The organism is Erythrobacter cryptus DSM 12079, assembly GCF_000422985.1.
GTDB lineage: Bacteria > Pseudomonadota > Alphaproteobacteria > Sphingomonadales > Sphingomonadaceae > Erythrobacter > Erythrobacter cryptus.
Window position 1 is genome coordinate 336687 of the sequence record NZ_AUHC01000002.1, and the last position, 52804, is coordinate 389490.

The 52804-nt window shown below is 67.6% G+C and carries 60 protein-coding genes, 1 tRNA gene and 1 pseudogene (2 of these 62 only partly in view); 33 read left to right on the forward strand and 29 right to left on the reverse strand.

Features of this window, described 5'->3' with window-relative positions; all coding sequences use genetic code 11:
• Window positions 1–1094, reverse strand: the 5' portion of a protein-coding gene (locus G524_RS0104445; protein WP_027442629.1) for an FAD-binding domain-containing protein. Its footprint begins 157 nt before the window's first position; the window shows 1094 of its 1251 coding nt (coding positions 1–1094); its start codon is at window positions 1092–1094; its stop codon lies beyond the left edge, outside the window.
• A gap of 70 nt (window positions 1095–1164) precedes the next feature.
• Here G524_RS0104445 and G524_RS14965 point away from each other — a divergent pair, with 70 nt between their 5' ends.
• Together G524_RS14965 and G524_RS0104455 are read left to right on the forward strand one after the other, a co-directional pair.
• Complete coding sequence (locus tag G524_RS14965; protein ID WP_051220898.1) at window positions 1165–1653, forward strand: COG3650 family protein; 489 nt, start codon at window positions 1165–1167, stop codon at window positions 1651–1653.
• A gap of 25 nt (window positions 1654–1678) precedes the next feature.
• Window positions 1679–2086: a GFA family protein gene (locus tag G524_RS0104455; protein WP_027442630.1), complete on the forward strand. Its 408-nt coding sequence runs from the start codon at window positions 1679–1681 to the stop codon at window positions 2084–2086.
• A gap of 19 nt (window positions 2087–2105) precedes the next feature.
• Here G524_RS0104455 and G524_RS0104460 read toward each other — a convergent pair whose 3' ends face one another.
• A complete protein-coding gene (locus tag G524_RS0104460; RefSeq protein WP_027442631.1) occupies window positions 2106–3578 on the reverse strand; it encodes a S41 family peptidase in 1473 nt (490 codons plus the stop codon).
• A 239-nt stretch (window positions 3579–3817) separates the two neighbouring features.
• Here G524_RS0104460 and G524_RS0104465 point away from each other — a divergent pair, with 239 nt between their 5' ends.
• Complete coding sequence (locus tag G524_RS0104465; protein ID WP_027442632.1) at window positions 3818–4408, forward strand: YbhB/YbcL family Raf kinase inhibitor-like protein; 591 nt, start codon at window positions 3818–3820, stop codon at window positions 4406–4408.
• Between the two features lie 28 nt (window positions 4409–4436).
• Window positions 4437–4688 carry an SWIB/MDM2 domain-containing protein gene (locus tag G524_RS0104470; protein WP_027442633.1) on the forward strand — a complete coding sequence of 84 codons (252 nt, stop codon included), beginning with the start codon at window positions 4437–4439 and terminating at the stop codon, window positions 4686–4688.
• A gap of 36 nt (window positions 4689–4724) precedes the next feature.
• Here the strand turns inward: G524_RS0104470 and G524_RS0104475 are convergent, their stop codons facing one another.
• The 3 genes from G524_RS0104475 to G524_RS0104485 are packed head-to-tail and all read right to left on the reverse strand — an operon-like array spanning window position 4725 to window position 5805.
• Window positions 4725–4991, reverse strand: a complete 267-nt coding sequence (locus tag G524_RS0104475) for a DUF3253 domain-containing protein (protein WP_051220899.1) — start codon at window positions 4989–4991, stop codon at window positions 4725–4727.
• Window positions 4958–5359, reverse strand: coding sequence for a DoxX family protein (locus tag G524_RS0104480; RefSeq protein ID WP_027442635.1), 402 nt, complete (start codon window positions 5357–5359; stop codon window positions 4958–4960). The genes G524_RS0104475 and G524_RS0104480 overlap by 34 nt, the downstream gene beginning before the upstream one ends.
• Window positions 5356–5805 (reverse strand): cupin domain-containing protein, encoded by a 450-nt coding sequence (locus G524_RS0104485; RefSeq protein ID WP_027442636.1) that lies wholly within the window; start codon window positions 5803–5805, stop codon window positions 5356–5358. The genes G524_RS0104480 and G524_RS0104485 overlap by 4 nt, the downstream gene beginning before the upstream one ends.
• Before the next feature lie 53 nt (window positions 5806–5858).
• Between G524_RS0104485 and G524_RS0104490 the strand changes: the two genes are divergently transcribed.
• The gene (locus G524_RS0104490; RefSeq protein WP_027442637.1) at window positions 5859–7154 is read left to right on the forward strand and encodes a dipeptidase; all 1296 of its coding nucleotides are present in this window, start codon (window positions 5859–5861) and stop codon (window positions 7152–7154) included.
• Here G524_RS0104490 and G524_RS16965 read toward each other — a convergent pair.
• The 6 genes from G524_RS16965 to G524_RS0104520 form a co-directional block, all read right to left on the reverse strand.
• The gene (locus G524_RS16965) at window positions 7132–7284 is read right to left on the reverse strand and encodes a hypothetical protein (protein WP_169447829.1); all 153 of its coding nucleotides are present in this window, start codon (window positions 7282–7284) and stop codon (window positions 7132–7134) included. The genes G524_RS0104490 and G524_RS16965 overlap by 23 nt on opposite strands.
• Before the next feature lie 114 nt (window positions 7285–7398).
• Complete coding sequence (gene dapD, locus G524_RS0104500) at window positions 7399–8235, reverse strand: 2,3,4,5-tetrahydropyridine-2,6-dicarboxylate N-succinyltransferase (RefSeq protein WP_027442638.1); 837 nt, start codon at window positions 8233–8235, stop codon at window positions 7399–7401.
• 175 nt (window positions 8236–8410) lie between these two features.
• Window positions 8411–9493, reverse strand: coding sequence for a phosphotransferase family protein (locus tag G524_RS0104505; RefSeq protein WP_027442639.1), 1083 nt, complete (start codon window positions 9491–9493; stop codon window positions 8411–8413).
• Window positions 9493–10581, reverse strand: a complete 1089-nt coding sequence (locus G524_RS0104510; RefSeq protein ID WP_027442640.1) for a Zn-dependent alcohol dehydrogenase — start codon at window positions 10579–10581, stop codon at window positions 9493–9495. Before G524_RS0104510 ends, G524_RS0104505 begins: the two co-directional genes overlap by 1 nt.
• A 126-nt stretch (window positions 10582–10707) precedes the next feature.
• Window positions 10708–12045, reverse strand: a complete 1338-nt coding sequence (locus G524_RS0104515; protein ID WP_027442641.1) for an acyl-CoA dehydrogenase family protein — start codon at window positions 12043–12045, stop codon at window positions 10708–10710.
• Window positions 12046–12120: 75 nt separating this feature from the next.
• A complete protein-coding gene (locus G524_RS0104520; RefSeq protein WP_051220900.1) occupies window positions 12121–13554 on the reverse strand; it encodes an MFS transporter in 1434 nt (477 codons plus the stop codon).
• A gap of 215 nt (window positions 13555–13769) precedes the next feature.
• Here G524_RS0104520 and G524_RS0104525 point away from each other — a divergent pair, with 215 nt between their 5' ends.
• From G524_RS0104525 to G524_RS0104540, 4 genes are all read left to right on the forward strand, one after another.
• Window positions 13770–14963 carry an acyl-CoA dehydrogenase family protein gene (locus tag G524_RS0104525; protein WP_027442643.1) on the forward strand — a complete coding sequence of 398 codons (1194 nt, stop codon included), beginning with the start codon at window positions 13770–13772 and terminating at the stop codon, window positions 14961–14963.
• A 110-nt stretch (window positions 14964–15073) separates the two neighbouring features.
• Window positions 15074–16213: an acyl-CoA dehydrogenase family protein gene (locus G524_RS0104530; RefSeq protein WP_027442644.1), complete on the forward strand. Its 1140-nt coding sequence runs from the start codon at window positions 15074–15076 to the stop codon at window positions 16211–16213.
• Window positions 16214–16216: 3 nt separating this feature from the next.
• Window positions 16217–17026, forward strand: a complete 810-nt coding sequence (locus tag G524_RS0104535; protein ID WP_027442645.1) for an SDR family oxidoreductase — start codon at window positions 16217–16219, stop codon at window positions 17024–17026.
• A 312-nt stretch (window positions 17027–17338) separates the two neighbouring features.
• Window positions 17339–18046 (forward strand): Crp/Fnr family transcriptional regulator, encoded by a 708-nt coding sequence (locus G524_RS0104540; protein WP_245561287.1) that lies wholly within the window; start codon window positions 17339–17341, stop codon window positions 18044–18046.
• A gap of 33 nt (window positions 18047–18079) precedes the next feature.
• Here the strand turns inward: G524_RS0104540 and gmk are convergent, their stop codons facing one another.
• The 3 genes from gmk to G524_RS0104555 are packed head-to-tail and all read right to left on the reverse strand — an operon-like array spanning window position 18080 to window position 19746.
• On the reverse strand, window positions 18080–18730 hold the full coding sequence (gene gmk, locus G524_RS0104545) for a guanylate kinase (protein ID WP_027442647.1): 651 nt from the start codon (window positions 18728–18730) through the stop codon (window positions 18080–18082).
• Between the two features lie 42 nt (window positions 18731–18772).
• Window positions 18773–19261, reverse strand: a complete 489-nt coding sequence (locus G524_RS16785) for a hypothetical protein (protein ID WP_051220901.1) — start codon at window positions 19259–19261, stop codon at window positions 18773–18775.
• 5 nt (window positions 19262–19266) lie between these two features.
• Window positions 19267–19746, reverse strand: coding sequence for an SspB family protein (locus G524_RS0104555; protein WP_027442648.1), 480 nt, complete (start codon window positions 19744–19746; stop codon window positions 19267–19269).
• A gap of 129 nt (window positions 19747–19875) precedes the next feature.
• Between G524_RS0104555 and hisB the strand changes: the two genes are divergently transcribed.
• The 13 genes from hisB (at window position 19876) to pal (ending at window position 28261) form a co-directional block, all read left to right on the forward strand.
• The gene (hisB, locus tag G524_RS0104560) at window positions 19876–20484 is read left to right on the forward strand and encodes an imidazoleglycerol-phosphate dehydratase HisB (protein WP_027442649.1); all 609 of its coding nucleotides are present in this window, start codon (window positions 19876–19878) and stop codon (window positions 20482–20484) included.
• Window positions 20477–21103 (forward strand): imidazole glycerol phosphate synthase subunit HisH, encoded by a 627-nt coding sequence (gene hisH / locus G524_RS0104565; RefSeq protein WP_027442650.1) that lies wholly within the window; start codon window positions 20477–20479, stop codon window positions 21101–21103. Before hisB ends, hisH begins: the two co-directional genes overlap by 8 nt.
• Complete coding sequence (hisA, locus tag G524_RS0104570) at window positions 21100–21840, forward strand: 1-(5-phosphoribosyl)-5-[(5-phosphoribosylamino)methylideneamino]imidazole-4-carboxamide isomerase (RefSeq protein WP_027442651.1); 741 nt, start codon at window positions 21100–21102, stop codon at window positions 21838–21840. The genes hisH and hisA overlap by 4 nt, the downstream gene beginning before the upstream one ends.
• Before the next feature lie 13 nt (window positions 21841–21853).
• Complete coding sequence (locus G524_RS0104575) at window positions 21854–22144, forward strand: hypothetical protein (protein WP_156894008.1); 291 nt, start codon at window positions 21854–21856, stop codon at window positions 22142–22144.
• Entirely contained in the window at window positions 22141–22905 is a 765-nt protein-coding gene (gene hisF, locus G524_RS0104580) for an imidazole glycerol phosphate synthase subunit HisF (protein WP_027442653.1), read from the forward strand. Before G524_RS0104575 ends, hisF begins: the two co-directional genes overlap by 4 nt.
• 15 nt (window positions 22906–22920) lie before the next feature.
• Window positions 22921–23235 carry a phosphoribosyl-ATP diphosphatase gene (locus tag G524_RS0104585; protein WP_027442654.1) on the forward strand — a complete coding sequence of 105 codons (315 nt, stop codon included), beginning with the start codon at window positions 22921–22923 and terminating at the stop codon, window positions 23233–23235.
• Window positions 23235–23624 (forward strand): histidine triad nucleotide-binding protein, encoded by a 390-nt coding sequence (locus tag G524_RS0104590; RefSeq protein ID WP_027442655.1) that lies wholly within the window; start codon window positions 23235–23237, stop codon window positions 23622–23624. Before G524_RS0104585 ends, G524_RS0104590 begins: the two co-directional genes overlap by 1 nt.
• 79 nt (window positions 23625–23703) lie before the next feature.
• Window positions 23704–24153 carry a YbgC/FadM family acyl-CoA thioesterase gene (locus G524_RS0104595; RefSeq protein ID WP_027442656.1) on the forward strand — a complete coding sequence of 150 codons (450 nt, stop codon included), beginning with the start codon at window positions 23704–23706 and terminating at the stop codon, window positions 24151–24153.
• A gap of 4 nt (window positions 24154–24157) precedes the next feature.
• On the forward strand, window positions 24158–24871 hold the full coding sequence (tolQ, locus tag G524_RS0104600) for a protein TolQ (RefSeq protein WP_036857335.1): 714 nt from the start codon (window positions 24158–24160) through the stop codon (window positions 24869–24871).
• 98 nt (window positions 24872–24969) lie between these two features.
• Window positions 24970–25413 (forward strand): ExbD/TolR family protein, encoded by a 444-nt coding sequence (locus G524_RS0104610; protein ID WP_027442658.1) that lies wholly within the window; start codon window positions 24970–24972, stop codon window positions 25411–25413.
• A gap of 11 nt (window positions 25414–25424) precedes the next feature.
• On the forward strand, window positions 25425–26309 hold the full coding sequence (locus G524_RS0104615; protein ID WP_027442659.1) for a hypothetical protein: 885 nt from the start codon (window positions 25425–25427) through the stop codon (window positions 26307–26309).
• Between the two features lie 4 nt (window positions 26310–26313).
• Window positions 26314–27711, forward strand: coding sequence for a Tol-Pal system beta propeller repeat protein TolB (tolB, locus tag G524_RS0104620; protein WP_027442660.1), 1398 nt, complete (start codon window positions 26314–26316; stop codon window positions 27709–27711).
• A 31-nt stretch (window positions 27712–27742) separates the two neighbouring features.
• On the forward strand, window positions 27743–28261 hold the full coding sequence (gene pal, locus G524_RS0104625) for a peptidoglycan-associated lipoprotein Pal (RefSeq protein WP_027442661.1): 519 nt from the start codon (window positions 27743–27745) through the stop codon (window positions 28259–28261).
• A gap of 4 nt (window positions 28262–28265) precedes the next feature.
• On the opposite strand, the gene G524_RS0104630 is transcribed toward pal, so the two are convergent.
• Window positions 28266–28415 carry a hypothetical protein gene (locus G524_RS0104630; RefSeq protein WP_156894009.1) on the reverse strand — a complete coding sequence of 50 codons (150 nt, stop codon included), beginning with the start codon at window positions 28413–28415 and terminating at the stop codon, window positions 28266–28268.
• Between the two features lie 176 nt (window positions 28416–28591).
• On the opposite strand from G524_RS0104630, the gene G524_RS0104635 reads away from it, so the two are divergent.
• Window positions 28592–29125, forward strand: a complete 534-nt coding sequence (locus tag G524_RS0104635; RefSeq protein ID WP_027442663.1) for a J domain-containing protein — start codon at window positions 28592–28594, stop codon at window positions 29123–29125.
• 7 nt (window positions 29126–29132) lie between these two features.
• On the opposite strand, the gene G524_RS17050 is transcribed toward G524_RS0104635, so the two are convergent.
• From G524_RS17050 to pdeM, 7 genes are all read right to left on the reverse strand, one after another.
• Window positions 29133–29447: an amidohydrolase family protein gene (locus G524_RS17050; RefSeq protein ID WP_211219277.1), complete on the reverse strand. Its 315-nt coding sequence runs from the start codon at window positions 29445–29447 to the stop codon at window positions 29133–29135.
• On the reverse strand, window positions 29423–29800 hold the full coding sequence (locus tag G524_RS17055) for an amidohydrolase family protein (RefSeq protein ID WP_211219278.1): 378 nt from the start codon (window positions 29798–29800) through the stop codon (window positions 29423–29425). Before G524_RS17055 ends, G524_RS17050 begins: the two co-directional genes overlap by 25 nt.
• The gene (locus G524_RS17060; RefSeq protein WP_211219280.1) at window positions 29782–30591 is read right to left on the reverse strand and encodes an amidohydrolase family protein; all 810 of its coding nucleotides are present in this window, start codon (window positions 30589–30591) and stop codon (window positions 29782–29784) included. Before G524_RS17060 ends, G524_RS17055 begins: the two co-directional genes overlap by 19 nt.
• An 84-nt stretch (window positions 30592–30675) precedes the next feature.
• Window positions 30676–31539 carry an SDR family NAD(P)-dependent oxidoreductase gene (locus G524_RS0104645; RefSeq protein WP_245561288.1) on the reverse strand — a complete coding sequence of 288 codons (864 nt, stop codon included), beginning with the start codon at window positions 31537–31539 and terminating at the stop codon, window positions 30676–30678.
• Window positions 31536–32975 carry an SLC13 family permease gene (locus tag G524_RS0104650; RefSeq protein WP_027442665.1) on the reverse strand — a complete coding sequence of 480 codons (1440 nt, stop codon included), beginning with the start codon at window positions 32973–32975 and terminating at the stop codon, window positions 31536–31538. The genes G524_RS0104645 and G524_RS0104650 overlap by 4 nt, the downstream gene beginning before the upstream one ends.
• Window positions 32976–33189: 214 nt before the next feature.
• The gene (infC, locus tag G524_RS0104655; protein ID WP_027442666.1) at window positions 33190–33708 is read right to left on the reverse strand and encodes a translation initiation factor IF-3; all 519 of its coding nucleotides are present in this window, start codon (window positions 33706–33708) and stop codon (window positions 33190–33192) included.
• Window positions 33709–33806: 98 nt separating this feature from the next.
• Complete coding sequence (pdeM, locus tag G524_RS0104660) at window positions 33807–34514, reverse strand: ligase-associated DNA damage response endonuclease PdeM (RefSeq protein ID WP_027442667.1); 708 nt, start codon at window positions 34512–34514, stop codon at window positions 33807–33809.
• Window positions 34515–34628: 114 nt separating this feature from the next.
• Between pdeM and hemF the strand changes: the two genes are divergently transcribed.
• On the forward strand, window positions 34629–35486 hold the full coding sequence (hemF, locus tag G524_RS0104665; RefSeq protein ID WP_027442668.1) for an oxygen-dependent coproporphyrinogen oxidase: 858 nt from the start codon (window positions 34629–34631) through the stop codon (window positions 35484–35486).
• A gap of 105 nt (window positions 35487–35591) precedes the next feature.
• Complete coding sequence (locus tag G524_RS0104670) at window positions 35592–37682, forward strand: RelA/SpoT family protein (RefSeq protein WP_027442669.1); 2091 nt, start codon at window positions 35592–35594, stop codon at window positions 37680–37682.
• A 353-nt stretch (window positions 37683–38035) separates the two neighbouring features.
• Here the strand turns inward: G524_RS0104670 and G524_RS0104675 are convergent, their stop codons facing one another.
• On the reverse strand, window positions 38036–39121 hold the full coding sequence (locus G524_RS0104675) for a peptidylprolyl isomerase (RefSeq protein WP_027442670.1): 1086 nt from the start codon (window positions 39119–39121) through the stop codon (window positions 38036–38038).
• 266 nt (window positions 39122–39387) lie between these two features.
• Here G524_RS0104675 and G524_RS0104680 point away from each other — a divergent pair.
• A tRNA-Ser gene (locus G524_RS0104680) sits at window positions 39388–39478 on the forward strand.
• 354 nt (window positions 39479–39832) lie between these two features.
• On the opposite strand, the gene G524_RS0104685 is transcribed toward G524_RS0104680, so the two are convergent.
• From G524_RS0104685 to G524_RS0104705, 6 genes are all read right to left on the reverse strand, one after another.
• Window positions 39833–40621: a hypothetical protein gene (locus G524_RS0104685; RefSeq protein WP_027442671.1), complete on the reverse strand. Its 789-nt coding sequence runs from the start codon at window positions 40619–40621 to the stop codon at window positions 39833–39835.
• On the reverse strand, window positions 40614–41942 hold the full coding sequence (locus G524_RS0104690) for a DNA cytosine methyltransferase (protein ID WP_027442672.1): 1329 nt from the start codon (window positions 41940–41942) through the stop codon (window positions 40614–40616). Before G524_RS0104690 ends, G524_RS0104685 begins: the two co-directional genes overlap by 8 nt.
• A 34-nt stretch (window positions 41943–41976) precedes the next feature.
• Complete coding sequence (locus G524_RS16520; RefSeq protein ID WP_084625049.1) at window positions 41977–42420, reverse strand: very short patch repair endonuclease; 444 nt, start codon at window positions 42418–42420, stop codon at window positions 41977–41979.
• An 84-nt stretch (window positions 42421–42504) separates the two neighbouring features.
• A complete protein-coding gene (locus G524_RS0104695) occupies window positions 42505–42891 on the reverse strand; it encodes a hypothetical protein (RefSeq protein ID WP_027442673.1) in 387 nt (128 codons plus the stop codon).
• Entirely contained in the window at window positions 42888–44213 is a 1326-nt protein-coding gene (locus G524_RS0104700; RefSeq protein WP_027442674.1) for a recombinase family protein, read from the reverse strand. The genes G524_RS0104695 and G524_RS0104700 overlap by 4 nt, the downstream gene beginning before the upstream one ends.
• Entirely contained in the window at window positions 44210–44665 is a 456-nt protein-coding gene (locus G524_RS0104705) for a DUF2924 domain-containing protein (protein ID WP_027442675.1), read from the reverse strand. The genes G524_RS0104700 and G524_RS0104705 overlap by 4 nt, the downstream gene beginning before the upstream one ends.
• 388 nt (window positions 44666–45053) lie before the next feature.
• Here G524_RS0104705 and G524_RS0104710 point away from each other — a divergent pair, with 388 nt between their 5' ends.
• The 7 genes and pseudogenes from G524_RS0104710 to G524_RS17405 form a co-directional block, all read left to right on the forward strand.
• Window positions 45054–45764 (forward strand): hypothetical protein, encoded by a 711-nt coding sequence (locus G524_RS0104710; protein ID WP_027442676.1) that lies wholly within the window; start codon window positions 45054–45056, stop codon window positions 45762–45764.
• A 490-nt stretch (window positions 45765–46254) separates the two neighbouring features.
• Window positions 46255–49746 carry a toprim domain-containing protein gene (locus G524_RS14985; RefSeq protein ID WP_027442677.1) on the forward strand — a complete coding sequence of 1164 codons (3492 nt, stop codon included), beginning with the start codon at window positions 46255–46257 and terminating at the stop codon, window positions 49744–49746.
• Window positions 49743–50270 (forward strand): hypothetical protein, encoded by a 528-nt coding sequence (locus tag G524_RS0104720; protein ID WP_027442678.1) that lies wholly within the window; start codon window positions 49743–49745, stop codon window positions 50268–50270. Before G524_RS14985 ends, G524_RS0104720 begins: the two co-directional genes overlap by 4 nt.
• The gene (locus tag G524_RS0104725) at window positions 50267–50476 is read left to right on the forward strand and encodes a hypothetical protein (protein ID WP_245561290.1); all 210 of its coding nucleotides are present in this window, start codon (window positions 50267–50269) and stop codon (window positions 50474–50476) included. Before G524_RS0104720 ends, G524_RS0104725 begins: the two co-directional genes overlap by 4 nt.
• A complete protein-coding gene (locus G524_RS0104730; protein ID WP_027442680.1) occupies window positions 50469–50849 on the forward strand; it encodes a DUF6362 family protein in 381 nt (126 codons plus the stop codon). Before G524_RS0104725 ends, G524_RS0104730 begins: the two co-directional genes overlap by 8 nt.
• 568 nt (window positions 50850–51417) lie before the next feature.
• The gene (locus G524_RS0104735) at window positions 51418–52794 is read left to right on the forward strand and encodes a site-specific DNA-methyltransferase (RefSeq protein WP_027442681.1); all 1377 of its coding nucleotides are present in this window, start codon (window positions 51418–51420) and stop codon (window positions 52792–52794) included.
• A gap of 1 nt (window position 52795) precedes the next feature.
• Window positions 52796–52804, forward strand: a pseudogene (locus G524_RS17405) (DNA cytosine methyltransferase) (its annotated part continues 501 nt past the right edge of the window); the annotation flags it as partial.

Below are 52804 nucleotides of genomic sequence, written 5' to 3' on the forward strand. Positions count from 1 at the left end.
GGGGCGAGCTCAGGCCACAGGGCATCGCGCGTCCAGCCGGTGGGAAGGTGGGCGAGGGCGAGCCGCTCCACCCCCGCAGCTTCGATGAGGGGGGCGAGTGGCTCGCCCGCGTGCCACACCACTGCCGGGCAGCCATAGGCGGCTGCGGCCTCGGCAAGGCCGCTTGCCATCGCCCCTTCGGCAAATCCCAGCGCCTTGGGCCCGAGCGCGCCGGGCGCGCGCGCCGCGGGCCTGCTCGCCCCGATCACCAGCGCCGGTGCCGCCGGAAGGGTGAGCGGGGCGTGGTGCGCGGCCTCATCGTGCAGCAACAGCGCGAAAGGTCGGGAAAAGTCCGCTGCCACTGCCGCGCGCGGCACATCGAGCGGGCGGCGCGGATAGTCCTGCGGCTCGGCCAGCGGCGCGGCGTCTTCGGCCAGGCCCTCGGCCACCAGCGGCCCGCCTTCGCGCCCGGCGGTGTAGCGGGCGATGTTCTCGGCCCGGGCGAGGTAATGCTTGCCGCGGGTGTGCAGCCCCGCCACCCAGCGCCACGAGAGCGTGTTCGACGCGGCATCGCCATCGATCAGGTGCCGCAGGAAGAAATCCGCCCCCAGCCGCCAGTCGAGCCTCAGGGTAAAGATCCAGATGCTGGCAAACCACATTCGCGCGTGGTTGTGGAGATAGCCGGTCTCGACAAGCTCGCGCGCCCAGGTGTCGAAGGCGGCGATCCCGGTGCGCCCTTCGACCGCCGCGTCATAAGCCCTGCGCAGGTCGGAATTGGCGCCGAACGCGGCCAGCGCCGCATCGCGCCCGCGGCAATAATCCTCCCAGATCGCCGGGCGCTGTTCGAGATAGCCCTTGAAATAGAGCCGCCAGAACAGCTCGGCGATGAACTTTTCCGCCGCCGCCAGCCCATGCATGGCGAGCACCGGGGCGAGCACCTCGTCCATCCCGATCAGCCCGGCGTGGAGAAAAGGCGAAAGCTCCGATACATTGCCGCGCCCGCCCGGCTGCGGCCCATCATCATGATTGCGGCGCGCGGCATAGAGGCGCCCGGCAGCGGGGAGGAAGGCGTGGAGCCGGGCAAGTCCGGCGGCGCGGGTGGGGGCAGTGTCCATGCGCGTCCCAACCGCTTGGCTTGGCCGCGGTTCCGGCCTATTCTCGGGTACCCGGGAGAGGAGAGAGCCGATGGAGACCCTGCCCCTGCGCGGGCTGATGATGCTGCCGGCGCTGCTCATTGCCGCGGCCTGCGCGCCCACTGGCTCGGCCGGGGAGGAGGCCGCGACCCCCGCCAGCCCCGCGCCGATGGCCAGTGCCACGCTCGGCACCGGGGCGCGCGCCTTTGATGCGGTGGGGCCGCAGGAGACGGTGACGCTGCTCGGCAACGAGCCCTTCTGGAACCTCACCATCACCGCGGACGAGGGGCTGTGGACCACGCCCGAAAACCAGCCCGGCACCCGCTTTGCCATTGCCCGGGTGGCGGGCAATGGCGGGCTGGGCTTTACCGGCACGCTCGAGGGCAAGCCGCTCGCTGCCACGCTCACACCTGGGGCCTGCAGCGACGGGATGAGCGATCGCAGCTATCCCTTCGTCGCCACCATCGCCTGGGGCGAGGAGACGCTCGAGGGCTGCGGCTATACCACCAACCAGCCCTTCAGCGGCGATCCCTCGCCCTGAAGGCACCAGCAAAGGGGGAAGGCCCATGACCATCACCGGAGGCTGCCTGTGCGGCGCTGTGCGCTACACCTGTGCAGCCGAGCCGCTGCTGTGCGTCACCTGCCATTGCACCAATTGCCAGAAGCAGGCGGGCAGCGCGCTTTCGGTCATCATCGGCGTGCCCGAAGCGGCGGTGAGCCACACGGGCACGCTCAAGACCTACCACGACAAGGGTGACAGCGGCGCCACGGTGCGGCGGCAGTTCTGCCCCGAATGCGGCTCGCCGGTGTTCACCCGGGTCGAAAGCCCGCCGGGCATGCTGTTCATCAAGGCCGGAACGCTTGATGACACCAGCATCCTGAAACCCGCCTTCCACTGCTATGCCAAGAGCAAGCAGGAATGGGTGGAGCTTGGCGCCATTCCCGCCTTTGCCACCGTGCCCGAGGGCCTGTGACCGGGCCTTTGACCGGGGCCTAGAACAGCCCCGGCAATTCGCGCTGGGCCGGGGTGGGGCGGCGCGGCATGAGTGGCTCACGCTCAGGCAAATCGAGGCCGATCGCCATGCGCTCGCCGGGTTGCATCTGGTTCACCGCCGCCGTGCGCGACGTCGCAAAGCTCACGCAGGTGCCCCCCGCAAGAAAATTGAGAGCTGCCGCGATCGAGGCTTCCTGCGGATCGCCCAGCGGTCGGTTGAGATCATCGCCCGCGCGGCAGGTGTTGGGCACAACGCTGGCAAGCCCGGTGAAATATTCGCCCTGGTTGTTGGCGTTGACGGTCTTGAAGGTCACCGCCCGGATGCGCAGATCGCAGGCGGCAAGGTCAAAGCCGAACTGGCCCACCGGCTTGCCGAAGGAATTGCTCCCCACCAGCGCCATGTTGGTACCGAGATAGGGGATCATGCCGTTGGCGACCAGTTCGCTTGCCGAGGCGCTGGCGCTGGTGGTGATGAAGGCGATCTTGGTGGGGGCGATGGCATTGGGCTCGTTGCGCAGCAGCCGGGTCTCGTTCTCCGATGCCTTGGACGGGCGCAGCACGGTGCGGCTCCACACCTGGCCGCTGCGCCCGGCATTGAGCAGATCGCCGAAGGTGTCGGCCACGCTGACGAGGCCGCCGCCATTGTAGCGCAAATCGATGATCAGCTCGCGCACCCCGCGCGCCGCGAACTGGCCGAACGCCTGGCGCAGCTGGTCGGCGGCATCGGCAACGATGAAAGTGCGCAGATTGATATACCCGACCTGCTTGCCGCCATCGTTGAGCACCAGCGCGCCATAGCGATCCGAGAGCGGATCGAGCGCAAACTCGCTCTTGGTGATCGGACGCTCGACGGTCGGGCCACCCGGTTGCGGGATGAAGCGCAAGACCCGCACCGTGCCCGCGGTCGAGGGGCCGAGCGCATCGGCCACCGCCTCGGCCCCGCCGCTGGCGAACAGGCTGGAGACGGTCTGCATGGTGCTGGCGCTGGTGCCGATCGCGGTGATCTCGGTGCCGCGATCGATCCCGGCGGCAAAGGCATTGCCGGCTTCGAAGGCCTCCATCACGAACAGCCGCCGGTTCGCGGTGTCGTAGAACAGGCGGATGCCAAAGCCGGCGCTGGCGCCCGAATTGATGAGCGCGTTTTCCTCGGCGATCGAGGTGGCGAAGGTGAAGAAGCGGTCACGGCTTTGCGCCCGCGCCGGGGCGACCCGCGCGTCGAGATAGCTTTGCAGGTCGCTGAAGGAGGCCGGATTGGCCGCCGCCAGCAGTTCGGGGAAGAGATACCATTCGTTGAGCACGCGGTCGGCAAAATCCTGCTGCTCGCGCAGCCCGCAGGCCGAGGAGGTCGGCGTCGGCGTGGGGGTGGACCCGCCGCCGGTGGCCGGCGGACCGCCCGAGGAACTGCCCCCGCCGCCGCAGGCAGCAAGGCTCAAGGCAAGGACGAGGCTGAGGGCGGTGCGACCGACAGTCATCTTGAGAGAAACTCCGCAATTCCGTGGCTTGGCGGGGGCGCCGTGCAGGGCCTCAGGAATGCAACGTGCGCCTTTCAAGAGCAAGCGGGCTTGGGAACTATCCCTAGGAATGTCGCTTAGGCGTGGCCTTTTTGCCTGCATTTGCACGGTTTTCCGCAGAAACCGGCGAAAAGCTGGCCGGCGTCTCTCGTCTCCGCGGGCGGAAGGGGGTAGCACCATGCCGATGAAGCGACAGAATCATGATTGAGTTTCCCGCCTGGCTTGCCCCCGTAGTGCCTGCTCCTGCACGCCATCCGGCGCTGGCGGTGGCGGCGCTGGGCTCGGCGGCGACGCTCGGGCGGGGCGGCTTTGCCCTGTCGAGCGCCGCCTTTGCCGGGGGCGAAATGCTCGATCCCAGTTTTACCGCCGAGGAGGAGGACGCGGTCGCCCCGCCGCTCGAATGGAGCGCGCCGCCGCCCGGTTCGGCCGAGCTGGTGCTGGTGGTCGAGGAAGTGGCAGGCGAGGGCAAGGTGCCGGCCTGCCACTGGCTGGTGTGGGGGCTTGCACCCCAGCGCGGCAAGCTGCTCGAGGGCGAGGTGCCGCCGCGCACCGGCAAGAACCAGCTCGGCAATTCCGAGTGGCTGTTGCCCGCCCCGGCTCCGGGCGAGACGCGCCACTACCTGTTCCAGCTCTTCGCCACCGATCTGCCGCTGGTGCTGATGCCGGGCGCGCGGCGCGAGCAATTGCTCGGCGCGCTGCAAGGCTCGGTCACCGCCTGCGCGGTGCTCCATGCCACCTTCACCGGGGGCGAGGAGGACGAGGATTGGGCCGATGGCCAAGATTTCGAATAACCTGCCACACAAACAAGGGAGTTGAAAAATGGCTGGTACGACCAATGCACTGCAGAAGCCGGTGAACCTTTCCGGCGCGCTCGAGGCGGTGATCGGCAAGGGGCCGATGACCCGCGCCGAGGTGACCGCCAAGGTGTGGGACTACATCAAGGCCAACGGGCTGCAGGACGCCAAGGACAAGCGCCAGATCAACCCCGATGCCAAGCTCGGCGCGGTGATCGGCAATGAACAGATCTCGATGTTCAAGATGACCGCGGCAGTCTCCAAGCACCTGAGCTGATCAGCGGATTGGTGTGGCGGGCTTATCCGCCCGCCCTCAGCGGCGCGCGATCCGATAGGGTCCGCGCCGCATTGCCATCGGCCTGCCCTTCCATGACAGGCCGATAACTCCTTCCTGCGCCAGGATATCGACCGCGGCGTGCACCGCTGCCATCTTTGCCCGCCAATCCCCTTCCGGCCCGGCCAGGCGCCGGGCGACTTCGCTGGGGCACAGGCTGGTCCCCGGCGCGCGCTCCGCAAGCAGTGCAAGCAGCGCCGTGCGCGCCGCGCTCAAGCGCCGCTCCGCCGCCGGGGTGGCCAGCATTCCCCCACCCACAGCGCCAGCGCAACGAGCAGCGGCTGGGCGAGCAGCCGCGGCACGTGATAGGCAAGACCAAGCCCGCCGTCGGGCCGGGCAAGGTCGATCAGCATGTGGTTCACGTTCGCAGGCCAGACGCATAGGGCATAGGCGGCAAGCCCCCAGCCCGCGGCCTGCCGCAGCCGCCGCGAGAACGGCTGGACCAGCCCGATCGCCCCGAGGATTTCCGCAAGTCCCGTGGCCCACACCACCACCTCGGGCGCGGGAACGAAGCGCGGAGTGATGGTGATGAAGGGGCGCGGGAACACCAGGTGAAGCACCCCGGCAATGAGGTAGAAGGCCGCCAGAAGCACGCGCAAGGCGGCGCGGATCATGCCATTGCTCCCGGCTCCCAGCCTGGCGGGGCGAGGGCAAAGCCGGCAAAATCGAACCCCGGCACCACCACGCAGGAGACCAGCGCATAGCCGTGCTCGCTCATATCGGTAAGCCGGGCGGCCTGCCATTCAGCGGGCGCCACCAGGGCTTGCAACTGCGCCCCGGCAGCAAGATCCGGGCCAAGCAGCACCTTGCGCACCGGGCCGGCGTCGCTCGCCGCAAGCCGCAGCTCCAACGGATCGCCCTTGTGCCACAGCCACAATTCGGCCGCATCCACCCGGTGCCAATGCGATTGCTCGCCCGCCTTGATGAGGAACAGGATCGCGGTGCCCCGCGCGCGTCCGTCCGACCCCGGCTCTGCCCGCCAGGTCTCCCGATACCACCCGCCTTCGGGGTGGGGGGAAAGGCGCAATTGTTCGATCATGCTTTGCGCGCTATCGCTCATCACCATTCCATCTTGCCGGCCGCCATGCCGCCTTATCGGGAGTGCCTCATCCGATGCAAGCCATCCGCCTGCCTGCTGTGCTGCTTGGGGCCGCGGCCCTCGCCCTTGCGGCGCCCGCGTGCGCGCAGGCCTTGCGCGCCGAGGAGGTGGCGGCGCGCGCCAATGCCGCGCTCGAGGCCGCTCCGGTGTTCGACGGGCACAATGACGTGCCCAACCAGCTGCGCGACCGCTTTGCCAATCGCCTGGCTGATTTCGATTTCACCGACACCAGCGCCACCGGCGCGAGCCATCCCGATGGCCGGGCGATGCACACCGATCTTGCGCGCCTGCGGCAGGGCCGGGTGGGGGCGCAGTTCTGGTCGGTCTATGTGCCTGCCACCAAAAACGAGGCCGAGGCGGTGCGCCAGGTGCTCGAACAGATCGATGTCACCCGGCGGCTGATTGATCGCTATCCGGACGATCTGCAACTTGCCACCACCGCTGACGAGGTCGAACGCGCCATGATGCAGGGGCGCATCGCCTCGCTGCTGGGGGCCGAAGGTGGTCATGCGATCGGCTCGAGCCTGGCGGTGCTGCGCCAGCTCCACGCGCTCGGGGTGCGTTATCTCACGCTGACCCACAATGCCAATGTGCCCTGGGCCGATGCCGCCACCGACACGCCTGAGCACGATGGGCTGACCGATTTCGGCCGGGCGGTGGTGCGCGAGATGAACCGGCTGGGGATGCTGGTGGATTTGAGCCACGTGAGCGAGGCGACGATGATGGACGCGCTCGATGAGGCGCGCGCCCCGGTGATCTTCAGCCATTCGGGCGCGCGCGCGGTCACCGGCCATGCCCGCAACGTGCCCGACAGCGTGCTCGCGCGCCTGCCCGAAAATGGCGGGGTGGTGATGGTGGTGGCCCTACCGCGCTTCATCAGCGAGGCGGTGCGCCAATGGGGCGCGCGCCGCGCTGGGGAGGAAGCGCGCCTCAAGGCGCTGTGGCTGGGCCAGCCGGGCAAGGTCGCCGAAGGGCTGGCCGCGTGGGACAAGGCAAATCCCGAACCGCGCGCGACGATCAGCGACATGGCCGATCATATCGACCATATCCGCAAGGTTGCCGGGGTCGAACATATCGGCATCGGCGGCGATTTCGACGGGATGCCTTCCGGCCCCGAAGGCTTCGAGGACGTGCGTGGCTATCCGGCGCTGTTTACGGAACTGGCGCGGCGCGGCTATTCGCAGGCGGAACTTGAAATGATCGCCAGCCGCAACATCCTCAGGGTAATGCGCGCCGCCGAAGCCTATGCCGCCAGCCTTGCCGACGTGCCGCCCGGCGAGGCGGCAATCAATGCGCCAGCGCCGGAATGATCCATACGAGGCTCATCGCGATCACCGCAAAGCCAAGGCTGAAGGCCAGCACATAGCGCAGCCCGGTGTTGCTCACCGCGCCGCGCGCGGCGTCATCATTGATGTGGATGCTGTCGTTGTTCTCGGCCATCAGACCTCTCCCCTCATCGCGGGCGCCGGTGCGGCGCCCCGGTGACGTTACGGAAGATGTTTCCGTAACGTCAACCAACCACGTGGGCGGGGAGAGGTTCCCGGGGGGGCAGGATCAATCGCGCAGCAGCTCGTTGATCGCGGTCTTGGCGCGGGTCTGGGCATCGACGGTCTTGACGATCACCGCGCAATAGAGGCTCGGGCCGGGGGTGCCATCGGGCAGCGGCTTGCCCGGCAGCGATCCGGGCACCACCACGGCATAGGGCGGCACTTCGCCGACATGCACCTTCCCGGTGGCGCGATCGATGATCTTGGTCGAGGCGCCGAGATAGACCCCCATCGCCAGCACCGCGCCTTCACCCACGCGCACACCCTCGGCCACCTCGGCGCGCGCGCCGATGAAGGCATTGTCGCCGATGATCACCGGCTCGGCCTGGAGCGGCTCGAGCACCCCGCCGATCCCGGCCCCGCCCGAGACGTGGACATTGGCGCCGATCTGCGCGCAGGAGCCGACTGTTGCCCAGGTGTCGATCATGGTGTTTGCGCCGACATGGGCGCCGATGTTGACGAAGCTCGGCATCAGGACCGCGCCCTTGCCGATGAAGGCGCCGCGCCGCACCACCGCGCCCGGCACCACCCGGAATCCGGCCTCCTTGAAGCGGTTCTCGCCCCAGCCGGCGAATTTCAGCGGCACCTTGTCATAGGCGGGCGCCCCGGCCGCGCCGCCCTCCATGACGCGATTGTCATTGAGGCGGAAGGAGAGCAGCACCGCCTTCTTGAGCCACTGGTTGACGCGCCAGCCACCCGCACCGTCGGGCTCGGCCACGCGCGCCTCGCCGCTTTCCAGGAGGTCAAGCGCGGCCTCCACCGCTGCGGCGACACCATGGCCGGGGCCAATGGCGCTGCGTTCTTCCCACGCGGCTTCGATAGCGGTGATGAGGGGATCGTGCATCGGGCGTCTCCGGGCAAAGCTCTTGCGCCAGCGCGCCTAGCCGCGCCGCGCGTGTGCGGCAAGCGGAACCCACCGGCCCGCAGGGCCGCAAGGCCGAACGGCCGCCCGCAGGTGGCCCGCAGCGCAGCGGAGGGAACAGCACCGAGGACGCGCACCCGGATGGGGGCGCGAAAAACTAGGGCTTCATACCGGCGGCGATGGCGAAGGCGTAAGCCCGCTCGGCCAGCGGGCGCACCCGCTCGCTCATCGCCTGGGCATGGGCGGAAGATGCGGTGCCGTCGATCACCCGCTTCTTGATCCCCTGCATGATCCCGGCGAGGCGGAACAGGTTGTAGGCGAAATACCAGTCCATCGGCGGCACCGGATAGCCGGTGCGCGCGACATAGCGTTCCACCGCCTCGTCCTGCGAGGGGATGCCGAGCGCTTCAAGATCAAGCCCGAGCAACCCTGCGCGGCCATCGGCGGGATTGTGCCAGTTGAGCATAAGGTAGCTGAAATCGGCGATCGGATCGCCAAGCGTCGAAAGCTCCCAGTCGAGCACGGCAATGATGCGGGCTTCGTTCTTGTGGAAGATCACGTTGTCGAGCCGATAATCGCCATGCACCACGCTCGCGGCATTCTGCGGCGGGATGGTCTGGGGCAGCCATTCGATCAGCCGCTCCATCTCGGGCATGTGCTCGGTTTCGGAGAGCTTGTATTGCTTGGTCCAGCGGGCGATCTGCCGCGCGCAATAGTCATCGGGCTTGCCGAAATCGCCCATGCCGATGGCTGCGGGATCCTTGGTGTGCAGATCGGCCATGGTGTCGATCAGCGCGTGGTAGATCGCCCGGCGCTCCTCCGGGCTCATCCCGGGCAGCGCGCCGTTCCACAGCGAGCGGCCATCGGCGAGGCTCATGACGAAGAACTTGGCCCCGATCACCTGAGGATCTTCGCACAGGCCAAAGGTGCGCGGCACCGGGAAGCCGGTGGGATAAAGCCCCGTCATTGCCCGATATTCGCGGTCAACCGCATGGGCCGACGGCAGCAGCTTGCCGAAAGGCTGGCGGCGCAGCACGTAAGAGGCAGCAGGGGTGTCGATCCGGTAGGTGGGATTGGATTGCCCGCCCTTGAACTTGGAATAGCTGATCGGGCCGGCAAAGCCTTCGACATTGGCCTCGAACCAGCGCGTGAGCGCCGCAAGATCGAGCCGGTCTTTCTCCGGCACCTCGGTGGTGCCGACCATCTCCTTGTCGAAATCGATCTGGGGTGCGTTGCTCATCAGTCGAATACCACCACGCTGCGGGCCGAATGGCCGGCGCGCATTGTGTTGAACCCTTCGTTGACCTGATCGAGCGGGATGCGCTCGGCGATGATCGTGTCAAGATCGAGCAGCCCGCGCAGGTAAAAATCGACGAGCCGCGGCAAATCGATGGGGAAGTGGTTCATCCCCATGATCGCCCCCATCAGCTTCTTGCCCGAAAGCAGGTCCATCGCGCCAAGGCCGACCTTGCAATCCAGCGGCATCATCCCGAGGATCACGGCGGTGCCCCCGCGCCTGAGCGCCGCGACGGCAAGATCGGCCGAGGCCTGCCGCCCGACCGCCTCGATCGCCCAATGCACCCCGCCATTCGACAGGCCGATGATCTGCTTTGCCGCATCGGGATCGCTGGCATCAAGCGTGTGGGTGGCGCCCAGCACCTCGGCGAGCGCGCGCTTTTCGGGCAGCGGATCAACCGCGATGATCTGGCCTGCCCCGGCGATCCTGGCGGCGTTGACGACCGCAAGCCCCACTCCGCCGCAGCCGATCACCGCCACGCTTTCGCCCGGGGTCACCTTGCAGGCATTGAATATGGTGCCCGCCCCGGTCGTCACCGCGCAGCCCAGCACCGCGGCCCGATCGAGCGGCATGGCCTTGTCGATCGCCACGCAGGCGTGTTCGTGGATCAGCATCTGCTCGGACAGGGCCGAAAGATTGAGCATCTGGTTGACCGGCGTGCCATCGGCAAAGGTGATGCGCGGCGGGGCATCCTTGCCGCGGCGGGTATCACCGCCCAGGCACAGCGCCATGCGCCCGGTGACGCAGAACTCGCAGTGCCCGCAGAAGGCCGAAAGGCACGAGACCACGTGATCGCCGGGCTTGACGGTCTTCACCTCGCTGCCCACCGCGCGCACCACCCCGGCGGCCTCGTGCCCGGGGATGCAGGGCAGGGCATGGGGATAGTGGCCATCGATGAAATGCAAGTCGGAATGGCACAGCCCGCAGGCCTTGGTGTCGATCAGCACCTCGTGCGGGCCGGGCTCGGCATAGGTCACTTCGGCGATGCGGAGGCCCTCTCCGGGGCGTTCCAGAATGGCGGCTCTGGCCATGCTTGTCCTCGTTTGAGCGGTTGCAGATTGTCGCGGCGCTGGCGGGGGCGGGGCGGGCCTGCTCGGACGGGCGAAGCCTCCGGGAAAGCCCGTGTCCCCGCGCGCCCGAGCGGCCCGGATGATGCCCTAGCGTGCCACCCCCATGTCGCCCGAGCTGAAGCTCGCCGCATCATTGGCCGGGCGGCCGTGATCGCCGCGCAGGGCATTGGCGGTGGGGCCGGGGCGGGGCGCGTGCTTGGCAAACTCCATCTGCGCGATCGAACGGGCGTGGACCTCGTCCGGCCCGTCGGCAAGGCGCAGGGTGCGCTGGTTGGCGTAGGCGCGGGCGAGGCCATAATCGTCTGAGACCCCGCCGCCGCCATGGGCCTGGATCGCATCATCGATGATCCTGAGGGCCATGTTGGGCGCCTGCACCTTGATCATGGCGATTTCCTGCTTGGCCGCCTTGTTGCCGACCTTGTCCATCATGTCGGCAGCCTTGAGGCACAAGAGGCGGGTCATCTCGATATCGATGCGCGCGCGCGCGACGCGCTCCTCCCACACCGAATGCTTGTAGATCGGCTTGCCGAAGGCCTGGCGCTCCTGCAGGCGGCGGCACATCTTTTCGAGCGCTTCCTCGGCCGCGCCGATGGTGCGCATGCAGTGATGGATACGCCCCGGCCCGAGCCGCCCCTGGGCGATCTCGAAGCCGCGCCCCTCGCCCAGAAGGATGTTGCTTGCCGGTACGCGCACGTCCTTGAGCTCGATTTCCATGTGGCCGTGCGGGGCATCGTCATAGCCGAACACCGGCAGGTGCCGCAGGATGTGGATCCCCGGCGTATCGAGCGGCACGATGATCATCGATTGCTGGGCATGGCGCTGGGCGGAAAAATCGGTCTTGCCCATCACGATCGCCACCTTGCAGCGCGGATCGCCCGCGCCCGATGACCACCACTTGCGCCCGTTGATGACGTAATAATCCCCGTCGCGCTCGATGCGGGTCTCGATGTTGGTGGCATCGGAGGAGGCGGTGTAGGGCTCGGTCATCAGGAAGGCCGAACGGATCTCGCCGTTCATCAGTGGGCGCAGCCAGGCTTCCTTCTGCTCACGGGTGCCGTAGCGGTGGAACACCTCCATGTTGCCGGTATCGGGCGCCGAGCAGTTGAACACCTCGCTCGCCCAGCCGATGCGGCCCATCTCCTCGGCGCACAGGGCATATTCGAGATTGGTCAGGCCCGGCCCTTCGAATTCGAAGCTGTCATCGACATGGTGATGGCTGTCGTTGCGCGGCGGCATGAACAGGTTCCAGATGCCTTGCGCCTTGGCCTTGGCCTTCAGCTCCTCGACGATCGGGAGCACCTTCCAGCGCTCGCCCGCGCGGTCCTGTTCCTCATAGGTCTTCATGTTGGGGCGCACATGCGCCTCGATGAAGTCGCGCACGCGGTTGCGCCAATAGACCTGCCGCTCGGTAGGCTCGAAATCCATGAAAAGTCCTCTCGTCCGTGATTGCCATCGAATCCGCGCCCGAGCGTGGCAGAGCATCCGCCGGGCGCCAAGCTCTCATTTGTGCGGCGGCGCCCGCGTCGCCCCGAGCCGGGCGAGGCGATCGGCATGGTCCGCCTCGCCCAGCGGAAAGCGCAGGAACACCAGCACCGCCCCGCTCACCAGCATCGCGGTGAGCAGGGTGTAGAGCAGCATCAGCCGCTCGATCACCGTGCCATCGACCGCGCCGGGCTGGGCATTGGCGGGAAAGCCCACCGCGCTGATCAGGCTGCCGGCGGCAAAGGTGCCAAGCCCGGTGACGCATTTCTGCATGAACAGCATCCCGGCAAAGAACAGGCCTTCCTCGCGGTGGCCGGTCTTGATCTCCGAATCCTCGACCACATCGGCCAGCATCGATCCGGTGAGCATCATCGGGCACACGCCGATGCCGGTTGCCAGCGTGGCAAAGCCGAGGAACAGCGGCAGCGTGGCCGGCTCGCCATTGGCCGGAAACAGGCCGGCAAGGCGCAGCACATAGGGCGCAAGGCCGATGGCCATGGCCAGCGCCGCCATGATCGCCGCGGCGTTCTTCTTGCCCCAGCGGCGCGAGACGATCGGGGCGAGCACGAAGCCCATCACCACCCCGGCAAGCAGGGTGACCGGCCACACCGCCAGCGCCCAGCCGGGAAACTCCCACACATAGGTCTGCATGTAGGTGCTGGTGGCAAAGTTCAGCCCCTGGTTGGCATAGGCAAACACCCCGGCGCCCATCAGCGTGAGGAAGGCGGGGTTGCGCAGCGTGCGGCGCATCGCCTTGAGCTCCTCTGCCAATGGCAGGCGCGGGGGCAGCTTGGCCGGGGGCCGGGCGAGCGCGCGATGGGTGCCGAGCGAGACGGTGAGGATCGCCACGGTCATCAGGATCACGCCGGCCCAGGCATAGGCATCATAGCCCTCGCGCCGCAGCAGCCCGGCCGGCTGCTCGGGCGTGGGCGCGAGGAACACCCCATAGGCGAGGAACAGCAGCAGCAGCCCGCCCGCCCAGCCGAACAGGAAGCGGTAGCGGATCACATCGGTACGCTCGTGATAGTCCTGGGTGATCTCGGGCAGCATCGCGAGCGAGGGCACCTCGTTCAAGGCGATCGCGGTGCGCACCAGGATTGCCGCGCAGGTGAGATAGACCAGCATCGCGGTCTCCCCCCAGGCGGGGGGGTGCCAGAGCATGAACCACGACAGGCCCACCGGAAGGATCGAGGCATAGAGCCAGGGGTGGCGCCGCCCCCAGCGGGTATTGGTGCGGTCGCTCAAATGGCCGATCACCGGATCGATGAAGGCATCGATCACCAGCGCCACCATCACCGCCAGACCCACGAGGTTGGCGGGAAGGCCCATCACCTGATTGTAGAAGATCAGCAGGAACACGGCAAAGCCGTTGTCCTTGATCCCATAGGCAACGGCCCCGGCGCCATAGGCGAGCTTGAGCCGATAGGGCACCTTGGCATCAGCCGCGCTCATCCGCGCGCCGCCCCACGGCCCTGTGCCGCCCGTGCGAATCCTCTCACCATTCCCTCTCCACTTTCGGTTGCAATGCTAGACCGATTGACCCCCGCGTCAATCGCGCCGCGCCTGACGCTACGGCATCGCCGGGCGGGAGATCGGCGCTTGCAGCCGCCGACAAATTGCCACTAACGTAAGCGTCAAGTGAGGCCCGAGAGAGAGGAGAATCGGCCATGGCCGACCTGGAGACGTTCCGCGCCGAAACCCGCGCCTGGCTCGAGGCGAATTGCCCGCCGGAAATGCGCGAGCCGGTGCGCGACGAGGATGACATCTATTGGGGCGGCCGCCGCGCGCGCTTCAAGAACGCGGCGCAGCAGGCCTGGCTCGAGGCGGCGATCGCCAAGGGCTACACCGTGCCCTCGTGGCCGAAGGAATATGGCGGGGCGGGGCTTTCGCCGGCCGAGGCCAAGGTGCTGCGCGAGGAAATGGCGCGCATCAATGCCCGCCCACCGCTCAGCTCCTTCGGCATCTGGATGCTTGGCCCGGCGCTGCTGCATTTCGGCACCGAGGGGCAGAAGCGCCGCTTCCTTAACGAGATTGCCCGCGGCGAAATCCGCTGGTGCCAGGGCTATTCCGAGCCCGGCTCGGGCAGCGACCTGGTCAGCTTGCAGACCTTTGGCGAGGACAAGGGCGATCACTGGGTGGTCAATGGCCAGAAGATCTGGACCAGCTATGCCGATCAGGCCGACTGGATCTTCTGCCTGGTGCGCACCGACAAGACCAACAAGTATCAGGGCATCACCTTCATGCTCTTCGACATGGCGAGCGAGGGGGTGACGACCAAGCCGATCAAGCTGATCAGTGGCTCCTCGCCCTTCTGCGAGACCTTCTTCGACAATGTCAAGGTGCCCAAGTCCTATGGCGAGGACGTGCCGGCCTATGTGGGCGAGATCAACCGCGGCTGGGACGTGGCCAAGTATCTGCTCGGGCACGAGCGCGAGATGATCTCGGGCGCCGGCGGGAGCGAGCGGGCCGCGGCGATCGGCGCGGCGATGAAGCGCCTTGCGGCAAAGAACGGCGATGAAATCGATCCGGTCTTGCGCGCCGAGCTCGCCATGTTCGATGTCGATGCGCTGGCCTATGCGGCGATGGGCGAGAAGTTCCTGGACGAGATCAAGGTCGGCAAGGCCCATCCGGCCCAGCCCAACATGATGAAATATGCCGGCACCGAGCTCAACAAGCGCCGCCACGAGCTGATGATGGCGGTGGGCGGTAGCCGCGCGCTCGAGTGGGAGAGCGAGGCGACCGAGGGCGGCAAGCCCGCGCGCGCCTGGCTGCGCACCAAGGCCAATTCGATCGAGGGCGGCACCAGCGAGGTGATGCTCAACGTCATCGCCAAGCGCATCCTCGATTTGCCGGGCGCGTGATCTAGCAACTTTCATCGTCTCCCCGGCGAAGGCCAAGGCCCAGATGCGGCGCCCGCTGGACCGGGCCTGGGCCTGCGCCGGGGTGGCGACCCAAGGGAGAGGGAAAACCAATGCCCCTGTATCACACCGAAGAGCAGGCGATGCTCGCCGAGACCGCGCGCGGCTTCATGGCCGAGGAAGGCAATATCGCCAAGCAGCTGCGCCACTGGCGCGACCGCAATTGCAAGGATGGCTTTGGCCACGCGCTGTGGAAGCAGATGGCCGAGATGGGCTTTACCGGCATCCTCGTGGACGAGGCCGATGGCGGGCTTGGCATGGGCCATGTCGAGGCCGGGATCGTGCTCGAGGAGATCGGCCGCAATCTCACGCCCTCACCCTTCCTCACCTCGGCGGTGCTGGCGGCGACCGCATTGAAGCACGCCTCGGCGGAGCTCAAGGGGCGCTATCTGCCCGGGCTCGTCGCGGGCGAGAGCGTCTTTGCCGTGGCGATCGACGAGACCGCCAAGCACCGCCCGCAGCGCATCACCACCCGGGCCGAACGCGCCGGCAACGGCTTTCGCCTCACCGGGGCCAAGAGCTTCGTCATCCACGGCGCCAGTGCCGACATGATCGTGGTGGCCGCGCGCACCGCGGGCGCGGACGAGGACCGCGACGGGATCACCCTGTTCGCCGTGCCAAAGGACGCGGCCGGAATGAGCCACGATCCGGTGCGCCTCGTCGATTCCTCGGTGGCCACCCATACCCGCTTCGATGGGGTCGAGCTTGATGGCGATGCCGTGATCGGTGAGGTCGATGGCGGGCGCGACGTGCTCGATGCCATGCTCATCGCCGGGCGCGTGGGCGCTGCGGCCGAAGGCGTGGGCGTGGCGCGCGGGGCGATGGAAATGACCGTCGGCTATCTCAAGCAGCGCAAGCAGTTCGGCCGCCTCATCGGCGAGTTTCAGGCCCTGCAGCACCGCGCCAGCCACCTCTATTCCGAGGTCGAGATTGCCCGCGCCGCCACCATCAAGGCGCAGCAGTTGCTCGATGCCGGTGCGCCCAGCGCCGATCTGATGGCGAGCGTTGCCAAGGCCAAGGTCGCCAAGGCCGCGCGCCTCGCCGTGCAGGAAGGGGTGCAGATGCATGGCGGCATCGGGATGACCGATGAATATGACATCGGCCTTTACATGAAGCGCGACCGCGCGCTCGCCGAGTTTCTGGGCGATGCCTATTTCCACGCCAGCCGTGTGGCTGAACTGAGCGGATATTGAGCCATGGACATTCAATCACTTTTCAGCCTCGAAGGCCGCATCGCCCTCATCACCGGGGGCAGCCGCGGGATTGGCAAGATGTTCCTTGAAGGCCTGCTCGCCGCGGGCTGCGCGCGGGTCTATATCTCGGCGCGCAAGATCGAGCAGATGCAGGCGACGATCGACGAATTCGGCGCCGACAAGGTGATCGGCATTCCGGCTGACCTCTCGCAGATGGACGGGATCACCGCGCTTGCCGATGCGATCAAGGCGCGCGAGAGCCGGCTCGATATCCTCATCAACAATGCCGGGGCAGCCTGGGGCCAGCCCTATCTCGAGTTCACCGAGGCGGGCTGGCACCGCACCATGGATCTCAATGTCAAGACACCCTTCTTCCTCACCCAGAAGCTGCACGATCTGCTGGTGGCGGGCGGCAAGGCCGGGCATCCGGCCAAGGTGATCAATGTCTCCTCGATCGATGGGCTGCGGATCAACCCATGGGAGACCTATGCCTATCAGGCCTCAAAGGCGGCGGTGATCCAGCTTACCCGGCGCATGGCCGCGCGGCTGATCCGCGACAACATCATCGTCACCTCGATTGCGCCGGGGGCCTTCCCCTCCGAGATGAACCGCGCCGCCAAGGATGCGCCCGAAACCAGCGCCGCCGGCATTCCGGCCGGGCGCATCGGCACCGCCGAAGACATGGCCGCCGCCGCGATCTATCTGTGCAGCCGCGCGGGCGACTATGTGGTGGGCGAGACGCTCACCGTCGATGGCGGGGTGGTCAATGCCCTGCTGCCGAACCACTTTGCTGATCCTTCGGGCAAGCGCTAGGCCGCCCGGCCGCGCCTTGCGCCCGCGCGGCAGCGGCCGCGCCTCCAAAAAAGAAGGCCCACACCCCGCCGTGCGGGGTTGTGGGCCAAGTCGGCGGAAGAAGGAGCCCTCTTCCGCCCGGGTCGCACCGAAAACGCTGGTGCCGGGCAATCCCTTCGCGCGATCGGCCCGGCTTTGCGGCCCTTATGATTCGCGCGCGCGATTCTGTCTGTGATGGCCATCACGCCGCGCGGCCGCGCGATGCGATACGCTGCGGCCGTGCCCGGTTGCAGCAGGGCATCGCCAGCCATAGGTTGGGGCGGGGGAAGGGAAATGATGCTGATGGACGTGCACGAGGATCTCATCGCCCGGCTGGCGCCCGATTCGCTGCTGCGCGCGCTCGCACCCGAACAGCTGCGCAGCCTGCTCGCCAGCGCCAGCCGGTGCGATCTCAAGGTCGGCGAGGCGATCATCACCCAGGGCGATGAGGGTGGTGATTTTGCCGTGGTGGTGCTGTCAGGCGGGCTCAAGATCAGCATGGTGAGCGCCGGGGGGCGCGAGATCATCCTCAATTATGCCGGGCCGGGCGAGCTGGTGGGCGAGATCGCCATGCTCGACAGCGGCCCGCGCACCGCCACGGTGAGCGCGGCGGTGCCCACCAGCGTGCTGCTGCTGCCCTCGGCTACCTTTCTTGCCGCGGCCACCGCCAACCCTGCCTCGGCCGCCGGGGTGATGCGCGAGCTGGCCAAGCGCATCCGCCAGCTCAACCTGGTGATCGAGAGCGACCGCACCTTCTCGATGGCGCCGCGGTTGGCGCGCGCACTGCTGCGCCTGATTGATCCTGAACGCAGCGATGGTCGCCTGCGCTATGACCCGAGCCAGAGCGATATCGGCGCCTTTGCGGGCCTCGCGCGCGAGAATGTCAGCCGGCTGATCTCGGACTGGGCCGAGCAGGGTGTGGTGGAGCGCAAGGGCCGGGCGCTGCTGGTGCGCGACCGCGACTATCTTGAGGCGCTGGCCGCCTCCGGCGACGAGGCCTGACCTGAGAGCACAGCGCGCCGGGCGCCGCGGCTTTCAGCCCATCAGGTGGCGTACGAAGGGGATCAGCCCGGTCTGGCGCTGGCGCTTCATCCGTTCGGCCTCGAGGATCGCGCGCACCTTGGCAAAGCACACCTCGACATCATCATTGATGATGACATAGTCATAGCCGTCCCAATGGCTGATCTCGGCCCGGGCGCGTTCCATGCGCGCGGCGATCACCTCCTCGCTGTCGGTCGCGCGGGCCCGCAGGCGGCGGTGCAATTCCTCGATCGAGGGCGGCAGGATGAACACCCGCACCACGTCCTGCTGATCCTTCTGATAAAGCTGCTGGGTGCCCTGCCAGTCGATATCGAACAGGAAATCCTGCCCCTCCTTGAGCGCGGCGCGGATCATCCCCTTGGGCGTGCCGTAGCGGTGGCCGAAGACCTCGGCCCATTCGTAGAAATCATCGGCCTCGATCATCTCCTGAAAGCGTTCGGGGCTGACGAAGTGGTAATGAACGCCATCGATCTCGCCGGGGCGCGGCGGGCGGGTGGTGGCCGAGACCGAGAGCTTGATCGCCGGATCGGCTTCGAGCAGCATCCGCGAAAGCGTGGTCTTGCCCGCGCCCGAGGGCGAGGAGAGGATGAACATCAGGCCCCGGCGCTGGAGCGTGTCGGCGGATTGGTTCGTGCGTTCGCCCATAGGGCCCGTTGCCCCAATCGGGCCGGGCAAATCAAGAGGGGCTTACGGCTTCTCCTCGGGCGCGGGCGGCGCGGCCGGCCGCCGGCGTGGGCGCGGGCGCTTGGTCTCGAGCCGCTTGCCGCGGTCATAGAGCACCTTGAGCGCGAGGCCCCCGGCGACCAGCGCCAGCCCCAGGGGCGAGCGCCGGGCGAGGTGGCTTGCGCCCCACAGCGCGATGCTCGCGCCAAGCGGGCGGCCTTCGATCAGGCGCGCGGCCTTGGCCCTGCCTTTCTCGTCCGGGCCATAGGATTGCACCAGCAGGCCCTTTTCCAGCCGGTCGCGCAGCAGGCTGCCCGCGGCGCGCAGGACAATGTCGGCGATCATCACATTGGTGCTGGCGCGCGGGCTGGGCAGGGGCAGGCCAGCGCCTGCGCGCGCCGGCGCTTCCTTGGCGATGGACGGCTGATCGCCTTGCGGCTCGACCGGCGCTGGGTCTTGCGCCTCGCCTTGCGCCTTGCGGGTGCGCCGCGCTGCCCGGCCGGGGCGGGCCATGGCGGCTATTTCTTGCGCCCGAAATCGATCGAGACGACGTTCGAGCCGTCAGGATCGGGATCGGGCCCGTCATTTTCGGCATCCTCGTGCGCTTCGGGCGCAAGCTCCTCCACCGCGGCCTGGAATTGCAGCCCGAAATCGACCGCCGGATCGACGAAGGCGGTGATCGCGGCGAAGGGAATGGTGAGCTTGGCCGGCACCTGGTTGAAGGTGAGGCTGACCGAGAAGCTCGAAGGGCCGACCTCGAGATCCCAGAACTTGTTCTGGAGCACGATCGTCATCTCGTCGGGGAAGCGCTCACGCAGGTGCGGCGGGATCACCACGCCGGGTGCGGCGGTCTTGAAGGTGATGTAGAAGTGGTGCGCACCGGGCAGCGCGCCGCCGCTGCTGACGATCGAGCCGAGCACCCGGCCGACCACGGCGCGCAGGGCTTCCTGCACGATCTCGTCATAGGGGATCAGGCTGTCGGGCGTGTCGCTGCTCATCACAGGCCAACAGGTGGCGGGACAGCCGCCCCCGGTCAAGGCCCTTTGCGCCTCGGGCGGACGCAACAGGACGAGGCCGAAGCGCCCGGCGCTTGTCATGTGGCCCCAGCCGATTATAGCGCGCAGGCCATGACCAGCATTCCCGCCCGCACCGGAACGGTCGTCCGCAACACCAGCGAGACCCGGATCGCCATCACCGTCAATCTCGACGGCACCGGCAGCTACCAGGTCTCCACCGGGATCGGCTTTCTCGATCACATGGTCGAACAGTTCAGCCGCCATTCGCTGATCGATGTGGCCATGCAGGTCGAGGGCGATCTCCACGTCGATCAGCACCACACCACCGAGGATTCGGCGATCGCGCTTGGCCAGGCGATCGCCCAGGCGCTGGGCGACAAGGCCGGGATCGGGCGCTATGGCGCGGCCTATTCGCCGATGGATGAGACGCTGAGCCGCGTTGCGCTCGACATTTCGGGGCGGCCCTATCTGGTGTGGAAGGCGCGCTTCACCCAGGAGAAGCTCGGCGAATGGGACACCGAGCTGATCGAGCATTGGTTCCATTCGATCGCCCAGGCCGCGGGCATCACGCTGCACATGGAAGTGCTCTACGGCACCAACAACCACCACATCTGCGAAAGCCTCTACAAGGGCTTTGCCCGCGCGATGCGCCAGGCGGTCGAACGCGATCCGAGGAAGGGCGGCGCCATCCCCTCGACAAAGGGGCAGCTCGGTGGGTGAAATCATCGCGCTCGTCGATTACGGCGCGGGCAACCTCCACTCGGTGCACAATGCGCTCAAGGCCGCCGGGGCTAAGGTCAGTGTGACGGCCGATCCCTATGTGGTGCGCGCCGCCGATCGCATCGTGCTGCCCGGGGTGGGCAGCTTCAAGGCCTGCGCGCAAGGGCTTGCTGCCATCCCCGGCATGATCGAGGCGATGACCGAGCGAGTAATGGTGGGCGGGGCGCCGTTCCTTGGCATTTGCGTGGGCATGCAGCTGCTCGCCACCAGCGGGCTTGAACATGGTGAAACCCCCGGCCTTGGCTGGATTGCCGGCGAGGTGCGGCTGATCCGCCCGAGCGATCCGGCGATCAAGGTGCCGCACATGGGCTGGAACGAGGTCGCGTTGCTCCCCCATGCCCGCGCCCACCCGGTGATCGCTGCGGGCGAGGCCTATTTCCTCCATTCCTACCACTTCGTGGCTGATAACCCGCAGACGGTTGCAGCGCTCACCGATCATGGCGAGGGGCTGGTCGCCGCGGTGGCGCGCGACAATATCATCGGGGTGCAGTTCCACCCGGAAAAGAGCCAGGCCTATGGCCTTGCCACGCTCCGGCGCTTTCTGGAGTGGCGCCCATGATCGTCTTTCCGGCGATTGACCTTAAAGGCGGCGCGGTGGTGCGCCTGGCCGAGGGGGACATGGCGCGCGCCACCATCTATGGCGATGATCCGGCCGCCCAGGCGCGCATCTTTGCCGAGGCGGGGGCGGAGCACCTCCACGTCGTTGATCTCGATGGCAGCTTTGCCGGGGAAAGCCGCAACCGCGCGGCGGTGGAAGCGATCATCGCCGCCTTCCCCGGCCATGTGCAGCTCGGCGGCGGCATCCGCGATGCCAAGGCGGTCGAAGGCTGGTTCAACCTCGGCGTGGCACGGGTGGTGATGGGCTCGGCGGCGCTCAAGAACCCCGGTTTCGTGCGCGAAATGGCGCGCGCATGGGAAGGCGGGATCGTCGTTGCCGTCGATGCGCGCGATGGCATGGTGGCGACCGAGGGCTGGGCCGAGGTGTCCGATGTGCCGGTGGTCGATCTGGCCCGCCGCTTCGAGGATGCGGGGGTGGCTGCGCTGCTGTTCACCGATATCGGCCGCGACGGGCTGATGAAGGGGGTGAACATCGAGGCCACGGTCGATCTTGCCCGCCGCGTCGATATTCCGGTGATCGCCAGCGGCGGGGTCAAGGGGCTGGATGACATCCACATGCTCGCGCTCCACGCGGGCGATGGGATCGAAGGGGTGATCACCGGCCGTGCGCTGTATGAAGGGCGGCTCGATCTGGCCGCGGCGCTGGCGATCGGGCGCAAGGCGGCGGGCGGGGGCTAGGGCGATGCGGCTGATGGCCTTCGTGTTCCTGTGCCTCACCTTCCTTGCCGGGGTGACGGTGGGCACGGTGACGCTCGCGCTTGTCAACATCATCGTCTTCTTGGGCCTCGCGCTGCTCGCCGAACGCACCCTCGCCCCGCGCTTTGGCCGCCAAGGTCTGGCCTTCGGCATGGCCGGGGCCTTCTTTGTCAGCTTCCTCTGGCCGATCCCCTTGCGCAGCCCCGATGCGCCCAGCCCCTGCCCGCGCGCCGGCTGCCCCGATCGCCAGCCGCAGGTCACCGTGACGTTGAGCCCTGCCGAATGACTGTCCGCATCCGCGTGATCCCCTGCCTTGATGTCGCCGATGGCCGCGTGGTCAAGGGCGTGAACTTCGTCGATCTCAGGGACGCGGGCGATCCTGTTGAGCAGGCGCGCGCCTATGATGCGGCAGGGGCAGACGAGCTGTGCTTCCTTGACATTTCCGCCAGCCACGAGGGCCGCGGCACGCTGCTCGACATGGTGCGCCGCACCGCCGAGGTGTGCTTCATGCCCTTGACCGTCGGCGGCGGGGTGAGGAGCGTTGCCGATGCGCGCGCGCTGCTGCTCGCCGGGGCGGACAAGGTCGCGGTCAATTCTGCCGCGGTCGCCCGGCCCGAACTGGTGGGCGAGATCGCGCAGCGCTTTGGCAGCCAATGCGTGGTGGCGAGCGTCGATGCCCGCCGCAGCCCGCGCGGCAATTGGGAAATCTTCACCCATGGGGGGCGGCGGCCCACCGGGATCGATGCGGTGGACTATGCCATCAAGGTCGCCAGGCTCGGCGCGGGCGAACTGCTCGTCACCTCGATGGACGGAGACGGGACGCAAAGGGGCTATGACCTCGATCTCACCCGCACCATCGCCGATGCGGTCAGCGTGCCGGTGATCGCCAGCGGCGGGGTGGGGAGCCTTGAACACCTCGTCGAAGGGGTGACCAAGGGCCATGCCAGCGCGGTGCTGGCCGCCAGCATCTTCCATTTCGGCCACCACACCATCGCCGAGGCCCACGCCGCCCTGCGCGCGGCAGGCTTGCCCGCGCGCGGGGATTGACCCACAAGAAGCGCCATGGACACGCTCGCCCGTCTCGAAGCCACGATCACACAGCGCCTCGGTGCCTCGCCCGAGCACAGCTATGTCGCCAGGCTCCATGCCAAGGGCCTGGCCCGCATCGCCCAGAAACTCGGCGAGGAGGCGACCGAGGCGATTATCGCCGCGCTTGCTGGCGACGAGGCCGAACTGGTGGGCGAGGCGGCAGACGTGATCTTCCACCTCATCGTCCTGCTTGCCGAAAAGGGCGTTCGCCTCGAGCAGGTGCTTGCCGAGATCGAACGGCGCGAGGGCACCTCGGGCCTCGCCGAGAAAGCCGCAAGGAGCCAGTAATGCCGATCGACCCGACCTTGCCTTACGATGACACCAACGTCTTTGCCCGCATCCTGCGCGGCGAGATTCCCTCGCACAAGGTCTATGAGGATGATTGGGCCTACGCCTTCGAGGACATCAACCCCCAGGCCCCGGTGCACACGCTGGTGATCCCCAAGGGCCGCTATGTCAGCTGGGATGATTTTTCCGCCCGCGCCTCGGACAGCGAAATTGCCGGCTTCGTGCGCGCGGTGGGCACGGTGGCGCGGATGAAGGGGCTGGTCGAGCCTGGCTATCGCCTGCTCGCCAATATCGGCCAGCACGGCGGGCAGGAAGTGCCGCATCTGCATGTCCACATTTTCGGCGGCCAGCCGCTGGGGCCGATGATCGCGCGGCGCGCAGCGCCCTAGCCGCGGTTCGGGCCGGGTTAATCGGCAAAACCCCACGGCGCGCCTTTGCAGCGAGTCTCCGCTGGGCTAGGGGGCGGCCATGGTCTTGCCCACTCCCCCCGGCGGCATCATCGATGGCACGCGGCACCTTTATGCCGTGAGGGTCTATTACGAGGATACCGATCTGTCGGGCATCACCTATCACGCCAATTACCTGCGCTGGTTCGAGCGTGCGCGCTCGGACCTTCTGCGCCTGCTCGGGATCGACCAGCGCGCCGCGATCGAGGCGGGCGAGGGCGCCTATGCCCTGTCCGAGGTGCAGCTGCGCTATCTGCGCCCGGCGCGGCTTGATGATGATGTGCTGATCGAGACCCGCTGCACCGAGCTTGGCGCGGCCTCCTGCCGGATGCACCAGATCGCCCGGCGCGGCGGCGAGGCGCTGTGCGAGGCACAGCTGCGGGTCGGCTTCATCAGCCTCGATGGCCGCCCGCGCCGCCAGCCCGCTGCCTGGCGCGCCGCCTTTTCCACCTTCATGCACAAGGACGCCTGACTTCGTGACGCCGCTTGCCCTGCTCAGCGCCGCCGCTGCCCCCGCGCCTGCCCCGACAAGGCTGGATCCCATCGCCCTGTTTCTCGAGGCCGACATCATCGTCCAGGCGGTGATGCTGGGCCTGGTGCTTGCCAGCATTTGGGTGTGGATGATCATCGTCTCCTTCAGCCTGCGCCTTGCGGGCCTCGCGAGAAAATCGCGCGACTACGAGACCGAGTTCTGGGAGCAACGCGACTACGAGCCTTTGCTTGCCCGTCAGGTGCGCAAGGAAGTGCCCGCCGCCCGGGTTGCCGCCGCGGGGCTCGAGGAATGGAAGCAGTCCACCGCCCGCCAACCGATCGATCGCGAGGCCGCGCGCCAGCGCATCGCGGCGGCGATGGATAGTCAGGTTGCCGAGGAGGCCGATGCACTCGCCGCGCGGCTCAACTTTCTTGCCACGGTCGGCTCGGTTGCCCCCTTTGTCGGGCTGTTCGGCACGGTGTGGGGGATCATGAATTCCTTCTTCCAGATCGGCGCGCAGCAGAGCGCCAGCCTGGCCGTGGTCGCCCCCGGGATTGCCGAGGCGCTGTTTGCCACCGCCATCGGCCTGTTCGCGGCGATCCCGGCGGTGATCGCCTACAACCGCTTCGGCGCGGCGGTGGATCGTTATGAGGCGAGGCTGCAGCGCTTTGCCGACAAGCTCCACATGGGCCTCAGCCGCGAGCTGGACCGCGCATGATTTGTTTTGCGCAGCCTCGCCCATGCGGCCTTGCGGCCGCATTGCTGCGGGCGGCCGTTCGGCCTTGCGGCGGCTGTACCGCCGAGGGGAGCTGACAGATGGGTATGGGTATTCCATCTTCCCGCGGCCGCCGCGCCCGCCGCGCCCGCCGCGCCGCCATGGCCGAAATCAACGTCACCCCGCTCGTTGATGTGATGCTGGTGCTGCTGATCATCTTCATGGTTACGGTGACGCTGCCCGCCGTGGGCGTGCCGGTCGATCTGCCCGAAAGCCGCGCGGTGCCGGTCGAGGAGCAGCCCGACCAGGTCACCATAACCATCGATTCCAAGGGCGTGATCTATATCGAGGAGACCCCGGTGCCCGCCGGCGGCCTGCCGCAGGCGCTCGCCGCGCTCGATCGCGGCAGCAAGGTGCCGCTGGTGGTGCTGCGCGGCGACAGGAGCCTTGATTATGGCCGGGTGATGCAGGTGATGGGCGAGCTTGGGCGGGCCGGCTTTACCTCGATCTCGCTGGTCACCGAGGGTTCAGTTAGCCCGCCATAGGCGAGGGGATGATGGGCGAGGCAGCATTCCGCAGCGAGGAGAGAATCGGCCTTCTGGCCGCGCTGCTGCTGCATGGCGCGCTCCTCGCCGTTCTGTTGATGCAGACCGTGCGGCGCGAGGTCTCGGTCTTTCCCGAGCGCATGACGGTGAGCCTGGTGAGCGAGGTGGGCCTCGAGGCGGCAGCGCCCGATCCGGTGGCCGAAAGCCGCGCCGCGATTGCGCCCGAACTGGCTGAGCAGCCCGCCCCACCCGCGCCGCAGCCGGCGGTGCGACCTGCGCCAGAGCCACCGCAAGCCCGCCCCGAGCCGCGCCCTCAGCCACAGCCCCAGCCACGGGCCGAACCAAAGCCTCAGCCAAAGTCCGAGCCAAAGAGGGCCGCGCGCCCCAGCCCGGCGCCGAGCCCACCAGCGCCCACGCGTGAGCGCTCGCGCCCCGATCGCACCCCCGCGCCCGCGGCGCGCAGCACACCGGCGCCCAGCAGCGCGCCCAGGGCCGGCGGCAGCCGCATCGGCGAGGATTTCCTCGAGGGCCGGGGCTCATCCACCACCACCAGTGAGACCCGCGCCCCTGCCGCCACCTTCGGCAGCGCCGAGCGCGCCGCGCTTTCTGCCGCGATCACCCGCCAGCTGCGCCCGCACTGGAGCGCGCCTTCGGGGCTCGAGGCCGAACTGCTCGTCTCCACCGTCACCTGGGAGCTCAACCGTGATGGCACCCTGAAGGGTGTGCCGCGCTGCCGCACCAGCCCTGCCAGCATCACCGAAAGCAACCGCCCGCAGGCAGGACTGCATTGCGAGCGCGCCATCCGCGCGGTGCAGCGTGCGGCCCCTTTCAACTTGCCGGAACAATTCTATGATCGCTGGAAAGCGCTCGAGTGGCAATTCGATCGAAGGCTCTAGAATGATGAGAATGCTTGCCCTGTTGGTCTGTGTCGCGCTCGGTGCCGGGCCGCTCGCCGCGCAGGATCTGGGCGCGCCGATCGGCGAGGATCAGGCAGTCGAGCGCGTCCCGGTGGAGGGCGAGGAGGCCGATGGTCCCCTGCGCGGCACGGTGACCGACGAGAGCGCCTGGTCGGACATCGGCATTGCCATTCCCGCCTTTGCCACCGATCGCGACCGGCCGACCCCTGCCAACGAGGCCGGCACCGGCGCGCTCGGGCGCGAGATCGCGCGGGTGATCACCGCCAACTTGCGCAACAACGGGCTGTTCAAGCCGGTTGGCCCGGACAGCCTGCCCCAGCCCGCCTTCGCCCAGATTCCCGCGCCCGCCTATGCCACCTGGAGCGGACGCGGCGCGGAGATGCTGGTGCACGGTTATGTCCGTGCGCGTGAGGACGGGCGGCTGGTGGTCGGCTGCTATCTTTATGATGTTGCGCTCCAGCAGCAATTGGTGCGCGAAGGCTGGGTGGTGGCCCCGGGCGACTGGCGGCGCGCGGCGCACAAGTGCTCCGATCTCATCTTCTCGCGCCTCACTGGCGAAAGCCCGTTCTTCGACAGCCGCATTGCCTATATCGCCGAAACCGGCCCCAAGGATCGGCGGGTGAAGCGGCTTGCGATCATGGATTCGGACGGGGCCAACCACCGCTTCTTGACCCTGGGAAGCGCCACCGCGCTCACCCCGCGGTTTTCGCCCGACTATTCGCGCATTCTCTATCTTTCCTATGTCGATGGCAATCCGCGGATCTATGTCTATGACATCGGCACCGGGCGGCAGACCCTGGTGACCGAGAGCCGCAACCCTACCATCGCCCCGCGCTGGTCGCCCGATGGCCGCTATATCCTCTATTCGATGTCGGTGGGCGGCAACACCGATATCTACCGCGTGCCCGCCAACGGCGGGGCGAGCGTGCGGCTGACCGACAGCCCGGGGATCGACATCGGCGGCTCTTATTCGCCCGATGGCACAAAAATCGTGTTCGAAAGCGACCGTTCGGGCAGCCAGCAATGCTATGTCATGGATGCCGATGGTTCCAACCAGCGCCGCATCAGCTTTTCCGGCGGGCGCTGCGCCACGCCCGAATGGAGCCCGCGCGGTGATCAGATCGCTTTCACCCGCATCGCCGGGGATTTCAACATCGCGGTGATGAACACCAGCGGTGGCAACGTCCGCGTGCTCACCCGCGGCTGGCAGGACGAGGCCCCCACCTGGGCACCCAATGGCCGCATCATCCAGTTCTTCCGCACCGAAAAGAACAGCGGGCGCACCAGCATCTGGCAGGTCGATCTCACCGGCCAGAACGAGCGCCGCCTGCCCACCCCGGTCGATGGTTCCGACCCGGCCTGGGGGCCGATCCGCCCTTGATCCCTTGCGCGACACAGAAAGGAACCGAGCGATGAAGACCAAGCTTGCCACCGCGTTGATGCTGGCCCCGGCGCTGGCGCTGGGCGCCTGCAGCAAGAAGCCCCCGGCCGATATTCCCCCGCCGCCGCAGACTTCCGGCACCGGTGAGCAGACCGGTCCACAGGTGCAGCCGATGGGCCCGCAGGTGGGCACCCAGGCGCATTTTGTTGCCGCCGTGGGTTCCTCGACCACGATCTACTTCGATACCGACCGCTACAACATCGATGCCCAGGATGCCGCCGCGCTCCAGGCCCAGGCGCAATATTTCGCGCGCTATCCGCAGATCACCTTCACCATCGAGGGCCATGCCGACGAACGCGGCACGCGTGAATACAACCTCGCGCTTGGCGAGAAGCGCGCCAATGCGGCGAAGAACTACCTCGTCAGCCTCGGGGTGGATCCGGCGCGGATTTCGGTGATCAGCTATGGCAAGGAACGCCCGGTGGCGCTCGGCTCGAACGAGACCGCCTGGGCGCAGAACCGCCGCGCCGCCAGCGTGATCATCAACTGATCCTTTAGCCCGAAAGGCCGGCCGTGTGCGCGATCTGCGCGGTCACGTGCACGCCCGGTTCGTCCGCCGCAAGCTCGCGTGCGCTGGTGAGGACGCACAGGCCCGCCATGGCGAGCACGGCAAAGAGGCTGGAGAGGGTGAGTTGCGGGCTCATCGCAAGGGGCTTTCGTTTCGGCAGGCGGCTGGCGATCGTCTTGCACTGCAACATTTCAGATTGCAACCGGTTCCTGCTTTCTCACCGCTAGGCAAGCGCCGCCAGAGCGCCTAGACTGGCGTCATCATGGGTTCGACCAACGACATGCTGCGCCGCCCGGGCCTCGGGGCGATGCGATGAGCCGGGCGCGTCGCTCGCTCGACTGGGGCTTTCCGCGCTGGCGCGGCTATGGCGCCGCGCGCGAGGCAGCGAAGGTGCGCATCTGTGATCGGCATGGCTGCGAAGAGCCGGGCGATTGCCCCGCGCCCAAGGCGCCCAACAGCCGCGAACGCTGGTATTTCTGTCAGAAGCACGCTGCCGAATACAACGCCCAGTGGGACTATTTCGCCGGGCTCGAGGCGGCCGAACGCGAGGCGCGCGCCCGGGCCGAGCGGCGCGAAAGCGCGGGCTACGCTGAAGCGGCGCATTATGGCTGGGCCGGCTCTGGCGATGGCACGCGCTCGGCCGACGAGATGCGCGCGCTCGAAGCGCTCGGCCTTGCGCCCGATGCCGATTTCGAGGCGATCAAGAAGGCCTACCGCGCCCGCGCCAAGGACGTGCACCCCGATGTCAAGCCCGGCGATGCCGAGGCCGCGCGCCAGTTCCAGTTGATCCAGACAGCCTACGAAGTGCTGCGCGCCGCCGAGCAGCGGCGCACCTGGCGGGGGTAGGGCGCGGCTAGAGCGCCTCCTTGAAGATACGCCCACCTTTCATGATCAGCCGCAGGTTGGTCGCCGGATCGCCGATCGCATCGAGGCTCGCGGCAAGATCGCCGTGCCACACTGGCAGGTCGGCGTGGGCGCCCGGTGCAATCACCACAAGCGCGCCCGGATAGGGCGTGCGATCGCCCGACATCGCCAGCAGCTCGCCCGCTGCCCCCGTCGCCATGCGCAGCGCCTCGAGCGGGGCCATGAAGCCGGTGAGCTTGGCCAATTGCCGGCCCTGCTTGGCCGAACCGCCGGGGTTCATCAGGATGTTGGTGCCGAAGGCCATCTTCCCCCCTCCGCCCGGCCCTTCTCGAAGGCCTGCACGGTGCCGCGGGCGACCTGTTCACCCTTGGCCTCCTGGATCGGATCGGAGCGCGGGTTGGAATCCTCATCGGCAAGGAAGGGCTGGATCGACCACCAAGCGCCTTCGGCCTTCATCATGCGGATGCTGGCAAGGTCGGCCAGCTGGCCGTGCTCGATCGAGCGCACCCCGGCGCGCAGTGCCCGCTGGATGCCTTCGGGGGTATAGACATGGCTGCACACATAGGTGCCCCAGTCGGCCGCGGCGCGCATTTTCTCCAATAGGAATTGCGCGGTGTCGAGCGGGTCATAGAGCGAAGTCACGCCGCCACCGGCCATGATCTTGATCTGCGAAGTCCCTTCATCAGCTGCCCGTGGGTGCGGCGCAGCACTTCGGCCTCGCCATCGGCGATCGCTGCAACCCCGGCGCGCCCGGTATAGTCGGCCGGATCGCTCGCCATGCGCGGCAGGGCGTTGAGCATGCGGAAATCGCCATGGCCCGATGTCTGCGAGAGCATCGCTCCGCTGGGAAAGATGCGCAGGCCGGCCAGCACGCCGCGATCGATCGCCAGCTTGAGCCCGAACACCGGCCCGCCGGTGTCGCGCACGGTGGTGAAGCCGCGCATCAGGCTGGCGCCTGCTTCCTGCCCGGCGACGAGGTGGATGAAGGCGATATCCTGAGTCAGCGCGGCCAGCTGGGTGACGCTGACGAGGGTCGCGTGCCAGTGGCAATCGATCAGCCCCGGCGTCACCGTGCGTCCGCCGCAATCGATCCGGGTCGCATCCTGCGGCCCCTGCCCGGCGCCGACGATGGCGCTGACCTTGCCGCCTTCAACCACGATCTCGCGGCCGGTGTGGAGCTTGAGCGTGGTGCCGTCGAAGAAGCTGCAATTGGTGAGCACCGTTGGGCACCCCGGTGTCTGGGCGCGGGCGAATTGCGGGGCGAGGCCGAAGCCGGCGAACATCCCCAGCACCGCGGCTGTCCCGCCCAGGGCCTCGCGCCGTGAGAGGTCGGCCTCGATCCGGGCAAAGGCGGCCTGCGTTTCGCGCGCACCGCACAGGCAAGGGTTGATCGAGGCGGCATCGGGCGTCCCGATTGCGCTGTCATGCCCGCAACAATGCATCCCCATCGCGATTTCCCGCGTCCCTGCTGCCGCCGGCGCACTATTCCGCGAGAAGATGGCGAGAATGTGCTGGACGGGAGTGATGGGCCCCTATTCCGTAGGCCCAGCCAGGCCCTTGCCGCGCGCGTCGATTTCCGGTGCGGGATTGTCGTTCCACCAGGGCACATCGCTCCACGGGCGCACGTCCACCTCGTGGCTCCAGCAATTGCGCGGCTGGTGGGCAAGGTGCCAATAGGTTTCGGCCAGCGCCTTGGGGTCGATCAGGCCATCGGCCCCCTTGCCGGCCTTGAAGGCCTGGTAGCGATCGCCCATCAGCTTGCCGAGCGTGTCGGGAGCATCGACCGGTCCGTCAACCACCACGTGGACGACATGCACGCCCTGGGGGGCGAATTCGGCATTGAGGGTCTGGCACAGCATCCGCCGCCCGCCCATCGCCGCGGCGTGGCTGTGCTGGCCGGCATTGCCGCGCATCGCCGCGGTCGCCGATGTGACCAGCAGGGCGCCATGTGCGCCGGTCTGCGCCCGCGCGGCCATGCGCGGCAGCAGCGCGTGGGCGAGGCGGAACAGCCCGAAGGTTGCGAGGCGCCAGCCCAGTTCGAACAGGCGGTGCGGGGTATCGGCGAGCGCGCGGTTGCCGATCTGCGCCCCGAGGTTGTAGAGCGCCGCCTGGATCGGGCCATACTCGGCCTCGGTGCGCGCCACCAGATCCTCGATCGCGCCATCCTCGGCGGCGTTGAGGAGCGTGCCGCTGGCGCTGCCGCCCGCCTGCCTGATCTCCCCCACCATCCGCTCGAGGCCCGCGGCATCCGAACGCCGGGCGAGTACCGCATGATAGCCGCCCGCGGCAAAGCGCCGCGCGGCATTCCCGCCGATGCCCGCGCCCGCGCCGATCACCAGAAACACCGGCCTTGCCCCATTGCCCATCGCTGCTCTCCCCGGCTCGGGCGCGCTCACACCAGCGCCGCCACGCCCCATACCACGCCCACCAGCAGGAACACCCCTGCCACATCCATGAGCAGCCCGGCGGCGACCATGCGCTCGATGCGGATGCGCCCCGTGGCCCAGGCGATGGCGTTGGGGCCGGTGCCGGCAGGCAGGACAAAGCCCCAGCTTGCCGCCAGCGCAGCCGGCAGGGCCAGCAGCACCGGATCGGCCCCCAGCGCCACCACCAGTGCAGCGACCACCGGGATGATCCCCGAGGCGGTGGCAACATTGCTGGCAAATTCGGTGACGAGGATCACCATCGCCACCACCGCCAGGGCCACCAGCAGCAGCGGCCAGGCCGCGAGCGGGAGCAGCGCCTGCCCGATCCATTCGGCCAGGCCCGAAGCCTGCATCCCCGCAGCCAGCGCGAGCCCGCCGCCGAACATGAAGATCACGCTCCACGGCGCGCGCTCGGCCTCGCGCCACACCAGGAGCGCGCGCCCGGTGCCGTCGGGCAGCAGGAACAGCGCCAGCGCCGCGATCACCGCGATGGTGCCATCACTCCAGGCGCCGGGAGGCAGCAGCGGGGCGATGAGCGGCTGGGTCACCCAGGCGGCAAAGGTGAGCGCCACCAGCGGCACCATCCGCCGCTCGGCTTGGCTCCAGGCGGCGTGGCTGGCGATCGCGCGGCGCGCGCCTTCAAAATCGAAGGGCTGGGCCGAGACCTGCTGCACCCGGGCGATGATCGCAGCCGCCAGCGGCACCGCAACCACCACCAGCGGCAGGCCATAGAGCGACCATTCGAGAAAGCTGATCCTGACCCCGGCGATGCGATCGAGCAGCCCTACGGCAATCGCATTGGTGGGCGAGCCGACGATGGTGGCAAGCCCGCCGATATTGGCGGCAAAGGCAATCCCCATCGGCAGGGCGCCGTGGATCGCCTCCTGCGGTGGCGGGGCATCTTCCGCGGGTGCGGCGCTGGCGCTGGCGCTGGTGCCGCCTTCGAGCACCGCGAGGGCCATCGGCATCATGATGAGCGCGGTCGAGGTGTTGGAAATCATCATCGACAGGATCGCCGCGGCGATCATGAAGGCTGCGAGCAGCCGCCCCGGCCCGCCGCGGCTGCCCACCAGCTGCAGGATCGCCAGGCTCAGCCTCCGGTGCAGCCCGGTGCGCTCGATCGCCAGCGCGAGGAAGGCCCCGCCGAGCAGCAGGAACAGGATCGGCGAAAAATAGGTGGCCGCGGTCTCCTCGGCGCTCGATACCCCGGCAAGCGGCAGCACCACGAAGGGCAGGAGCGCGGTGACGGTGAGTGGCACCGCCTCGGTCATCCACCAGGCCGCCATCCACAACACCAGGCCCGCCACCGCCCAGGCGCCAGTGGGCATCCCGGCGGGCGCGGGCAGCACGAGGGTGAGCGCAAGACCGAGCGGGCCGAGGACAAGGCCGAGCCTGCGCGCTGTCATGCCATGATGCCCTTCCTCACTCCGCCGCCCCACCCCATGCAAGGGGCGGGCCTATCAGCGCCGCAGGGGTGGGGGCAAGGGGGTGTGCGAGGGGTGTGGGGGGTGCGGCGGGGGGCGTGGCGGATCGTAGGTCGTGCCGAGGCCGCGAAGGGCGCGCGCGAGGCCCCATGAGCCCGCCGCGCGCCCCGCGCCGGTGGCATGCCCGCGCCGGCGCCTATTTGGGGGCCAGCACCATCAGCATCTGGCGGCCTTCGAGCCGGGGGAAGGCCTCGACCTTGGCGATCTCGGCGACATCGTCCTGCACCCGCTTCAAGAGGTCCATGCCAAGGTGCTGGTGCGCCATCTCGCGCCCGCGAAAGCGCAGGGTGATCTTCACCTTGTCACCATGTTCGATGAACTTGGCGACGTTGCGCATTTTCACCTCATAATCATGGGTGTCGATGTTGGGGCGCATCTTCACTTCCTTGATGTCCTGCGTCTTCTGGGTCTTGCGCGCCAGATTGGCCTTCTTCTGGGCCTCGTAGCGATATTTGCCGACATCGAGGAACTTGCACACCGGCGGATCCGCGTTGGGGGACACCTCGACGAGATTCAAGCCCTTTTCCTGGGCCTGCTCGATCGCTTCGCGGGTGTACATGATACCGAGGTTCTCGCCTTCGTCATCGATGACGCGGACCTTGGGAACCTGGATGAAATGGTCATAGCGCGGGCCGCTTTTGACGGGCGGGGCCAGCGAGCGCCGGGGTGGACGTGATATGGGGTGTTCTCCTGTTGTGGCTGATGCCTGCCGCGCTCCTTAGTGCGAAAGCGGCCCGAGCGCCAGATGGCTTGTCACGCCGCCGCCTGCCACAGCGCAAAGCGGGCGATCCGGCCTCCGGCGCTCATCAGCGCCTCGATCCGCGCGGCCGGTTGCAGCGCGCCGAGGATTTCGGGTGCGCCCGCATCCATTCCGCCGGTGAGCGTGCCGAAGGCGGGCAGGATCATGCGCTCGGCGCCGCCAGCACCGCGCCCAAGGACAGCACAGGGCCGGGCGATGTGACGGTTGCGCACATTCACCCGCAGCTTGGGGTGATAATGGCCCGAAAGCTCGGGCGCGCTCTCCCCGCGCCGGGCCTCGTGGCGCAAGGTCACGCCGCTCAGCTCCAGTTCCGGCAGGATCGTGCCGCCAAAGCCGCGTGGCAGGGCCTCGTCATGGTTGCCGGTGATCCACACCCAATCGAGCGCGCGGGTGAGCGCCTCGAGCATCCCGGTGCAATGGGCATCGAGCCTGAGCGCGCCGGCATCATCGTGGAAATTGTCGCCAAGGCAGATCACCCGCCGCGCGCCCGTGTGCCGCACCGCGTCGGCCAGCCGCTCGAGCGTGTCGCGGCTGTCATAGGGCGGAAGCATCTGGCCGCGCGCGGCAAACCAGCTTGCCTTTTCAAGGTGGAGATCGGCCACCACCAGCGCGCGCTCTGCCGGCCAGTAGAGCGCGCGCCCCTGCCCGAGCGCAAGTTCGTGGCCGGCAAAAGGGAAGGGGGCGAACAGAGCGCGAACCATGCCCCGTCTGTGCCGCCAAAACCGGCGCTTGGCAACAGTCGGCCCATGGCCTTTCGTGCTTGTGCGCAAAGCCGCGCTTTGCCTATGGTGGGCGCGGATGACGGACGGGGCTGTATGACCGATTGGACACCATTTACCGAGCGGGCGCGCGCCTGGTTTGAATCGCTGCGCGACCAGATCTGTGCTGCCTTCGAGGCGATCGAGCGCGAGGCGGGCTCTGATGCCCGCTTCACCTACACCCCCTGGCAGCGCCACGAGGAAGGCAATCCCGATCCCGGTGGCGGGGTGCAGGGCTTGATGAAGGGCAAGGTGTTCGAGAAGGTCGGGGTCAATGTCTCGACCGTGCGCGGCAGCTTTGCCCGCGAATTTGCCGCCTCGATCAACGGCGCCAGCCCCGAACAGCCCGGCTTTGCCGCCACCGGCATCAGCCTGGTGGCGCACATGGCCAATCCGCATGTGCCCGCGGTGCACATGAACACGCGCTTCCTCACCACCACCAAGGCCTGGTTTGGCGGCGGGGCCGATCTCAACCCGCCGATCCCTTATGAGGAGGACACCCAGGAGTTCCACGCCGCCATGCGCGCCGCCTGCGCGCGCCACAATCCCACCTATTACGAGCGCTACAGCAAGTGGGCGGAGGACTATTTCTACATCCCCCACCGCCAGGTGCACCGCGGGGTGGGAGGCATCTTCTATGATCACCTCGAATGCGACGATGAAGCCGCCTTCGAGCGCCATTTCCTCTTCACCCAGGATGTCGGCAAGGCGTTCCTCGATGTCTTCCCGCGGCTGGTGCGCAAGCGCATGAACAGCCCCTTCACCCCCGAGGACGAGGCGCGCCAGCTTGAATACCGGGGCCGCTATGCCGAGTTCAACCTCGTCTATGACCGCGGCACGATCTTCGGGCTCAAGACCGGCGGCAATATCGATGCCATCCTGATGAGCCTGCCGCCGCGGGCGACGTGGTCATGAGACGCAACAAGGTTACAGCGACAGAGCAACGCCGGTAAGCCGCAGCAGCGCTGCGGCGTTCTTCGCACTTGCCGCAAGGTCTTGCCCCGCACATATTCGCCTGCGATGCTGCGCCAGTACGAACTCGTCGAGAAGGTCCTCGATTACGACCCCAACGCCGACGAGGCGATGCTCAACCGTGCCTATGTCTACACCGTGCAGAAGCACGGCAGCCAGAAGCGCGCCAGCGGTGATCCCTATTTCAGCCACCCGATCGAAGTCGCCGGGTTGATGACCGATCTCAAGCTCGATCAGGCCACCATCATCACCGCGCTGCTGCACGACACGGTTGAGGACACGCTTGCCACGATCGAGGATATCGAGGCCCATTTCGGCCCCGAGGTCGCCCGCCTGGTCGATGGCGTGACCAAGCTCTCCAAGATCGAGACCATGGCCGAGACCGAGCGCGCGGCGGAAAACCTGCGCAAGTTCCTGCTGGCGATGTCGGAAGATATCCGCGTGCTGCTGGTCAAGCTTGCTGATCGCCTCCACAACATGCGCACCCTGCACTTCATCAAGTCGCCCGAGAAGCGCCAGCGCATCGCCCGCGAGACGATGGATATCTACGCCCCGCTGGCCGAGCGGGTGGGGATGTATGAATACATGCGCGAGATGCAGGCGCTGGCCTTTCGCGAGCTTGAGCCTGAGGCCTATGCCACCATCACCGGCCGGCTCGAGCAATTGCGCTCGCAGGATGGCGGGCAGGTCGATGCGATTGCGCTCAAGATCAAGCAGCGCCTTGCCGAGGCCGGGCTCAAGGTCGAGGTCTCGGGCCGCGAGAAGCACCCCTATTCGATCTGGCGCAAGATGGCCGAACGCCATGTCAGCTTCGAGCAGGTGACCGACATCATGGCCTTCCGGGTGATCACCGAGACCGAGGAGGATTGCTACCGTGCGCTCGGCATCCTGCACACCACCTGGCAATTCCTGCCGGGCAAGTTCAAGGACTATATCTCGACGCCGAAATCGAACGGCTACCGCTCATTGCACACCGCGCTGATGTATGAAAACTCGATGCGCGTCGAAGTGCAGATCCGCACCCGCGAAATGCACCGCATCAACGAGTTCGGCCTTGCCGCGCACTGGGCCTACAAGCAGGGTGACAGGCCCGATGGCCAGGTCGGCTGGCTGCGCGACCTCATCGAGATCGTCGATGCCAGCCACGATGCCGAGGAACTGCTCGAGCACACCCGCATGGCGATCTACCAGGATCGCATCTTCGCCTTCACCCCTAAGGGCGCGCTGTTCCAGCTGCCCAAGGGGGCGACCGCAGTGGACTTTGCCTTTGCGGTGCACACCAATCTCGGCCTCCAGACCGCAGGGGTGAAGATCAACGGGCGCCACGTGCCGCTGCGCACCCCGTTGGCCAATGGCGATGTGGTCGAGATCATCAAGAACCCCCACGCCAGCCCGCAATTGTCGTGGCTGGGCTTTGTCGTCACCGGCAAGGCGCGCGCGGCGATCCGCCGGGCGGTGCGGATGAAGGAGCGCGCCGAGGTCGCCGCGATCGGGGCCAAGCTGTTCGACGAAATCGCCGCGCGCGTGCCCGCGCGCATCGGCAAGAAGGCGATCCGCGCGGCGCTCGGGCGGCTCGGGATGGAGGAGCCCGATGATCTCATGTATGCGATCGGCGCGGCCAAGATCACCGACCGCGAGGTGATGGAGGCGCTGGTGCCGGGCTGCACCGCCGGGGCCGAGGCCGAAGCGGACTGGACGAGGCGCGAGCGCGCGATCTCGATCCGCGGGCTGACCCCCGGGGTGGCCTTCGAACTTGCCCCCTGCTGCCACCCGGTGCCGGGCGACCGCATCGTCGGCATCCGCCGCAAGGGCGAGCCGGTGCTGGTGCACGCGATCAATTGCCTTGAACTGGCAAGCGGGGTGGACAGCGACTGGATCGATCTTGCCTGGGGCAACCGCTCGGTGGGCGCGGTGGGGCAATTGTCGGTGACGATCTATGATCGCCTCGGCACCCTTGCCGAGATGGCGGGCATCTTCGCCCAGAACAAGGCCAACATCATCACCTTGACGCAGGCCCAGATCGAACATCCTTTCGTCACCTACGACATCGAGGTCGAGGTCGAGGATGCAGCCCACCTCAACCGCATCATCTCGGCCCTGCGGGCGAGCGACGCGGTGGCCCAGGCCGAGCGGCAGTAGGCGTCTGCCCTCTCGCCTGTGGAACGGGCAGGGGTGGTTTTGGCCTGGTCACGCCATATTCGCCACCAAAGTTACATGGCTGCGCCGCGGGTTTCACGCAGAGATCGCAGAGGCAGGAGAGGCGCAGCGATGTCGCGCTTGCGGCGCGGCCAGCGTTCATGTCACGCAAAGGCGCGACGAGGTTCTGCAAGAGGCGCAGCAGCCCCCCATCTTCGCGTCTTCGCATTCAACAGGAATGCCGCTATCGCGGCAGGCCCAACCTCTCTGCGTCTTCCCTCCTCTTCTCTGCGCCTCTGCGAGAACCAATCCGCGGCAAAGCCGCGTGAACCTCTCCGCGGTCTCTGCGTGAGCCCTTACCGCGCCACCCGCCGCACCGGCACGCGGATGTTGCAGATATCCGCCCCGCCCGCAGGCACGATGAAGAAGGGATCGCGGCGGTTGGCGATGGCCTCGGCATAGGCCGCGAAGGTCTTGCTCTCGGTCGAGAGATATTCGAACTTCGGCTGCGCGGCGGCGGGCAGATCGCTCGCCACCCTCACGCTCAGGATCGGCGTGCGCTTATGGGCTTCCGCAGCGGTGTAGAACCCCAGCGCGCCGGAGCCGCGGGGGAGCGAGGAGAGGTGCTCCATCCCCTCGATCACCCGGCCGACAAGGGCGATATTGCGATCAAGATGCCGCGGCGCATGGCCGATCACGGTATAAAGCTCCGCCCCCGATCCGGTGTCGGGCGAATAGTTCCGGCCAACACCGACCATACCGTAGCAATGGACGGGCCACAGGGTATCGCGCGCAAGACCGATCGGCCAGCCCTGCGCGAAGGTTGCTGCGCTGGCATAGGCATCCTTTTGCAGCAGGACGAGCGGAGGCTCCTGCAGCCTGACCTTGAGCATCGGCGCCGAGGCGGATCCTTTTGCATCGGCCTCATCCGCCTTCTGATTGGCCGCCCGCACCCGTGCGCGCGCGCGGGCCGTTTCGATCAGGCGGTCGCGGATCGCGGCAAATCCGGGGCTGGCCGATGTGACTTCGTAGTCTGCCTCAAGCATCACCTTCAGCCCCTCAGGCAGCGGCTTCGGCGCGCCGCGCGCTTCGGGATTGTCGTAATTGGGATCGCCCCATTGGGCGACGTAATTGTCCTGCACCCGGTTCACGCCGATGCCGTCATACCACTTGGCGCGCGCGAGCAGGCGGATGTTGTGCACCCAGCCTTGGGAAAAGGGGGCGGGCATCAGTTGGATCACCACGGTGCGTGGGCGTCCCTCGGCATCGGGCGCGAGGGTCATCACCAGCAGGTCTTCCGCCGGGATCGCCACCCAGTCCGACCGAGGCGCGGCGGCGACGATTTGCGAGGGGGCGGGTGCAGCGGGCTTCGCCGCTTCCTGCGCGGCGAGGGGCAGGGTGAGCGCGAGTGCCGCCGACGCGGCGAGGAATGCGGTTTTCATGGAAGGGGTTGTGACACACTCAACCCCCAATCAAAAACCCCTTTCCACGTGCAAAGGATCGCGGAAAGGGGTTCTCGAGGCAGCGTTCGCAGGGAATGCCGAATCCGCGCAGCGCTGGCCACGCCGTTCTCTTACCACGATTCCGATGCGCGGCCAAACCGAGCCGCCTTGCGGAAGCGCGCTTTCGCCGCTAGTGGCCCGCTCTTGCCTCGAACGGCGATCCTCCGCGCGCTCAAGCAGCGAAGCGGTAGCGCAAGGGGGGCTGCGGAGCAGTGGCCGAGTGGTCGAAGGCGCACGCCTGGAAAGTGTGTATACGGCAAAACCGTATCGAGGGTTCGAATCCCTCCTGCTCCGCCACTTGCCCTCGCGAAAGTGTTCTCCCGATCCGGCCGCGGCCGGATTTTTTCGTTGTATTAGAGGGTTATGCGGGAGTGGCTGTTGACCGACTCCGGTGCTAGGAGGCCCGGAAGCGGTCTCTCGGGGCAGATATTCTCCGGACCTGTTGACTGGCCCTAAGAAGGTTCAGTTCGCTCAACGCATTGAAATAATGTGATATTCGGCGGCGCAAAGCTGTTGACTACGACGACAGGGGCATCTGGCCGAGATGGAGCGGAAATCGAACCTTCGCCAGCTCGGGAGGCTGGCGGGCTTTGCACGCATAACGCTCAAGGAGCCGCAATTTCGCCGGGGAGCGGAGCACCTCTGCCGTTGTCAATCGCGATAGCTGCGGATCGCCTCCTTGTCGAGGTCGCCGGCAGGGACCAGGCGGTAGTGACGTTCCTCGACGACTTTCACTTCGTCGCCGTCGAGCGCCAGTTCGAACATCGCGACGACCTGATCCTCCATGAACTGCGCAGCGATCGCGCGACAGCGCAAGCCCGGGAAGCGCTGCTCGACGAAGCGGATGTCCTGCGTCGTCTGGACGATGCCGATCTGGTCCTTCCCGCCCTTGGCCTGGACCGGGATCACGTAATGGCTGCCCCGCTTGTCGAGCCCGATGTAAAGCTCGTCGATTTCGATCTGGCCGATCCCCTTCACCGTGGTGCGCAGGTGGTTCTGCAAGCTGTAGGTGGTCAGCCCCAGAAAGGTGTCGATCAGCCGGTTGTAGCGGACGATGGCGAGCAGCGCCTGTTCGTCGTCCAGCGCATAGGCCCGGATCAGTTCCGGCGTCGCATCCGGGATGGCGATCCGGACCAAGTCGGGCCGCGGCAGGATGCGATTGATGCGGACGAGCTTGAAGCGATAGGCGGCCTTGCCGGCGCCTTCGATGATCCATTCCATCCCGGCGGGTTGCGTCGCGAGGATGTCGTCCGGCAGCGCGGTGCGGAACCGGAAGGAATAGATCACGTCGCCGAGGTTTTTCGGCAACCGGATGCCGAGTTCGGACGCGCTGCTTTCCAGCGCCTCGCGCTCGAACTCGAAGGCCGTTGCCCCCTGCGCGTAGCGGTCGAAGAAAATCTTCGAGATCAACGCCTGATAGCGGTTCGATTTCTCAGCCATTGGCCGCCCGCAATGCAACGAGTTCCGCCTCTATCTCGGCCTGCTTGCGCTTTCTGGCGCCGCTCTTGCGGTCGCGACCGGACTTCGGCGGAGCGACGCCGAAATGCGCCGCAGCCGTGCCGACATCCATGTACAGCAGCGCCTCGTCGCCGAGCGGGATCGCCTCGGTCGGCCGCTGCGGCTCGACCCCGAGGGCAGCGATAACCTGCGACGCCACCGCGCGGGCGAGCGGCGGCGGGACGGCGTTGCCGATCTGCCGGGCGCCGTGCCACTTGGTGGCGTTGAAGCGGAACCAATCGGGGAAGCCGTGTAGCCTGGCCATTTCCCGCACGGTTACGCACCGGTTCAGCCGATGATGTATCGGTCGCGGGCTGGTGAAGGCTCCCCGCGCCCCGTCGGTTCCTGCCCGCAGCGTGTTCGAAACACCGCCGGCGGGCAGCTTGAACAGGCGGCTGATCGGTTCGACCCGGCCGCCTTCCGTTTCCGAGAACCGGCGGCGGGAGATTTCGGTGTGTTCGGTCCGCGCGCTCGACGTCAGCCGACCGGGATCCCAGAGCCGTGGGTGGGCGAAATGCCAAGCATCGTTCGTCATGCATCGCATTTCCGCCGCAAAGGGGGAAGGACTGCCGAAGGCGGAGGTCGCAACGGCGTCCCCGTGCAGCAAATCTTCGAACGCCTCCGCATCCGGCAAATCGTCCAGCGCGTCCGCACAGGTCGGACCCGACGGTAGTTCGCGGCCGTTCTTGCGACCCGGAATTCGGGTCGTTTCGCCCGGATAGTCGGGCAAGGCGTGCCCCTTCTTGGCGCCGAACAGGATCAGCCTTTCCCGAGACTGCGGCGTGCCGAAGTCGCCGGCATTCAGCACTTTCCAGGGAAGGCGAACCGAATAGCCCTTTTCGCCGAAAGCCGCGACCAGTTCGTGAAGGAATTCCTTGTGCGAGCCGACGGTAAGTCCCTTGACGTTCTCGAATACGAACGTCCGCGCATCGAGTTCCGAGACGATCCGCACGAATTCCAGAACCAGCCGATTGCGCGGATCGTCGAGCACGCGATGTCCGATCAGCGAAAACCCCTGACAGGGCGCGCCGCCGAAAACGCAATCGACGGGACGATTGCCGATTCCCGCCGCAATGCGGATTTCTCTGCCCGACAAGCCCTCGACCGATTTCGGGACAATGGCAGTGCGCGGGAAATTGAATTTATGGACGGCGCAATGAACCGGATCGATCTCGACCGCCGCCGCGACGTCGAATCCTGCCTGTTCGAATCCCAGGCTCATTCCTCCGGCGCCGGCGAACAAGTCTACTCCGATCGGTCTCATGCCAAATCCGTCTCCTCGAGCTCTTTCAGGGTGTTTATACAGAGGCCTGGTCCGGTTGTCGATCGGATTCTTTCCCGCGCAGGAACGCTTCGAGCCGCGCGACGACGTCCTCGGCGCGCCCGATCTCGCACTGCCAGACTGTCAGGACGCGCCAACCTGCCGCTTCGAGTGCCGCACGCTTGGCTGCGTCCCTTTCCCGGTTCGCTGCGATTTTAGGCACCCAATACTCCGTGCGCGACTTGGGTAGACGCCCTTTGGCGCAGCCGTGACCGTGCCAGAAACAGCCGTGCACGAAGACGGCGGCGCGATGCTTCGGAAAGACGATATCGGGCGTGCCCGGCAAATCGCGACGGTGTAGCCTGAATCGCAGGCCGGCAGCATGCGCCGCCCTGCGGACCGCGCGTTCCGGCGCAGTGTTCTTCCCGCCGACTTTGGACATGAGTCGCGAGCGTGCTTCGACGCTCAGTCTGTCCGCCATGGCCTCCTCCGAACTCGCGCCGATATGAAGAACTTTGCAGGAACAAGCGGCAGGAGTCCAGACTGCTCCGGGCGCCAACCCGCCTCAGCCCCCGATGCTATCTTGCTGCCTGTCCCACTCCTCCGGGAACCCGTCCATAAGCCGGGCCAAGGTCACATCCGGCCCCTGCCTTCCGTCCAGGATCGCCTCGATGATGTCCGGCGCGAGCAACGTCAGCCGCAGAACGCGCGTCATGTAGGAGGGAGCGATGCCTTCTCGCTCGGCCAGTTCGGCGATGGTGGCGAACTCGCCCGATTCGAGCATGCGCTTCCAGCGGAAGGCGCGCGCAAGGGCTTTGACCAGAGCATCGTCGGGGCGGCGGGGCGCGGACGCGCCGTCGGGGAGTGCGATTGCCTTCCGCCCGCCGCGCCGGACGATGCGGAACGGGACATGGAGCATCACCGTGTCGGGGATGGGAACCCCGCGGGTCATGCGGCTTTCCCAATGCCGCCAGCCAGCATCTCGCGCGCGAGGCCGCCAAGGCCATCGACGCGCAGGCGGACATTCAGCCCATCCGTGCCGATGTCGACGCGTTCGACCAGCAGTGCGACAATCCGTGCCTGCTCGGCGGGGAACAGCTCGTCCCACAGTGGGTCCAATTGCTGCAGGGCCGCGCGGGCATCAGCCTCGGTGATGTCGTCGTCGTGGGCACGCGCCGCCTTCCATGTCCCCGCAACGATCTCGGGCTGGCGAAACACGGCGCGCAGCTGGTCGATGACGGCGGCCTCGATTTCACCCGCCGGCACGCGACCGACCGGGCAAGATCCTGCGCCGTGCTTCAGGACCGTCTGGCTGACGTAGTAGCGGTAGAGCTTGTTGCCCTTGCGGGTGTGCGTCGGCGAGAACGCTGCACCGTCCGGCCCGAACAGCAGCCCCTTCAGGAGCGCCGGCGTCTCCGCGCGGGTGCGGGCGGCGCGCTTGCGGGGGCTTTCCTGCAGGATGGCGTGAACCTTGTCCCACGTCTCGCGGTCGATGATCGCGTCGTGCTCGCCGGGATAGCTGTCACCCTTGTGGACGGCCTCGCCGATGTAGGCGCGGTTGTTCAGCATCCGGTAGAGGTACTTCTTGTCGATCCGGTTGCCGCGTGGCGTGCGGATGCCGCGCTTCGCGACCTCCCGCGCCAGTTCCGTGCCCGACCCGATCTCGAGGAAGCGGGCGAAGATCCAGCGGACATGCTCGGCGTGCTCGTCGTCCACGACCAGCTTCCGGTTCTCGACGCGGTAGCCGTAGGGCGGCACCCCGCCCATCCACATGCCCTTCTTCCGACTGGCGGCGACCTTGTCGCGAATCCGCTCGGCCGTTACCTCGCGCTCGAACTGAGCGAAGCTGAGCAATATGTTCAGCGTCAGCCGCCCCATGGAGGTGGTGGTGTTGAACGACTGTGTGACCGAGACGAACGTCACGCCGTTCCGGTCGAACACCTCGACCAGCTTGGCGAAGTCGGCGAGCGAGCGGCTGAGGCGGTCGATCTTGTAGACGACGACCACGTCGACCAGCCCGTCCTCGATGTCCTCCAGCAGCCGCTTCAGGCCGGGCCGTTCCAGCGTGCCGCCCGAGATGCCGCCGTCGTCATACTGATCGCGGACCAGCACCCAGCCTTCCGACCGCTGACTAGCGATGTACGCCTCGCAGGCCTCTCGCTGGGCATGCAGGCTGTTGAACTCCTGCTCCAGCCCTTCTTCGGAGGATTTGCGCGTGTAGACGGCACACCGCAGCTTGCGGACGAGCTTCGATTTTTCAGGCGGCTTCGTCATGTCCGCCCCCTGTGGTTCTTGAGCCCGAAGAACACCCAGCCGTTCCAACGTGTGCCGGTGATGGCGCGCGCGATGGCGGACAGCGACTTGTAGGGTCGCCCTTGCCACTCAAAACCGTCGGCGGTGACGGTGACCACTTGCTCGACGCCCTGCCACTCGCGTAGGAGGCGCGTCCCGGTGATGGGGCGGTCGCGATCGGCGCGGATGCCGCGCTTCGTCCTGTCGCCGCCGTCCAGTTCCTCGCCCAGCCGCTCAAGGCGCCGGATCGTCTCCGGCTTCAGCCCGCCATAGGCCAGTTCCTGGATGCGGTAGGCGATGCGGCTTTCGAGATAGCGGCGGTTGAACGGCGGCGGCTCGCCGTCGAAAAGGTCGCGCCACTGCTTTTTCAGGTCAGGCGTCGGCGTGGTCTTGAGCGCGGCGAGGCGCGCGGGGATGGGATCCTTGCTGGTCATGTGGTCTCCCTCGAGTCGGAAGTTGCATGACGGCATGGGCCTGCCGGATAGTGTAGGCGAAGTTCTCCGGTATCGTCAGAAGGCTCGCCTCGATCGCGCTGATGCAGCCTGACCAGCCCCAGAGCGAGAAAGGCGCACAACTCGGCGCGACGCTCGGCGGACGTCATCGCCGAAGGGGCGAGCGGGCTGGGGCGGCGAATGGGACCGGGATCGAACATCCTGATCCATCGGTGCAGTATTGCGCTGCGACCTGCGACCTCGGATTGGGTCACCCCGTGCCCGGCCGGAAAGGGTGAACCCCTTCGGTGTTGCAACACCTTGGTGGGTTGAGGGGTCAGGGCGTTCCCATTATGTTCGAACTGTTCCCAATCGATTCACGAGGCCCCACATGTCGCTGCAGACGCTCGATCGCACGCAATGGAGTTTTGCAGAGGCGCTGGCCCATGTGCAGACGGTGACGGTCGCCCGGCGCGCGGTGGAAGTGGCCAAGCTGCCGCCGAAGCCAGCGCCGGCATACCAGACCTGGAACGCGCCGCAGGATCCCACGGCGGGCTGGAAGGCGGAGGCGGAGACCGAGTTGCTCGTCGCGCTGCGGGACGGCGATCTTCTGGCGCAGGGGCGTTACACCGAGGAGCGGACGCATGGCTGGGGCAACGGCGGCAGCAGCAGCGGCTTCGGTCTGCATTCTGGTTACCACACCAGCATCCGCCCGGAGCAGTGGCGCGAGGGAACGTATTCGTTCGGGCGGCTGACAGCGCGAGATTGGGAATTCATCGATATCCGCGTGGCGCGGTTCCTCGTGAAGGCGATCTGGCCGGACCACGTGACCGCGGTCCGTCCCGCGACCGGCACCGACACGGTGCCCTACACGACGCCCTATCTCGAGCTGATGCAGACGGCGATTGCGAAGTTCGGAATCACGCCCGAGAACCAGGGCAAGAAGGACTGCCTCGTCGACTGGTTCCTCGAACAGCAGATCGAGGGCGAGCCGGTGTCGAACAAGCTGGCAGATGCCATGGCCACGCTGATCCGGTTGCCCTCGGCGCAGCGCGGTGGTGCCAAGCGGGTGCTGGGGCCCGATCTGCGCCAGACCGGATAGGATCGGCGAGGGCGCCGGCAAACGCGTTGACGAGGACAACGCGATTATGACTGCGGCTGACTTGGGTCCGTCCCGTTAGCCTTGCCCTCAATACGCCTGGTAAAGAGGCGGCCCCCGGACGCTGTGCGTCTCGATGAAGGGGTGAACCGTTCACCCCGTTCGCGCGGATGCGGGGTTACCCCGCTGATCGGGAACGGCTGCCAAGAGCGCTCCGGACCGGTCATTTGACCCCTTGGGGTCCACCCATGATCTGAGGTGATGTCAATGCCTTGCCGGAAGGGGTCACCCCTTTCCGGCGCGATGGTCTGCGGCCGGGCGGACCGGTTCCGACGTCGCGAGGGTGGCCGGAAGACCGGCAGAACCGGGGCTGACAACGCCCCTCATCCGGTTCCGCAGCCCCCGTGTCCGCCCGTCTCCGCAACCTCCTGCACCATGCCGCTGCGGCCCTCCGGCCGATCGGTCAGGACGCGCCCGATCGGCGGGGGCGGCGATGAGCGGGCGGGACTGGCGGGCCTTCGATGCCGAGTTGCGGGCGTGCGTGCCGGAGCTGGCGGTGGAGCTTCTGGGCAAGCCGACTTCCCGCGCAGGGCAGGAATGGCGCTGGGGCCGGAAAGGCAGCCTCTCGGTCGTCGTCGGCGGCGCGCGGGCGGGCATGTGGTTCGACCACGAGGAAGGCCGTGGCGGCTGGTTCCCGGACCTCGTCGGCCGCGACCTCGGCATGGCGCGCGATGATGCCACTGACTGGATTGCCGACCGGATCGGCATGGCGGCGCTGCCCCGACCGGCTCGCCAGCGGTCGAAACGAAGCGCAACGCCCGCCAACTATCCGGGCGAGCCGCCAACGGCATCGACCACGGCACCGGCGGAGACGTGCCCCGATGACGCTGCCGCGCCCGCGCCAAACCAGGCGGACGAAGCTGCCGTGCGGGCCACCCGGATCTGGGAAAGCGCGCGTCCCGCCCCGGACGAGCATCCCTATCTCGTCGCCAAGCAGGCCGCGCCTCTCGCCCTGCGCATGGACGCGGGCCGCCGGCTCGTCGTGCCGCTGCAGGACATCGACGGCCGGATCCACAGCGTGGAGTTCATCGCGCCGGATGGCGCGAAGCGTTTCCTCGCCGGCGGGGCGAAGAAGGGCCATTTCGCGGTAGTGGGCGCGGAGCCGGGACCGCTCCCGGAGCCTGGCGGCCCGCTCCTGATCTGCGAGGGCTGGGCCACCGGCGCGAGCCTGCACATCGCCACGGGTCATACCGTGATCGCGGCGATGGACGCGGGTAACCTGATGCCAGTGGCCGAGGCGCTGCGGGCCCGGTTCCCCGAGGCCGATCTCGTCCTCGTCGCCGACAACGACAAGAAGCCCGACCGCGACACCAATCCCGGCGTCGAGGCGGCGCGGAAGGTGGCGCTCGCGGTCGACGGCCGTCTGGCCGTGCCGGACAGCTCCGGCGACGCCAACGACCTGTTCTGCGCCGAGGGCTCAGCCGCCATCGCGGTACTTGTCGCCGGAGCGGCCCGGATCCCGCCACCACCGCCGACCTACCCGGCGCCGGTCCTAACGCCAGACGAGGCCCGCGCCAGCCTTGCCAAGGCGATCGCCGATTTCATGGCTGCGATCCCGGGCTACTGGGCCGCTGTCGAGGCTGCGCAGGAGGAGGCGAAGAACCCCGACACGGACCGCGATCCGCTGGATTTCAACATCGTGGCACGGGCGGCGCTGCCGCCGCTCCTCGGCCTGCCGGTCGACGTCGGCCTCGGCAAGACCTCGAGCGCGCGCGCTGCCATCGCTGAACTGATCGCCGCGGGCGGGATCGGCAAGCGCAAGGTCGTCTACGCTGTCCCGCGCCACGATCTCGGCGCCGAGCAGGTCTCGGCCTTCGGGGCGTTGGGCCTCAACGCCATGCTCTGGAAGGGCCGCACCGCGCCCGATCCCAGCGACGACAACCCCGACCAACTCATGTGCCTCGACCCCGAGGCGACTTTCGACGCGCTCGAGATCGAGCATCCGGTCGAGCAGAGCTGCTGCAAGGTCAAGAACGGGACGGAACTGCTTCTCTGCCCCTGGTTCCACGACTGCGGCTACCAGCGCCAGAAGCCGCTGGCGCAGGCGGCGCAGGTCATCGTCTGCGCCCATGACAGCCTCTTCCACATGAAGCCGCAGGCCATCGGTGAAGTCGGCCTTCTCGTCATCGACGAGGGCTTCTGGCAGTCCGGGCTGCGCGGTCTCGATGGCAAGGCCACGCTGACACAGGACGGGCTTGAGCCCGGCCGCACCTCGCTCACCTGCTACACCGGCAAGGGCAAGATGGATGTCGGCGCCACGGCCGACCTGATCGCCGCGCGGGAGCGGCTCTGCAAGGCGCTGCGGGTCACCGAACCCGGTCCTCTGCGCCTCGGCCTGCTGGAGGCCGTCGGTCTCACCCCGGACGACTGCCGCCAGGCCGCCACGCTGGAACGCCGCCGGATGCGCGACGCAGGCCTCCGCCCCGGCATGTCGCCGGTCGAGCGGCGCAAGCGCATCGAGGCGGTGCTGCCGCCCGCGGGCGAACCATGGGCGCCGCCCGGGCGTTGCGCCACGCTCTGGCTGATCCTCGCCGAGGCGCTGGAGAATGGCCACGACGCGGCTGGCGCGGAACTCGTGCACGGGATGACCGAGGCCGGTTCCGTCCGCGCCCTGCGCCTGCGCTGGCGCAGCCGCATGCGGACTGGCTGGGCGGCCCAGGCGCCGATCCTGCATCTCGATGCGACGCTGCGCCCTGAACTCGTCCGGACCTACCAGCCAAGGATCGACATCGGCGCGCCCGTCGCCGCGCGCCAGCCCCATGTCCGCGTCCGCCAGGTGACCGGCAGCCCGACCTCGGCCCGTGCCCTGACGCCCTCGGCCGACGCGCCCGATCGGGACCACAAGGCTGCCGCGACCCGGCTGCGCGACCTGCGCGCCTGGATCGACCTCCGCGCCCGGCAGTGCCATCGCCCCGGCGAGGCCATCGATCTGCTCGTGGTGGGCCAGAAGGCCGCCATCGACGCGCTCCGGTCGGCCGGCCTGCCGTCGCGGGTCGAGGCGGTGCATTTCAACGCGCTGAGTGGACTCGACCGCTGGGGCGGGATCGGCGGCATGGTTGTGCTGGGCCGCACGCTGCCCGCGCCGCGCACGGTGGAACTGATCGCCACGGCGCTGACCGGACGGATGCCCGCGCCGAACCAGGAAGACGCGGGCTGGTGGTATCCGATGGTGGAACGCCGTGTCCGGCTCGCAGATGACCGGACCGCGCCGCTCGCAACGGAGGAACACGCCGACCCCATAGCCGAGGCCGTGCGCTGGAGCATCTGCGAGGGCGAGCTGATCCAGGCCATGGGCCGCGGGCGCGGCGTCAATCGCACCGCCGCCACACCGCTCGAGATCGACCTGCTCACGGACGTGGTCCTGCCCGTCACCGTCGAAGCGCTGGTACCATGGTCAGAGCTCCGGCCGACCCGTCGTGACCTGATGGCGCTGACCGGCATCGTGCTCGAAAACGCCACAGACATGGCGGCCTGCTTCCCGGAGCTCTGGTCCTCTGCTGCCGCAGCCCGGCAGGATCGGTCGAGGAGTGTGACAAACTGCTATTATAGGGATCTCTATAATAGCCAAATGTCACACTCCTCCGTGGAGGTGACCTACCGCCCGGAAGGTCCCGGCCATCGTGCCCGCACCGCCCGCGTCGATCTCTACCGCATCCCCGACCCGGAAGCCTGGCTCACCAACCGGCTCGGGCCGCTCGCCGGCTTCGAGATGCGGCACGTGGCAGGCGCCGACGCCAGCGTGCCGGATCCCGCCGAGGCCGCGCACCTCGACACCCTCGCATCCCGCCTGACCGCCAGCATGCAGGCCGTGCTCGCCGCGCGCCGGGCCGCGCTCGATGTGCTGTCCATCCGGCTGGAGGCCGCGAAGCCCGACGCTCCAAGGCCATCCGTTCACCCCGAACCCACAGAGGAGATAGACGCATGATGTTCGACACGATGCGTGTCTACGACGCCGGGCGCTTCCACGATGTGGATCTTCCCGATTGGTATCACGAGGCCCAAAGCCTCAGCCAGACGGAACGCATCGATTGGCATTGCGCCCTCGAGCGTGTTCTCGATTGCGAATACACGCTGTTGACGGAGGACTGCACGGCCAGCACCGGCCTCGAAATCCGCTTCTGGCCGAGCGAGAGGAACGGCATCCTTGTCCTGATTGAGGACCCCCTTGGCCTCGTCGAGCAGGTCGTCATCCTGAACCCGACCGACTGGCTGCCGTTCCTGACGAGATACCTCGCCCCTCTGATTGCCACCTCGACGCAGAGTGCCCTGCTGCAGATGCAGGGCAGGATCGCCAACACCCTGATCGCCTGGGCGCGCCACGGCGAAGGCAGCCATGTCGATCGCGAGACTGGCCTCAGCCGGATCGACCTCGACAACGACCGCGATCGTCGCCGTGCCCAGCGAGCCCGCGCGGCCATGGAAAGAGAGCGGCAGGAGGGGCGCGCATGACCGGGATGGGGTTCATGCCGAAAGGCTATGGCGGCGAGCGGCGCGATCCGGACCGCGTGAAGCGCGACGGCTGGATGGAGCAGGGCGTGCTGGCAGTGGCAATCGACGATGACCGCCTCACATGGCCCGAGCGTGAGCTTGTCCGACAGCTGGGCGAGAAGCTCTATGGCCCGCGCCCGTCCGACAGGGAGGCGCGCCATGGCTGATCGCGAATGGACCGCCGACTGCGTTGCCGATCATTTCGAGGAGGCGTTCCGCACCCTGCGCAAGCTGCCGCCGGTGAAGGCGCAGGGCTACTTCAGCACCTGGCCCGACATCGTGCGGACGAGCCGCGAGATCGAGGCGATGGAGCCGCAGCCGATGCGGGTCTGGCCCTCGGCCGCCGCCATCACCCGGCTCGAGCAGACCTTCGACTGGGTGCTCTGGATCGAGGAGGCGGAGCGCAAGCTGGTCTGGTCCCGCGCGGCCCGTGTGCCGTGGAAGCAGATCAGCGGCGAGCTGGGCTGCGACCGCACGACCGCATGGCGGCGCTGGCAGCTGGCGCTGACGAAGATCGCTGCGCGGCTGAATGCGCAGTGACTCCAATTTGTTGCAACACTTTTTCCTTCGACATCTGCAACAGATCCATGCTATTCTGAAGGCAAGATGGGGAGAGTGCGCAGGAAAGCCCGCTCTCCCCTTTGCGTTGAATGGGGCCTTCTGGACCCCGGTATCCAGCGAGGGTCCGGCCGGGGTCCAGCCCACGGCAGTTTCCGGTTCCTCCCTGGCCGAAATCGTATGCTGGCGGGCGAGGCGCGGCGTATCGCTTGGCACAGGCCGATTTTTTGGGAAGCCACCCCTGCCAGACGGAAGCCACCGCCTGCCGAATGACACAAGAAAACCGCGTGATTTCCGTTGGATAGCCGAAGGCCCGGGCTGGCTTCCGGGTGGCTTCCTGCTGGCCTGCAGAATCCACCCGGAGTCCACAGGCGATCCACCGTGGAATCCACCGCAGGATCCACTCTCCCGTTCGCCCAATCGAGCAAGCTGCCCATCGGCTGCATGCGCGTCGAGGCTTCGGCCGCTGAGCCAGCCTGGCCAATCAGCGGCCACCAGCGCCGGTGCCGCCGCTCCCGCGTTCCTGACCCCTCATCGGTTCCTCTTATCCATGACCCTTGCCTTTGCACCCGACCGGATCGAGACGTGGCCGCTCGCGCGCCTCAAGCCCTATGCCGGGAACGCGAAGCAGCATGGGGCCGAGCAGGTGGCGAAGATCGCCGCCAGCATGGCCGAGTTCGGCTGGACCGTGCCCTGCCTCGTGGCCGAGGACGGGGAGCTGATCGCGGGCCACGGCCGCGTTCTGGCGGCGAGCCAGCTCGGGCTGAAGGAGGCGCCGGTGATCGTGCTCGGGCATCTCACGCCCGCGCAGCGCCGGGCCTACCGCATCGCGGACAACAAGCTGACGGAACTCGGAAGCTGGGACGAGGCGTTGCTCTCCGCCGAGCTGCAGGGACTGCTGGCCGAGGACTTCGATCTGTCGCTGGTCGGCTTCTCCGACGGCGAACTCGACAAGCTCCTCGCGCTCGACCCGGACGCAGACGATGAAGACGGCGGGGCTGGCGGCTCGTTTCCGCCGGTGACCATCCCCGAGCCGCCGCGCAACCCGGCCTCACGCAGGGGCGATTTGTGGATCCTCGGGCACCACCGTCTGCTCTGCGGCGACAGCACCAACCATGAGGACGTCCGCCGCCTGATGAACGGCGAGCGCGCCGTGCTCTTTGCCACCGACCCGCCCTATCTCGTGGACTACGACGGCGCGAACCACCCGACGCGGAACAAGGACTGGTCGCAGTCCTATGGGGTGACCTGGGACGACAGTTCGCAGGGCGCGGAACTCTACGACGGCTTCATCGCCGCGGCCATTGCCGAGGCGATCACCGAGGATGCCGCGTGGTATTGCTGGCACGCGTCCCGCCGCCAGGCGATGCTGGAAGCCTGCTGGGAGAAGGCCGGCGCCTTCGTCCATCAGCAGATCATCTGGGTGAAGGACCGCGGCGTGCTCACCCGCTCGCATTATCTGTGGAAGCACGAGCCCTGCTTCATGGGCTGGCGCCGCCCGCACCGTCCGCCGAAGGTCGCCGAGGAGACGCTGCCCTCGACCTGGGAGATGGCCGTGCCTGCCGGCGAGGAGCGCCCCGATCATCCGACGCCCAAGCCGGTGGATGCCTTCGCCATCCCGATGCGCCAGCACGTCGAGCGCGGCGGGCTGTGCTACGAGCCGTTCTGCGGCTCGGGCACTCAGATCATGGCCGGTGAGGCCAACGGCCGGCGTGTCTTCGCGATGGAGATCAGCCCGGCCTATGTCGATGTCGCGATCGAACGCTGGCAGGCCGCCACGGGCCGCGAGGCGATCCTCGAGGGCAACGGGCGGACCTTTGCCGAGGTGAAAGCCGAGCGGTTGGGCGACGGCACGGAACCCATGGCCGATACGCCGGACATGGACACCGCCCCTGAACCCGCGCGAAAGCGCAAGACCGCCGCGTGACATGCATGAC

Excerpts from the sequence above, each read along its gene's own strand:
- G524_RS0104460 (WP_027442631.1), bottom strand. The coding sequence starts at position 3,578 with ATGACTGTCGGTCGCACCGCCCTCAGCCTCGTCCTTGCCTTGAGCCTT.
- G524_RS0104490 (WP_027442637.1), top strand. The coding sequence starts at position 5,859 with ATGCAAGCCATCCGCCTGCCTGCTGTGCTGCTTGGGGCCGCGGCCCTC.
- pal (WP_027442661.1), top strand. The coding sequence starts at position 27,743 with ATGAAGACCAAGCTTGCCACCGCGTTGATGCTGGCCCCGGCGCTGGCG.
- G524_RS0104710 (WP_027442676.1), top strand. The coding sequence starts at position 45,054 with ATGTCGCTGCAGACGCTCGATCGCACGCAATGGAGTTTTGCAGAGGCG.
- G524_RS0104515 (WP_027442641.1), bottom strand. The coding sequence starts at position 12,045 with ATGGATTTCGAGCCTACCGAGCGGCAGGTCTATTGGCGCAACCGCGTG.
- G524_RS0104685 (WP_027442671.1), bottom strand. The coding sequence starts at position 40,621 with ATGGCTGAGAAATCGAACCGCTATCAGGCGTTGATCTCGAAGATTTTC.
- dapD (WP_027442638.1), bottom strand. The coding sequence starts at position 8,235 with ATGCACGATCCCCTCATCACCGCTATCGAAGCCGCGTGGGAAGAACGC.
- G524_RS14965 (WP_051220898.1), top strand. The coding sequence starts at position 1,165 with ATGGAGACCCTGCCCCTGCGCGGGCTGATGATGCTGCCGGCGCTGCTC.
- G524_RS0104735 (WP_027442681.1), top strand. The coding sequence starts at position 51,418 with ATGACCCTTGCCTTTGCACCCGACCGGATCGAGACGTGGCCGCTCGCG.
- G524_RS0104485 (WP_027442636.1), bottom strand. The coding sequence starts at position 5,805 with ATGAGCGATAGCGCGCAAAGCATGATCGAACAATTGCGCCTTTCCCCC.
- hisB (WP_027442649.1), top strand. The coding sequence starts at position 19,876 with ATGACCAGCATTCCCGCCCGCACCGGAACGGTCGTCCGCAACACCAGC.
- G524_RS17060 (WP_211219280.1), bottom strand. The coding sequence starts at position 30,591 with ATGGGGATGCATTGTTGCGGGCATGACAGCGCAATCGGGACGCCCGAT.
- G524_RS0104700 (WP_027442674.1), bottom strand. The coding sequence starts at position 44,213 with ATGACGAAGCCGCCTGAAAAATCGAAGCTCGTCCGCAAGCTGCGGTGT.
- G524_RS0104465 (WP_027442632.1), top strand. The coding sequence starts at position 3,818 with ATGATTGAGTTTCCCGCCTGGCTTGCCCCCGTAGTGCCTGCTCCTGCA.
- pdeM (WP_027442667.1), bottom strand. The coding sequence starts at position 34,514 with ATGGTTCGCGCTCTGTTCGCCCCCTTCCCTTTTGCCGGCCACGAACTT.
- hemF (WP_027442668.1), top strand. The coding sequence starts at position 34,629 with ATGACCGATTGGACACCATTTACCGAGCGGGCGCGCGCCTGGTTTGAA.
- G524_RS0104530 (WP_027442644.1), top strand. The coding sequence starts at position 15,074 with ATGCCCCTGTATCACACCGAAGAGCAGGCGATGCTCGCCGAGACCGCG.
- G524_RS0104730 (WP_027442680.1), top strand. The coding sequence starts at position 50,469 with ATGGCTGATCGCGAATGGACCGCCGACTGCGTTGCCGATCATTTCGAG.
- G524_RS0104690 (WP_027442672.1), bottom strand. The coding sequence starts at position 41,942 with ATGAGACCGATCGGAGTAGACTTGTTCGCCGGCGCCGGAGGAATGAGC.
- tolB (WP_027442660.1), top strand. The coding sequence starts at position 26,314 with ATGAGAATGCTTGCCCTGTTGGTCTGTGTCGCGCTCGGTGCCGGGCCG.
- G524_RS0104705 (WP_027442675.1), bottom strand. The coding sequence starts at position 44,665 with ATGACCAGCAAGGATCCCATCCCCGCGCGCCTCGCCGCGCTCAAGACC.
- G524_RS0104535 (WP_027442645.1), top strand. The coding sequence starts at position 16,217 with ATGGACATTCAATCACTTTTCAGCCTCGAAGGCCGCATCGCCCTCATC.
- G524_RS0104475 (WP_051220899.1), bottom strand. The coding sequence starts at position 4,991 with ATGCTGGCCACCCCGGCGGCGGAGCGGCGCTTGAGCGCGGCGCGCACG.
- G524_RS0104575 (WP_156894008.1), top strand. The coding sequence starts at position 21,854 with ATGGCCTTCGTGTTCCTGTGCCTCACCTTCCTTGCCGGGGTGACGGTG.
- G524_RS0104555 (WP_027442648.1), bottom strand. The coding sequence starts at position 19,746 with ATGAGCAGCGACACGCCCGACAGCCTGATCCCCTATGACGAGATCGTG.
- G524_RS0104695 (WP_027442673.1), bottom strand. The coding sequence starts at position 42,891 with ATGACCCGCGGGGTTCCCATCCCCGACACGGTGATGCTCCATGTCCCG.
- G524_RS0104650 (WP_027442665.1), bottom strand. The coding sequence starts at position 32,975 with ATGACAGCGCGCAGGCTCGGCCTTGTCCTCGGCCCGCTCGGTCTTGCG.
- G524_RS0104610 (WP_027442658.1), top strand. The coding sequence starts at position 24,970 with ATGGGTATGGGTATTCCATCTTCCCGCGGCCGCCGCGCCCGCCGCGCC.
- G524_RS0104480 (WP_027442635.1), bottom strand. The coding sequence starts at position 5,359 with ATGATCCGCGCCGCCTTGCGCGTGCTTCTGGCGGCCTTCTACCTCATT.
- gmk (WP_027442647.1), bottom strand. The coding sequence starts at position 18,730 with ATGGGCGAACGCACGAACCAATCCGCCGACACGCTCCAGCGCCGGGGC.
- G524_RS0104725 (WP_245561290.1), top strand. The coding sequence starts at position 50,267 with ATGACCGGGATGGGGTTCATGCCGAAAGGCTATGGCGGCGAGCGGCGC.
- G524_RS17055 (WP_211219278.1), bottom strand. The coding sequence starts at position 29,800 with ATGGCCGGTGGCGGCGTGACTTCGCTCTATGACCCGCTCGACACCGCG.
- G524_RS0104470 (WP_027442633.1), top strand. The coding sequence starts at position 4,437 with ATGGCTGGTACGACCAATGCACTGCAGAAGCCGGTGAACCTTTCCGGC.
- G524_RS0104590 (WP_027442655.1), top strand. The coding sequence starts at position 23,235 with ATGCCGATCGACCCGACCTTGCCTTACGATGACACCAACGTCTTTGCC.
- G524_RS17050 (WP_211219277.1), bottom strand. The coding sequence starts at position 29,447 with ATGGCCTTCGGCACCAACATCCTGATGAACCCCGGCGGTTCGGCCAAG.
- G524_RS0104630 (WP_156894009.1), bottom strand. The coding sequence starts at position 28,415 with ATGAGCCCGCAACTCACCCTCTCCAGCCTCTTTGCCGTGCTCGCCATG.
- hisF (WP_027442653.1), top strand. The coding sequence starts at position 22,141 with ATGACTGTCCGCATCCGCGTGATCCCCTGCCTTGATGTCGCCGATGGC.
- G524_RS0104595 (WP_027442656.1), top strand. The coding sequence starts at position 23,704 with ATGGTCTTGCCCACTCCCCCCGGCGGCATCATCGATGGCACGCGGCAC.
- G524_RS16785 (WP_051220901.1), bottom strand. The coding sequence starts at position 19,261 with ATGGCCCGCCCCGGCCGGGCAGCGCGGCGCACCCGCAAGGCGCAAGGC.
- G524_RS0104455 (WP_027442630.1), top strand. The coding sequence starts at position 1,679 with ATGACCATCACCGGAGGCTGCCTGTGCGGCGCTGTGCGCTACACCTGT.
- G524_RS0104670 (WP_027442669.1), top strand. The coding sequence starts at position 35,592 with ATGCTGCGCCAGTACGAACTCGTCGAGAAGGTCCTCGATTACGACCCC.
- G524_RS16520 (WP_084625049.1), bottom strand. The coding sequence starts at position 42,420 with ATGGCGGACAGACTGAGCGTCGAAGCACGCTCGCGACTCATGTCCAAA.
- hisA (WP_027442651.1), top strand. The coding sequence starts at position 21,100 with ATGATCGTCTTTCCGGCGATTGACCTTAAAGGCGGCGCGGTGGTGCGC.
- G524_RS0104505 (WP_027442639.1), bottom strand. The coding sequence starts at position 9,493 with ATGAGCAACGCACCCCAGATCGATTTCGACAAGGAGATGGTCGGCACC.
- G524_RS0104720 (WP_027442678.1), top strand. The coding sequence starts at position 49,743 with ATGATGTTCGACACGATGCGTGTCTACGACGCCGGGCGCTTCCACGAT.
- G524_RS0104585 (WP_027442654.1), top strand. The coding sequence starts at position 22,921 with ATGGACACGCTCGCCCGTCTCGAAGCCACGATCACACAGCGCCTCGGT.
- G524_RS0104520 (WP_051220900.1), bottom strand. The coding sequence starts at position 13,554 with ATGAGCGCGGCTGATGCCAAGGTGCCCTATCGGCTCAAGCTCGCCTAT.
- G524_RS0104615 (WP_027442659.1), top strand. The coding sequence starts at position 25,425 with ATGGGCGAGGCAGCATTCCGCAGCGAGGAGAGAATCGGCCTTCTGGCC.
- G524_RS0104540 (WP_245561287.1), top strand. The coding sequence starts at position 17,339 with ATGATGCTGATGGACGTGCACGAGGATCTCATCGCCCGGCTGGCGCCC.
- G524_RS0104525 (WP_027442643.1), top strand. The coding sequence starts at position 13,770 with ATGGCCGACCTGGAGACGTTCCGCGCCGAAACCCGCGCCTGGCTCGAG.
- G524_RS0104635 (WP_027442663.1), top strand. The coding sequence starts at position 28,592 with ATGAGCCGGGCGCGTCGCTCGCTCGACTGGGGCTTTCCGCGCTGGCGC.
- G524_RS16965 (WP_169447829.1), bottom strand. The coding sequence starts at position 7,284 with ATGGCCGAGAACAACGACAGCATCCACATCAATGATGACGCCGCGCGC.
- G524_RS0104675 (WP_027442670.1), bottom strand. The coding sequence starts at position 39,121 with ATGAAAACCGCATTCCTCGCCGCGTCGGCGGCACTCGCGCTCACCCTG.
- G524_RS14985 (WP_027442677.1), top strand. The coding sequence starts at position 46,255 with ATGAGCGGGCGGGACTGGCGGGCCTTCGATGCCGAGTTGCGGGCGTGC.
- G524_RS0104510 (WP_027442640.1), bottom strand. The coding sequence starts at position 10,581 with ATGGCCAGAGCCGCCATTCTGGAACGCCCCGGAGAGGGCCTCCGCATC.